The following is a 55,546-nucleotide window of genomic DNA, read 5'->3' as shown; positions in this document are numbered from 1 at the left end:
CGCAAAGGAAAGCTTCACTTGCGACATGGATTGCGGCACGGCGCGGGGCGCGCCTGAAATCGTGTCGCCGGCCATTTCGCGCTGCGGATCGGCTAGCGCATCCGGCGTCGTTTCTTGTGCGGGCTGGGGCGCAGATTGGGGCGCAGGCTGGGCGCAGGCCGTAGAGATTTCAAACAGCACAGCGCCGACCAGCGCCAGGATCATGCGAAGCATCGAAAGTCTCCTCCAGACAAAACAAAACGCGCGGGGAGAGATTACACCCCCGCGCGTTCGCTGTTCAATCTTTCCCGCATAACGCTTTGGTTAGCGGGCGATTTCTATTCTTCGTCGTCATCCTCAACGCCGATCACCGGACCTGAGTCCTGACCTTTTGCGTCTTCATCGCGATCAACGAATTCAATCACGGCGAGCGGTGCGTTGTCGCCATAGCGGAAGCCCGCTTTCATGATGCGAATATAGCCGCCATCACGCTCCGCATAACGCGGGCCAAGCGTGTCGAACAGCTTCTTCGTCATGGTCTTGTCGCGAATGCGGGACACGGCCAGGCGATGCAGATGCAGCGCGCGGTTCGAGTCCTTGTCGGCATGCTTCGCCATCGTGACGAGTTTCTCAACGATCGGACGAAGCTCTTTCGCCTTCGGCAGTGTCGTTGTGATTTGCTCGTGCTTGATGAGCGCGCAAGCCATGTTGGCGAACATCGCCTTGCGGTGTTCGTGGGTGCGGTTCAGTTTTCTCTGCGCCATCCCGTGTCGCATGGCTTTTACTCCTTAGGCTGACCTATCGTCAGACTTTGTTATTCGTCAAATTTCTTCGCGAGTTCTTCTATGTTTTCAGGCGGCCAATCGGGCACGTCCATGCCGAGATGCAGACCGAGGCCCGCCAGCACTTCCTTGATCTCGTTCAAAGACTTGCGGCCGAAATTCGGCGTACGGAGCATTTCCGCTTCGGTCTTCTGGATGAGATCGCCGATATAGACGATATTGTCGTTCTTCAGACAGTTCGCGGAACGGACAGAAAGCTCGAGCTCGTCGACCTTGCGCAGCAGCGCCGGGTTGAACGGAAGCTCTTCACGAGCGTCGCCGCCCATGTCTTTCGTCGGCTCATCGAAATTGATGAAGATCTGCAGCTGGTCCTGCATGATGCGCGCGGCGTATGCGACGGAATCATCAGGCGACAGCGAACCGTCGGTTTCGACTTCCATGACCAGCTTGTCATAGTCGAGAACCTGACCTTCGCGCGTGTTTTCGACGCGATAGGCGACGCGGTTGACCGGTGAATAGAGGCTGTCCACAGGAATAAGGCCGATCGGCGCATCTTCCGGGCGGTTCTGCTCGGCCGGGGCGTAACCCTTGCCGGTGTTGACCGTCATTTCGATGCGCAGGTTAGCGCCTTCATCGAGATGGCAGATCACGTGGTTCTTGTTGAGGATTTCAACCGCAGAGGTTTCCTCAATATCGGCAGCCGTAACAACGCCCGGCGTCGATTTCTTCAGAACCAAGCGCTTCGGACCATCCGCATGCATGCGCAGCGCAAGCTGCTTAACATTGAGGACGATGTCGGTGACGTCTTCACGCACGCCGGTGATCGACGAAAACTCGTGCACAACGCCATCGATCTGGATCGACGTGACGGCGGCGCCTTGCAGCGACGACATCAAGATCCGGCGCAGCGAGTTGCCAAGCGTCAAACCGAACCCGCGCTCAAGCGGCTGGGCGATGATCGTCGCTTTACGCTGCGGATCGGCGCCCGGCGTCACTTCGAGTTTCGAAGGGCGGATCAGCTCTAGCCAGTTCTTCTCGAGGATATGTGTTGAATCCATGTGTGGATCGCTCTCTTTATTCAGTATCGGGATTAAACGCGACGGCGCTTGCGGGGACGGCAGCCATTATGCGGGATTGGCGTGACGTCATGAATGACCGTAACGGTCAGCCCAGCGGACTGAAGGGCGCGAAGCGCGCTTTCACGGCCGGAACCGGGACCGCGCACAGAAACGCTGACGGTCTGAAGACCGTGATCCATGGCTTTTTTCGCCGCATCTTCAGCAGCAAGCTGCGCTGCGTAAGGGGTCGACTTGCGCGAGCCTTTAAAGCCCATGCCGCCTGCTGACGACCAGGAAATCGTATTGCCCTGCTCATCGGCGATGGTGATCATGGTGTTGTTGAACGAGGCGTTTACGTGAACGACGCCCGTTGAAATGTTTTTACGTTCGCGGCGCTTAACGCGCGCTCCGGCTGCTTGCTTGGCCATTGATCCGTGTCCTTACTTCTTCTTGCCAGCGATCGGCTTGGCCGGGCCCTTGCGCGTGCGGGCGTTGGTGTGGGTGCGCTGGCCGCGAACCGGCAGGCCGCGACGATGACGAAGACCGCGATAGCAGCCCTGATCCATCAACCGCTTGATGTTCACAGCGACGTCGCGGCGCAGATCGCCTTCGACCATATAATCGCTGTCGATGGTTTCACGAATCTGCAGGACTTCGGCGTCCGACAATTCGTTGACGCGGCGTTCGGCCGCGATGCCAACTTTTTCACAAATCTCAGCGGCTTTCGCCGGGCCGATACCATGGATGTAACGCAGCGCGATGGTGACGCGCTTGTTCGTTGGAATATTGACGCCTGCAATACGGGCCACAGGTTGGTTCCTTCTTTTACCTCTTGCCCCTTTTCCTTTGGCCGGGCCAACCATTTTAAAGGTCCATTCGGACCCGCCTCTTACGCACTCAACACGCTGCCTGTTTCCAAGCAACAAGGCCCGCGACGGCGTATAGGGGTAAACCCCTGCCGGGCGGGCGGTACTCCATCTGACGGAGAACGCGTAGATATAGCCGCGCGCACCCTGCCGTCAACCGTTTTTCAAGGCTAATTCAGCCCTGAAATTGGTCCAAAATCGCGTCAATCTCGGCTGAAACGGTGTTCACCGCCTGCATGCCGTCAACCGCCCGCAATTTGCCCTGTCCCGCATAATGCGGGATCAAGGGCGCCGTCTGATCGCGATACACGCCGAGGCGCTTCGCGAAGGTCTCTTCATTATCGTCAGCCCGGACGGTTTCGCCCCTGGCCTTGGTCTCTTTGATCCGGTTGCGCAGGCGATCGACCAGCGCCGCCTCGTCGACCTGAAGCTCGATCACGGCGTCAACCGCCCGCTCTTTCTTGGTCAGGATCGCATCCAGCATCTCGGCCTGGGCGACCGTCCGGGGGAACCCGTCCAGCAGGAAGCCCGGCGCGCAATCTTCAGCCTCGATCCGCTCTTCGATGATCGCGGCGACCACATCGTCGGAAACGAGGTTGCCGGCGTCCATGATGGCTTTAGCCTTCAGCCCGACCGGGGTGCCGGCCGCAACCGCCGCACGCAGCATGTCGCCGGTGGAAAGCTGAGGTATGCCGTAGCGCTCTACGATATGGGCGGCCTGTGTGCCTTTTCCGGCGCCTGGCGGCCCGAGAAAAATGACGATCATCGCCGCCCTCCCCGGAGCTTGGATTTCTTGATCAAGCTTTCATATTGCTGGGCGAGTAGATGGCCCTGAATCTGTCCGACCGTATCCAAAGTCACCGAGACGACAATGAGCAACGAGGTGCCGCCGATATAGACCGGGATAGACTGGCTGTAACTCGCCTTGAGAATCTCCGGCAGGATACACACAAAGGTCAGGTACAATGCGCCGATCATCGTCAAACGGGTCAGCACGAAGTCGAGATATTCCGCCGTGCGCGCGCCGGGACGGTAGCCCTGAACGAAGCCGCCATATTTCTTGAGATTATCCGCGACCTCTTCAACGTTGAACACGACAGACGTGTAGATGAAGGTGAAGGAGATAATCAGCGCCGCATAAAGCGCGATATAGGAAGGACGGCCCGGCTGGAACAGGTAAGTCAGGGTCTGCAGCCACTCCGGAGACCCTTCGCCGCCCACAGCGCCCGCCGCCGTCGCAGGCAGCAATAGCAATGAAGACGCGAAAATCGGCGGAATGACGCCGGAAACGTTGAGTTTCAGCGGCAGGTGGGATTTCTCGCCCTGGGTCATGCGCTGGCCAACCTGGCGGCGCGGATACTGAACCAAGATCCGGCGCTGGGAGCGTTCCATGAACACCACAAAAGCGATCAGCCCGAGCGCAAGCGCAGCAATGATGAGGATCGCGCCGCCGCCAACGCCGCCGCCGGCCCGGCCCTGATCGAGAAGGGCCGCGATCGCGCGGGGAAGTTCTGCAACGATGCCAGCGAAGATGATCAGCGAAACGCCATTGCCGACGCCGCGCGCAGTGATCTGCTCGCCCAGCCAAAGCAGGAACATGACGCCGCCGACCAGCGTGACCGTCGTGGTGATCAGGAAGAATGGACCGGGTTCGATGACAGTGCCCGGCGTGCCCTGCAGGCTGACCGCAATAAAGTAGCCCTGCATGGTCGCAAGGAAGACAGTCAGATAGCGGGTATATTGGTTGATCTGACGGCGGCCCTGCTCGCCCTCTTTCTTCACCTTTTCAAGCGACGGAATAACCGCCGACATCAACTGCATGATGATCGAGGCGGAGATGTAGGGCATGATGTTGAGGGCGAAGATCGCCATCCGCTCAACCGCACCGCCGGCGAAGATATTCAGCGTGCCGAGCAGGCCGCCGGACTGGCTTTGAAAGCCCTGGCTGAAGGCGACCGGATCGATGCCGGGGATCGGCACAAAGGTCCCGAGGCGATAGACGATAAGCGCGCCCAAGGTGAACAGAAGACGCTTTTTAAGCTCTTCTGCCTTGGCGAAGGAGCCAAAATTGATGTTTGACGCGAACTGTTCCGCTGCGGAAGTCATCTGCCTGTCACCTGTTCAGCTTGCCCTTGTGGTCCCCACCCGTGGTTCCCGTCTCGGGAGCCCGTCATCCGGAAGCCATGTGGCGGTTGCGGACACGGTCCGCAACCCTTGGACTCCAAATGGACTATTCCGCGGCTGTCGCGACGGTAACGCTGCCGCCAGCTTTTTCGACGGCGGCTTTTGCGCCAGCGGAAGCGTGAGCGACCACGAGGGTCAGCTTTGACTTCAATTCGCCGACGCCCAAAAGGCGAACGCCGTTTTTGGCGCGGCGGATGACGCCAGCTTCGACCAAAGCGGCGACATCGATGGTTTTCCCAGCGTCGAGCTTGCCGGCATCCACTGCAGTCTGGATGCGGCCCACATTGACCTCGACGAAATCCACACGATTTGGCTTGTTGAAGCCGCGCTTCGGCAGGCGCATGTAAAGCGGCATCTGGCCGCCTTCATAGGCGCGGATGCCGGAAACGCCGGAGCGGGATTTCTGACCCTTGACGCCGCGGCCGCCGGTTTTGCCTTTGCCTGAGCCAATGCCTCGGCCCACACGAATGCGGCTCTTGCGCGCGCCTTTATTGTCGGAGAGTTCGTTCAGTTTCATTTTTACCTCGACTTGCGGCAGCGAATTCGTTGAAACGCCGCCTCGCCTGATGACGCCCATAGACGGGCTCTAAAAGGAAGGACTTAGCCTATTCCTCTACGATTTCAACAAGGTGAGAGACCTTGTTGATCATGCCGCGCACTGACGGCGTGTCTTCGAGCTCGCGCTCGCGACCGATTTTGTTCAGGCCGAGACCAACCAGGGTCGCGCGCTGGTCTTGCGGACGACGCGCCGGGCTGCCGGTCTGACGGACTTTCAATACTTTTTTCGCCATGACGAAACTCCTTTACGCAGCGTCAGCCGCATCGGCGGCGCGTCCGCGGCCGGCGAGAATGTCAGAAACCTTCTTGCCGCGCTTGGACGCCATGGTCCGTGGGCTTTGCTGGTTCTGAAGCGCATTCACCGTCGCGCGCACCATATTGTAGGGATTGGATGAACCGAGCGATTTCGCCACAACGTCCTGAACGCCGAGCGTTTCGAAGATCGCGCGCATCGGACCGCCAGCGATGATGCCGGTGCCCGGAGGCGCCGAACGCAGGAGAACCTTGCCGGCGCCCCAACGGCCAGCCGCATCGTGGTGCAGCGTGCGGCCTTCGCGCAGCGGCACGCGAACGAGATTGCGCTTGGCTTCTTGTGTCGCCTTGCGGATCGCCTCGGGCACTTCGCGGGCTTTACCCTTGCCAAAGCCAACGCGGCCTTTCTGATCGCCGACGACGACGAGTGCGGCGAAACCGAAGTTTTTACCGCCCTTCACCACTTTCGCCACGCGATTGATTGCAACGAGCTTATCGACGAACTCGTCGCGCTCTTCACGATCGCCTCTGCCGCGTCCGCGGCCGCGTCCTTCTTCACGCGCCATGTTCGTTACTCCCTAGAAATTAAGACCGGCTTCGCGCGCGGCATCCGCAAGCGCTTTCACCCGGCCATGGAAAATATAACCGCCGCGATCGAACACGACATCCTTCACGCCTGCTTCGACAGCACGTTCGGCAAGCAGTTTGCCGATCTTCGCTGCCGCATCCTTATCGCCGCCCTTTGCAGAGGCCTTGCGAATTTCAGCTTCAAGCGTTGAAGCGGAAGCAAGCGTCTTGCCGTCCTTGTCGTCGATAATCTGCGCCGAGATATTTTTCGACGACCGAAAGACGGACAGGCGCGGCCGGTCAGTCGACACGCGTTTGAGTTTGCCTCTTGTGCGGTTCGCCCGCGAGACGTGATGTTTTCTTTTCTGATCGGCCATTGCCCGATATCCTTTAGCGAAGCGTTACTTCTTCTTGCCTTCCTTACGGAAGATGTATTCGTCAGCGTATTTCACGCCCTTGCCTTTGTAAGGCTCCGGCGGACGGAAAGCGCGGATTTCCGCAGCAGCCTGTCCGACCTTTTGTTTGTCGATGCCGGTGAGCACGATTTCCGTCGGCTTCGGCGTGGCGATCTTGACGCCTTCCGGGGCCGGGTAATCGATGTCGTGGCTGTAACCGAGCGCGAGGCTGAGCGCCGAACCCTTCATCTGGGCCCGGTAACCAACGCCAACCAGTTCGAGGGTTTTCGAAAATTCTTTCGAGACGCCTTCAAACATGTTGTTGATGTAGGTGCGGTTCATGCCCCAGAGGGACCGCGCCGGCTTGGAATTGTTAACCGGCTTGACCAGCACTTCATTGTCTTCAAGCGCAATCGTGCACAGATCATTGACGACGAAAGTGAGTTCGCCTTTCGGCCCTTTTGCGCTGATGGTCTGGCCATTCACATTGACCGTCACGCCACCAGGCACGGGGATCGCTTTTTTACCGATGCGGGACATTTATCTCGCTCCCAGCCTTAGTACACTTCGCAGAGCACTTCGCCGCCAACATTGGCGTCGCGCGCTGCTGCGTCTGACATAACGCCCTTCGGCGTCGACACGATCGAGATGCCGAGGCCGTTGCGAACGGACCCGAGATCACCGACCGACGAATAAACCCGGCGGCCCGGTTTCGAAATCCGGCGGATCTTCTGAATGACCGGCGAACCTTCGTAATATTTCAGCTCGACCTCGAAATTCGGCTTTTCACCGTCTTTTTCGACGCGTGCGTAACCGCGGATATAACCTTCCGCTTCAAGGACATCGAGCACCCAGCCGCGCAGTTTCGACGCGGGCACTGACATGGTCGAGTGCCGGCGCATCTGCGAGTTGCGGATGCGGGTAATCAAATCGCCGATAGGATCATTGATAGACATTGTTCTCTCGGTCCCCTTACCAGCTCGACTTCACGAGGCCCGGAATTTTTCCGGCCGAGCCAAGATCGCGAAGCGAAATACGAGACATTTTCAGCTTGCGGTAGTAACCGCGCGGGCGGCCCGTCACCAGGCAACGATTGCGAATACGCGTCTTCGACGAGTTGCGCGGCAGCTCAGCGAGCTTGAGCGCAGCCGTGAAACGGTCTTCGCCCGGCTGATCCTGGTCGTTGATGATCGCCTTCAAACGGTTGCGCTTGGACTCAAACTTTTTCGCCATGCGGCGGCGTTTGAGATCGCGCTCGATCATTGATTTCTTCGCCATGTCTTCTCCTTCTCAAGCCGGTTTCCGCAGCGTGCGGACCTTGCCTAATGCTTTCCTACTTGCGGAACGGGAAATTGAATTCCCGCAACAATTCGCGCGCTTCTTCGTCATTGCGAGCGGTTGTGCAAACGATAATGTCCATGCCCCGGATCTTGTCGACTTTGTCGTATTCGATTTCCGGAAACACGATATGTTCTTTAAGACCCATCGCGTAATTGCCGCGACCGTCAAAGCTCTTGCCGTTCAGGCCGCGAAAGTCGCGAACGCGCGGCAGCGCGACCGTAATCAGGCGATCCAGAAATTCAAACATCCGGTCTTTACGCAGCGTCACCTTGGCGCCGACGGCCATGCCTTCGCGCAGCTTGAAGCCGGCGATCGACTTCTTGGCCTTGGTGATGACCGGCTTCTGGCCGGCGATCAGCGTCAGGTCCGCCACGGCGGCGTCCACGGCCTTGCGGTCGTTCACAGCGTCGCCGACACCCATATTGATCACGACCTTCTCAATCGAAGGGGTCATCATCGGGTTCGTATATTTGAACGTCTCGTTCATTTTCGAACGGATCGTGTCGCGATAAAGCGCCTTAAGGCGCGGTTCATATGCGGTTGCTTCAGCCATCGATAACCTCACCCGACGCTTTCGCGACGCGGACTTTCTTTCCATCTTCGATCTTGAAGCCGACGCGGGTCGCTTTACCCGTCGACGGATCCTTGAGCGCCACATTCGATACGTGGATCGACGCTTCGCGCGTGATGATCCCGCCTTCTTGTTGTTGCGTCTGCCGCTGATGCTTCTTGATCAGATTGACGCCGCGCACGACAACGCGATCCTCTTTCGGCATGACAGTGACAACTTCGCCTTCAGCGCCGCGGTCTTTGCCGGCGAGAACGATGACTTTGTCGCCTTTTTTAATCTTAGCGGCCATTACAGCACCTCCGGCGCCAGCGAAACGATCTTCATGTGCTTGGTGCCGCGGAGTTCGCGGGTCACTGGGCCAAAGATACGTGTGCCGATCGGCTCTTTGTTGTTGTTGATCAAAACAGCGGCGTTGCGGTCGAAACGGATAACCGTGCCGTCCTTGCGCTTGATGTCTTTCGCGGTGCGCACGACCACGGCCTTCATGACCTGGCCTTTTTTCACGCGGCCGCGCGGAATCGCCTCTTTCACGGACACGACGATAATATCGCCGACGCCAGCATATTTGCGTTTCGCGCCGCCAAGCACCTTGATGCACTGAACGCGCTTTGCGCCGGAATTATCGGCGACGTCCAAATTTGATTGCATCTGGATCATGATGATCCTCCTGATGGGCCCACATGGCCCCGTTTCACTCTTTCCATCCGCCCCAACTCCCCGAAAGGAAGGCGGACGGGATTAACCTTTCGACCCGAGGCCGATGACTTCCCAGCGCTTCAGCTTCGACTTCGGCGCACATTCCTGAATACGGACAAGATCGCCGACCTTGTATTTGTCTTCAGCGTCGTGAGCGTGGAAGCGGTTCGAACGACGAACCGTCTTTTTCAAAAGCGGGTGCGTAAACATACGCTCGACGTTCACAACGACCGTCTTTTCGCCTTTGTCGCTCACTACAGCGCCTTGCAGAATGCGTTTTGGCATTTCTTCGCCTCTTATTCTCTAATTCGCTCGGGCTTTTTCGCCGAGGATGGTTTTGATCCGCGCGATGTCTTTACGCACTTCGCCGATCCGCGTGGTCTTTTCGAGTTGGCCTGACGCTTTTTGAAAACGCAGGTTGAACTGTTCGCGCTTGAGCTGAAGGAGACGATCCTTCAATTCGTCAGCGGTCATATCGCGGGCCTCTGTCGAGTTCATCTCAACTGCTCCTTACTCGCCGATGCGCGTGACAATGCGCGTCTTGATCGGCAGTTTCGCAGCGCCAAGCGCCAAGGCTTCGCGCGCGACTTCATCGGTTACGCCGTCGAGCTCGAACATGATCCGGCCCGGTTTCACTTTCGCCGCCCAGAATTCGACAGAGCCCTTACCTTTACCCATGCGGACTTCGGTAGGCTTCTTGGTCACCGGCACATCCGGAAAAATCCGGATCCAGACGCGACCCTGACGCTTCATGGCGCGGGTGATGGCGCGGCGGGTGGCTTCGATCTGGCGCGAGGTCACGCGCTCCGGAGCCATGGCCTTAAGACCGTGGGATCCGAAATTCAGATCGGTGCCGCCTTTTGCGACCCCTTTGATCCGCCCTTTAAACTGCTTGCGGAATTTTGTTCTTTTTGGCTGAAGCATGGCTCAGACGTCTCCAAATCCTTCTTCGCGCGACTAGTTTTTGCGCTGCTGATGACCGACGCCGCCCGTTTGGGCTTCGATCAATCGCTTTTCATGACCCATCGGGTCGTGTTCCATAATTTCGCCCTTGAAGATCCAGACCTTAATGCCGATGGCGCCATAGGTCGTCTGGGCGGTCGCTACGCCGTAATCGATGTCGGCGCGCAAGGTGTGAAGCGGCACGCGGCCTTCGCGGTACCATTCCATGCGCGCGATTTCCGCGCCGCCTAGACGGCCCGAAACGTTGACGCGAATGCCGAGGCCGCCCATGCGCTGTGCGGTTTGCATGGCGCGCTTCATAGCGCGGCGGAATGCAACCCGGCGCTCAAGCTGCTGAGCAATATTCTCGGCGACCAGCGTCGCATCGATCTCCGGCTTGCGGATCTCAACAATGTTGAGGACCGTTTCCGACGAAGAAAGCTTCGAAAGCTCAAGACGCAGCTTTTCGATGTCAGCGCCCTTCTTGCCGATCACAACGCCAGGACGCGCCGTGTAGATCGTCACGCGGCATTTCTTGTGCGGACGCTCGATGATGACGCGCGAGACGCCAGCTTGATGCAGGCGCTTCTCGACATATTTGCGAATGCGCAGGTCTTCATGCAGCAAGTCGCCATAGGCGGCTTTGCCGGCGAACCAGCGCGAGTCCCAGGTCCGGTTGATACCGAGGCGCAGACCGATTGGATTGACTTTCTGGCCCATTAAGCGGCCTCCTCGACTTCTTTCACGACGATCGTGATTTCAGAAAACGGCTTCTGGATTCTGCCGACGCGGCCACGCGCGCGGGCCCGCCAGCGCTTCATGACCATGTTCTTGCCGACAAAAGCCTGATCAACAACGAGCTGGTCGATGTCGAGATCGTGGTTGTTCTCAGCATTCGCGATTGCGCTTTCGAGAACTTTCTTGACGTTCTGCGAAATGCGTTTGCGCGAGAAAGTCAGTTCCGCAAGCGCCTTTTCGACCGGCATGCCGCGGATCAACTGCGCAACGAGGTTCAGCTTCTGCGGCGATGTGCGGATCAGGCGGCCTTTGGCCATGGCCTGAGCGTCGCTAACGCGCCGGGGATTTTTCTTCTGCCCCATGACTATTTCCTCTTCGCCTTCTTGTCAGACCCATGACCGTAATAGGTGCGGGTCGGAGAGAATTCGCCGAATTTGTGGCCGACCATGTCTTCAGTGACATGAACGGGAATGAACTTCTGGCCGTTATAGACGTTGAAGGTCAGCCCAACGAAATGCGGCAGGATCGTTGAACGGCGCGACCAGGATTTGATCCCGCCTTTATGTTTTCCGTCCTGCGATTCTTCCGCTTTCTTCAAAAGATAGCGGTCGATGAACGGGCCTTTCCAGACTGAACGTGGCATGTCTTATTAACTCCGGCCTATTTCTTCTTGCGCGCGTGACGCGAGCGCAGAATGAGTTTGTCGGTTTGCTTGTTCTTGCGGGTCTTGGCGCCCTTGGTCGGCTTGCCCCACGGCGTAACCGGGTGACGGCCGCCTGAGGTGCGGCCTTCGCCGCCGCCATGCGGGTGATCGACTGGGTTCATGACGACGCCGCGCACTGCCGGGCGCTTGCCCTTGTGACGGTTGCGTCCGGCCTTGCCGATATTCTGGTTCATGTGATCCGGGTTCGAGACGGCGCCGATTGTCGACATGCACTCGCCGGAGATCAGGCGAACTTCGCCAGACTGCAAACGAACCTGGGCCATGCCCGCGTCGCGGCCAACCAGCTGAGCGTAAGAACCGGCGGAGCGAGCAACCTGCGCGCCCTTGCCTGGTTTCAGCTCGACATTGTGGATGATCGTGCCGACCGGGATCGACTTCAGACGCATCGCATTGCCCGGCTTCACGTCGACTTTTTCGCCGGCGATGATCTTGTCGCCAACTTTCAGACGCTGCGGTGCGATGATGTATGCCTGCTCGCCATCGAGATATTTGAGCAGCGCGATAAAGGCCGTCCGGTTCGGATCATATTCGAGACGCTCGACCTTCGCTTCGATGTCAAACTTGTTCCGTTTGAAATCGATGATGCGATAGGTCTTTTTCACACCGCCGCCACGGCGACGCACGGTGATGCGGCCCGTATTGTTGCGGCCGGCGCTCTCGGAAAGGCCCTCGGTCAAAGACTTGACCGGCTTGCCCTTCCAAAGCTCGCTGCGATCCACCAGCACCAATTGGCGGCGGCTCGGCGTCGTCGGTTTGAATTTTTTCAAAGCCATAAGTCTAAACCTGCCTTAAAGTCCGGTCGTCACGTCGATCGAGTGACCTTCTTCGAGAGTCACGACCGCTTTTTTTACGGTAGAGCGCGTATAGCCCCGCCCCTTGAATGTCTTGTTCTTGCCTTTGATGCGCAGCGTGTTGACGGCTTTCACCTTCACCTTGAACAGCGCCTCGACGGCCTCCTTGATCTCCGGCTTGGTCGCCGTGATCGGAGTTTGAAACACGACCTGGTTGTGCTCGGCCGCAATCGTCGATTTCTCGGTGATGACGGGCGCAATCAGCGTGTCGTAATGGGCCTCAATGGCCGTGGTTGCGGGTTTCTTGCTCATTTGAGACGCGCCTCCAGGCCTTCGACGGCCGCTTTGGTCAGGACAAGCTTGTCCTTGCGAAGGATGTCGTAAACATTCGCGCCAATCACCGGCAGCATATCAATGCCGGGGATGTTGCGCATGGCGAGACCGAAATTCTCGTCCACCGATGCGTCAACGATCAGCGCGTTTGCAATGTTCAGCTTCGAAAATGCTTCAAGCACTGACTTTGTTTTCGCTTCTGCAAGCTTTGCCTCGTCGATGATGATCAGCGAACCATCGGCGACTTTCGAAGACAGAGCGTGACGCAGCGCGAGACGGCGAACTTTCTTCGGCAGATCGATCGCATGGCTGCGCACGCGCGGCCCGTGGGCCTTGCCGCCGCCGCGGAACTGCGGAGCCGCGCGGTTGCCGTGACGAGCGCCGCCGCCGCCTTTTTGGCGACCGAATTTCTTCGACGTGGCTTTAACCTCGCCGCGCTCTTTCGACTTGTGCGTGCCCTGCTGGCGCTTGGCTAGCTGATAGACAACGCAGCGGTGCAGAATGTCCGCACGCGGCTCAAGACCGAAGATGGCGTCATCGAGGTCGATCGAGCCTGACTTCTTGTTTTCAATGCTGAGGACGTCGGTTTTCATTATTCGTCCCCTTCCTTCTTCGCTTCTTCAGCGACTTGCTCTTCAACTTGCGCAGACGGCGCATCGTTCTTGGCGGATTTGATCGCCGCCGGAGTCGGCACGCCTTCCGGCGCTGCACGTTTGACGGCGTCCTTGATCAATACCCAGCCGCCTTTAGGACCAGGCACGGCGCCTTTGATCAGGATCAGACCGCGATCAACGTCAGTTTTGACGATTTCGAGGTTCTGGGTCGTGATACGCGTGTTGCCCATCTGGCCGGCCATCTTCTTGCCTTTGAAGACTTTGCCCGGATCCTGACACTGGCCCGTCGAACCGTGTGAACGGTGCGAGATCGAAACACCGTGCGACGCACGAAGACCGCCAAAGTTCCAGCGCTTCATGGCGCCCGCGAAACCTTTACCGATAGACGTGCCCGTCACATCGACTTTCTGGCCCGCGAGGAAATGCTCGGCGGAAAGCTCAGCGCCGACATCAACGAGGTTGTCCTCGGAGACGCGGAACTCAGCCAATTTCATTTTCGGCTCAACATTCGCCTTGGCGAAATGGCCGCGCTCGGCCTTGTTGACGCGCTTCGCCTTTTTGGCGCCGGCGCCAAGCTGCAGCGCAGTGTAGCCGTCGGACTCAGCAGTACGCTGAGCGACAACCTGACAGGCTTCGAGCTGCATCACCGTAACGGGAAGGTGTTCGCCTTCCGCGCTGAAGATGCGGGTCATGCCCATCTTTTTCGCAATTAATCCCGTGCGCATCTCAAATGCTCCTTAAGCGCCCAGCTTGATTTCGACATCGACGCCAGCCGAGAGGTCGAGTTTCATCAGCGCATCAACCGTTTGCGGTGTCGGATCGACAATGTCGAGCATGCGTTTATGCGTACGCATTTCGAACTGCTCACGGCTCTTCTTATCAATGTGCGGCGACCGGTTGACCGTGTAACGCTCGATGCGCGTCGGCAGCGGAATAGGACCGCGCACATTTGCGCCCGTGCGTTTCGCCGTGTTGACGATTTCCAGCGTCGAAGCGTCGAGCACGCGATGATCAAACGCCTTAAGTCTGATGCGGATGTTCTGTTGCATGGGTTTACGCTTCGCTCTTTGTAAATTTCTGGTTCTGGTTTCTTGAGTCGAAAGCGCGGACCAGCCTGGGACCGATCCGCGCAATCAATTTGGGTTACTACTCGATGATTTTCGCGACGATGCCCGCGCCAACCGTACGACCACCTTCACGGATAGCGAAGCGGAGCTTCTCTTCCATGGCGATCGGCACGATCAGTTCAACGTTCACTTCCACGTTGTCGCCCGGCATAACCATTTCCACGCCTTCTTTGAGCGTGACAACGCCGGTCACGTCGGTGGTGCGGAAGTAGAACTGCGGGCGGTAGTTGGTGAAGAACGGAGTGTGGCGGCCGCCTTCTTCTTTCGTCAGGATGTAGGCTTCAGCCACGAATTTCGTGTGCGGGGTCACAGAACCCGGCTTGCAGAGAACCTGGCCGCGCTCAACGCCTTCGCGCTCGATGCCGCGCAGCAGAACACCAACGTTGTCGCCAGCTTCACCGCGATCAAGCAGCTTGCGGAACATTTCAACGCCCGTGCAGGTCGTTTTCTTGGTGTCTTTGATGCCGATGATTTCGAGTTCGTCGCCAACATTGACAACGCCGCGCTCGACACGACCGGTCACAACAGTACCGCGGCCGGAGATCGAGAACACGTCTTCGATCGGCAGCAGGAACGGCTGGTCAACCGGACGCTCAGGCGTCGGGATGTAGCTGTCGACAGCTTCCATCAACGCTTTGATCGAGTTTTCGCCGATTTCAGCATCGCGATCTTCAAGAGCAGCCAAAGCCGAACCTTTGATGATCGGAATATCGTCGCCCGGGAAGTCGTAAGAAGAAAGAAGTTCGCGAACTTCCATCTCAACGAGTTCGAGCAGCTCTTCATCGTCAACCTGGTCGACTTTGTTGAGGTAAACAACGATCGCCGGCACGCCAACCTGACGGGCGAGCAGGATGTGTTCGCGGGTCTGCGGCATCGGGCCGTCAGCAGCGTTCACAACGAGAATAGCGCCATCCATCTGGGCTGCGCCGGTGATCATGTTTTTGACGTAGTCAGCGTGACCCGGGCAATCAACGTGAGCGTAGTGACGGTTTTCCGTCTCATACTCAACGTGCGCCGTGGAGATCGTGATGCCGCGCGCTTTTTCTTCCGGCGCCGCGTCGATCTGGTCATACGCTTTGAAGTCACCGAAATACTTCGTGATAGCAGCCGTCAGAGTCGTTTTGCCATGGTCAACGTGACCAATGGTGCCGACGTTAGCATGCGGTTTCGTACGTTCAAATTTTGCCTTCGACATTTCACTTCTCTCCGTCTTCTTGACGTCTGTCGTTAAACTTCATCGCCCGGTATGTTCGTTGGCGGGCGCCTACACTTGATCGGCTAGCCAACCAGCTTTGCCTTAACTTCCTCTTCGACCGCTTTCGGCACGCGCTCATAATGATCAAACTGCATCGTGTACTGAGCGCGACCCTGGGTCGCCGAGCGAAGATTGTTCACATAACCAAACATGTTTGCGAGCGGCACCATCGCGTGAACGACGTTGGCGTTGCCGCGCATTTCCTGCTCCTGGATCTGCCCGCGCCGCGAGTTGAGGTCGCCAATGACCGTGCCGGTATATTCTTCCGGGGTCACGACTTCGACCTTCATCACCGGCTCAAGAAGCGCCAGACCGAGGGACGGTTTGTTTTCGCGGAACGCAGCGCGTGCTGCGATTTCGAAAGCCAGAACCGAAGAGTCAACATCGTGGAAGGCGCCGTCATAAAGCTCGATTTTGAAGTCGAGGATCGGGAAGCCAACCAGCAGACCCGTTTCGCGGATCGAGTTGATGCCTTTTTCCACGCCCGGAATATATTCTTTCGGGATCGCGCCGCCGACAATCTTGCTCTCGAATGAGTAGCCAGTGCCAGGCTCTTGCGGAATGACGCGGAACTTGATGCGCGCGAACTGACCGGAACCACCGGACTGTTTCTTGTGCGTATAGTCGATGTCCGCTTCTTTAGTGATCGTTTCGCGGTAAGCAACCTGCGGCGCGCCGATATTCGCTTCGACTTTGAATTCGCGCTTCATGCGGTCGACGAGAATGTCGAGGTGAAGCTCGCCCATGCCTTTGATGATCGTCTGGCCGGACTCTTCGTCAGTCGAGACGCGGAAAGACGGGTCTTCAGCAGCGAGGCGCTGCAGTGCGAGGCCCATTTTCTCCTGGTCGGCTTTGGTCTTTGGCTCGACCGCAAGCTCGATAACCGGATCAGGGAATTCCATACGCTCAAGCACAACCGGCTTTTGCGAGTCGCACAGCGTGTCGCCCGTCGTCGTGTCTTTCAGACCGACAACCGCGATGATGTCGCCAGCGAAGGCTTCTTTGATTTCTTCACGGCTGTTGGAGTGCATTTGCAGCATCCGGCCAGCGCGTTCTTTCTTGCCTTTGACCGTGTTCAACAACTGCGTGCCGGCTTCGAGCTTGCCCGAATAGATGCGGCAGAAGGTGAGCGAGCCCACAAACGGGTCGTTCATCACTTTGAAGGCGAGCATGGAAAGCGGCTCGTCGTCAGAGGATTTGCGCGTCACTTCGGTGTCCGTGTCAGGAAGCACGCCTTTGATCGGCGGAACTTCGACCGGGCTCGGCAGGTAATCCACAACAGCGTCAAGCATCGGCTGAACGCCTTTGTTCTTAAATGCGGAGCCGCACAGAACAGGGTGGAATTCAACTTTACAGGTGCCCTGACGGATCAAGCGCTTGATTGTCGCTTCATCCGGCTCGTTGCCTTCAAGATAGGCTTCCATCACCGCTTCATCGAGCTCGACAACGGTCTCGACCATTTTCTCGCGATATTCTTTCGCTTTATCGAGAAGGTCCGCCGGGATCTCTTCGTCATGGAACGCAGCGCCGAGGCTTTCTTCTTCCCAGACGACAGCCTTCATGCGGATCAGGTCGACAACGCCTTTGAACTCGTTCTCAGCGCCGATCGGCAGCTGCAGAATAACCGTTTTCGCGGCGAGGCGTTTGTGAATGGTGTCGACGGAATAATAGAAATCAGCGCCGATCTTATCCATCTTGTTGATGAAGAAGAGACGGGGAACGTGATATTTGTCGCCCTGACGCCAAACTGTTTCGGTCTGCGGCTCTACGCCGGCATTGGCGTCGAGCAGCGCAACAGCGCCGTCAAGCACGCGCAGGCTGCGCTCGACTTCAATCGTGAAGTCAACGTGGCCTGGGGTGTCGATGATGTTGAGGCGCTTGTCTTTCCAGGAACAAGTCGTCGCAGCCGAGGTGATGGTGATCCCCCGCTCCTGCTCTTGCTCCATCCAGTCCATGGTCGCGGCGCCGTCATGGACTTCGCCGATTTTGTGGGACTTGCCGGTGTAATACAGGACGCGCTCAGTCGTCGTCGTCTTGCCAGCATCAATGTGAGCCATGATGCCGAAGTTCCGGTAGTCTTCAATTTTGTGCGTACGCGCCATGGCTGAAAGCCCTTACCCTTGAATCCGTTACCAGCGATAATGCGAGAAGGCGCGGTTGGCTTCCGCCATCCGGTGCGTGTCTTCGCGCTTCTTGACAGCCGCGCCGCGATTTTGGGCAGCGTCCATCAGTTCATTCGAAAGCTTGTCGACCATGGTGGTCTCATTGCGCGAACGAGCCGCGGAAATGATCCAGCGCATGGCGAGAGCGAGTTTGCGGTCCGGGCGAACTTCAACCGGAACCTGATAGGTGGCGCCGCCAACCCGGCGCGAGCGAACTTCCAGCGCAGGCGTCACATTCTCAAGTGCTTCTTTAAAGAGCTCGACCGGCGGACGGCGCAGCTTGCCTTCAATGCGCTCAAACGCGCCATAAACGATTTTCTCGGCGGCAGGCTTTTTGCCGTCGATCATGACGTAGTTCATGAACTTCGAAACGGTTTTGTCTCCGAACTTCGGGTCCGGATGAACGACGCGTTTTTCTGCGCGGTGACGACGTGACATCTCTTATATCCTTACTTCGGACGCTTGGCGCCGTATTTCGAACGACGCTGCTTGCGATCTTTCACGCCCTGCGTGTCGAGCACGCCGCGGATGATGTGGTAGCGAACGCCGGGAAGGTCTTTCACGCGGCCGCCGCGGATCAGGACCACCGAGTGCTCCTGCAGGTTGTGACCTTCGCCCGGGATGTAGCCGATAACTTCGTAACCGTTGGTCAAACGGATTTTCGCAACTTTCCGAAGCGCCGAGTTCGGCTTTTTCGGTGTCGTTGTATAAACGCGCGTGCACACGCCCCGCTTCTGCGGGTTTCCTTCGAGCGCCGGCACTTTGTTGATGCGGCGCTTTGGTTTCCGCGGCTTGCGGATAAGTTGTTGTATCGTCGGCATCCGTTTCTCCGGCCTTCGCTTTTCGCGGGCGCTGACCCTAAAAATCACGCGCGGCATGGACAGAATTATCCATGACGCAAACGAGCGGAGCCCCGTCAGGCGGAACGCCGCTCAAAAAACCTTCACTGTCATCAGCTAAAAGCGGCTGCGTTTCAGTGTTTCCCAAAAGCGGAAAACCTGACGGCCAGCCAATCAGCGGCGCGACACATACCGTTGCGACTCCCACGGGTCAATACGGTTTTAAGATTTTTCACTCCCACCGGGCGCTTTTTTGCCTTTGCGCAGAACCTGCCAGACAAAAGCGTCATAAATGGGCGTTTTCTTGCATATTTCCGTGTGCAATAGACGCATCATGCGCCTCTGGAACGCCAATGGCAAACCATTCTATTGCGTTTTCGCGGGGGCGTGGGCTCCTGTGCGCATCGGAGCCTGGATTTATGACCGCCTTTGACGAACCGATTCTCGACTTGCCCGCCGATGCGCCAGCCAGATTGCGCCGTTCGCTCGGGCTTGTACCGGATGCGCCCTTGCGCGTCGCCTATCTGCCCGGCCCCGGCGACGTCTATGGCACCTACAAGCATTGGCGCGAGGGCCGGCACGACCCGAGGGTGCCCAGCATCACCTACTCCACCCAATTCTACGAATTCTGCCAGTCCGGCCAATGCGAAGGCATGCTGATCACCCAGGCCGCCGAGCCGACCCCGACCATGACGGATGGGGACTTCACCTTCGCCAAGGTGGTGTATCAGGCGGGCTCGGGCGCTGCGGGCTATTTCGCCAGCCGCTACGCCTATGCGCAGGCCTGCATAAAGGCCCTCGCCCCCTTCAAGCCCCATGTGGCGGTGATCGCGAGCGATTTCGACTGGCAATATCTGCCTCTGGCGAAGCGTGTCGCCGACCGCCTCATCCTGACCGTTCACAACACCAGATGGCCCATGGGCGCCAAAGGGTTAAGCCCCCGCCAGAAACTGCTGAATGCGGGTTACAGGCTGGCGATGCGATCCGTCGATGGCGCGGTCAACACCTCGCATGAGTGCGAAAGACAGTTGTTAACCCTCACCCGGCCGGATTTGCCGAGTTTTGTCGCGGTGCCGCAGCAGCCCGAACCGATCGAAGCCGCGCCGCGCACCGGCCCTGCCCGCAACCTTCTGTTTCTCGGCCGGCTTGAGGCGAATAAAGGCGTCTTTGACCTCCTCGACGCCTTTTGCGCGCTGCGCGAGGCTCATCCGGATTTGCGGCTGGTTTTCGCTGGCGGCGGCGGCGCTCTGGAGCCCCTGCGGGCGGAAATCGCCAAGCGCGGCCTTTCGGACGTCGCGAGCGCGCCCGGTCATCTCGATCGCCCCTCGGTTAAGGCGGCGCTTAAAGAAGCAGATCTGATGATCTGCCCGACGCGCACCGACTTTAATGAAGGGCTCGCTTATGTCTGCTTCGAGGCGGCGGCGCAGGGGGTCCCGTCCGTGATGAGCACCGTGGTGCCCGCGCGCGAGCTTTTAAAGGACGCCTGCGCGGTCTTTGAAGCGGACTCGACCCCAGCGCTCACGCAGAGCATTGCCGGACTGCTGGATGATCAGGACGCCTATCAGAGGCTGTCCGCCGCCGCCCTCGCCTGCAGCGCGGAGACTTTATATGACCGCTCCCGCGCCTGGGGCTCGCAATTATACCGGGCGATTATCGGCGCCGGCGGCGATAGCTAGAACTGCAAACCCGGACGCGCCCAGCCGCAAACAAAAAAGGCGGGATGAAATCATCCCGCCTTTTTTTCCTGGCAGCCAGCTTATTCAGCAGCTTCCGTCGCCGCTTCGTCGCTCGGCGCCGCTGCTTCTGCAACAGGCTCAGCTTCGCTCGGGCCTTCAAGCGCCGGCGCGCTGGATTCTGCAGCACGTTTTTGACGCTCGTCGATAAGCACCTGGTCGCGGCGCTCGGCCTCGACCTGATGGCGCGACATAGCCCCGCCAGTACCCGCCGGAATGAGCCGGCCGACGATGACGTTTTCTTTGAGGCCCTCGAGCGTATCGATCTTGCCATTGACGGCGGCGTCGGTGAGGACGCGCGTCGTTTCCTGGAAGGACGCCGCAGAGATGAAGGACCGCGTTTGCAGCGATGCTTTGGTGATGCCGAGCAGGACCGGCACCGCCTTGGCGGGACGCTTGCCCTGATCGTCGAGCTTGGCGTTGGCTTCATCGAATTCGAAGCGGTCAACCTGCTCTTCTTTCAGGAACAGTGAATCGCCCGGATCGGTGACTTCGACTTTTTGCAGCATCTGGCGAACGATCACCTCGATGTGCTTGTCGTTAATCGGCACGCCCTGCAGACGATAGACTTCCTGGATTTCATCGATGAGGAAGTCAGCAAGCGCTTCGATCCCCATGATCGCCAGAATGTCATGCGGCGCCGGGTTGCCGTCCATCAGATACTCGCCCTTGGCGATGAAATCGCCGTCCTGAACCGCAATGTGGCGGCCTTTGGGGACGAGATAATCTGAAGGCTCGAGGCTTTCATCGGTCGGCAGGATCCGGATGCGACGCTTGTTCTTGTAGTCGCGGCCGAATTCGACGCGGCCATCGACATCGGCGATGATTGCGTGATCTTTCGGACGGCGCGCTTCGAACAGTTCCGCAACCCGCGGCAGACCACCGGTGATGTCGCGTGTCTTGGCGCCTTCGGTCGGGATACGCGCCAGCGCGTCGCCCGGTGCGATTTGTTCGCCGTCTTCCACCGAAAGAATGGCGTCGACAGGCAGCATGTAACGCGCTTCGCCGCCGGTGGAGAGCTTCATCGGCTCGCCATTGTCATCGAGGATGACGATCGCCGGTTTCAAGTCGGCGGCGCGCGGGTTGGCGCGCCAGTCGATGACGACCCGGCTAGCAATACCGGTCGCTTCATCGGCGACCACCTGCATGGAGAAGCCTTCTTGAAGGTCTTCGAATTTGATCTTGCCGGATACTTCGGTGAGGATCGGCAAGGTGTAAGGATCCCAGTCCGCAAGGCGCAGACCGCGCGTGACCCGCGCGCCTTCCTTGACGCGCAATTTGGCGCCGTAGGAGACCTTGTAGGACGCTTGTTCCTTACCGTCGCTGTCGACGATTTTGACCAGCGTGTTGCGGCCCATGACGACGAGATCGCCCTGGGAGTCCACCAGCACATTGCCGCCCTCGAATTTGACGGTGCCTTCGTGGCTCGCCTCGATGAAGGAGGTGTCGCCAACCTGGGCCGTACCGCCAACGTGGAAGGTACGCATGGTGAGCTGCGTGCCCGGCTCGCCGATCGACTGCGCCGCGATGACGCCGACAGATTCGCCGATATTGACCGGGCAACCGCGCGCAAGATCGCGGCCGTAGCATTTGGCGCAGATGCCGACTTTGGAGTCGCAAGTCAGAACCGAGCGTACACGGATTTTCTGGAAACCCGCCGCTTCGATCGTTTCCGCCTGCGCTTCATCGACTTCGTCATTGACCTTGCCAATGATCTCACCGGTCTGCGGATGCGCGAGGTCTTCAAGCAGCGTGCGGCCGAGGATGATCTGCGACAACGGAACAACAATGTCGCCGGAACGCACGACAGCTTCCATCGTGATGCCGTTGGTCGTGCCACAATCGGTTTCGCGAACGATGCAGTCTTGCGCCACGTCAACGAGACGACGGGTCAGGTAACCCGAGTTCGCTGTCTTCAGCGCCGTATCCGCGAGACCTTTCCGCGCGCCGTGAGTCGAGTTGAAGTACTCGAGCACGGTGAGACCTTCTTTAAAGTTCGACGTAATCGGCGTTTCGATGATCTCGCCCGACGGCTTGGCCATCAGACCGCGCATGGCGCCGAGCTGACGCATCTGGGTTGGCGAACCACGCGCACCCGAATGCGACATCATGTAGATTGAGTTCGGCTCTTTTTGCCGGCCCGTTTCTTCATCGAATTTGGTCTCGGAAATTTCCGCCATCATCGCATCGGCGATTTTATCGGTGCATTTCGCCCAGGCGTCGATGACCTTGTTGTATTTCTCGCCGCGGGTGATGAGGCCCTCCGCATACTGAGATTCAAACTCGGAAACCTGCGCGCGTGTTTCGTCAACAAGACCCTTCTTCGCAGCCGGAATGACAACGTCATCCTTTCCGAAGGAGATGCCCGCTTTACAGGCTTCCTTGAAGCCGAGATCCATGACGTGATCAGCGAAGATCACCGTCTTTTTCTGACCGCAATGGCGATAGACGATGTCGATCAGGCCCTGAATGGTCTTCTTGGTCAGGAGCTGGTTGATCACCGAGAACGGCACATTGGAATCGCGCGGCAGAACCTGCGCAACCTTCATGCGGCCAGGCGTTGTCTCTACGATCTCGCGGAAGGTTTCGCCCTTTTCGTTGACGCCTTCCCAGCGCGCTTTGATCTTTGTGTGCAGCGTCACGACGCCGGCGTTCAGCGCGTGTTCGATCTCCTGGATCGTGCCGAAGACCTTGCCTTCGCCCGGCTCGCCCTCTTTTTCCATCGTGATGTAGTAGAGACCAAGAATGATGTCCTGGCTCGGCACGATGATCGGCTTGCCGTTGGCGGGCGACAAAATGTTGTTGGTCGACATCATCAGGACGCGCGCTTCGAGCTGCGCTTCCAGCGACAGCGGAACGTGCACGGCCATCTGGTCGCCGTCAAAGTCAGCGTTGAACGCAGTACACACCAGCGGGTGCAACTGGATCGCTTTGCCTTCGATCAGTTTCGGCTCGAACGCCTGAATGCCGAGACGGTGAAGCGTCGGCGCGCGGTTCAACAGAACCGGGTGCTCGCGAATAACCTCGTCGAGAATATCCCAGACTTCGGGACGTTCTTTTTCGACCAGTTTCTTCGCTTGCTTGACGGTCGCAGACAGACCCTTGGCGTCAAGGCGCGAATAGATGAACGGCTTGAACAGCTCGAGCGCCATCTTTTTCGGCAGGCCGCATTCATGCAGTTTAAGTTCAGGACCAACAACGATCACCGAACGGCCGGAATAGTCGACGCGCTTGCCGAGCAGGTTCTGACGGAAGCGGCCCTGCTTGCCTTTCAGCATGTCGGAGAGCGACTTCAGCGGGCGCTTGTTGGTGCCCGTGATGACGCGGCCACGACGGCCATTGTCGAACAGCGCATCGACAGACTCTTGCAGCATGCGCTTTTCGTTACGCACGATGATGTCCGGCGCACGCAGCTCAATCAGGCGCTTCAGGCGGTTGTTGCGGTTGATGACCCGGCGATACAGATCGTTGAGGTCGGATGTCGCGAAGCGGCCGCCATCAAGCGGAACCAGCGGACGCAGTTCCGGCGGGATCACCGGAATAACCGTCATGATCATCCATTCCGGCTTGTTGCCGGATTCGATGAAGGCGGTGATCAGCTTCAAGCGCTTGGCGAGCTTTTTGGTTTTGAGCTCGCTGGTCGACTCGACGATGTCGACGCGCATTTTTTCGGTTTCCGCGACCATGTCGATATTCGACAGGATTTCGCGGATCGCTTCGGCGCCGATGCCGGCGGTGAACGAGTCTTCGCCAAACTCTTCCTGGGCCTGCAGATACTCTTCTTCGGTGAGCATCTGGTTCGGCGTCAGATTGGTGAGGCCCGGCTCGATGACGATATATTGTTCGAAATACAGAACGCGCTCGAGATCCTTCAACGTCATGTCGAGCATCAGCGAGATGCGCGACGGCAAGGATTTCAGGAACCAGATATGCGCGACCGGAGCCGCAAGCTCGATATGGCCCATGCGCTCGCGGCGCACTTTGGTCAGCGTGACTTCAACACCGCATTTTTCGCAAACGATGCCTTTGTACTTCATCCGCTTATATTTGCCGCACAGGCATTCATAGTCCTTGGTCGGACCAAAAATGCGCGCGCAGAAAAGCCCGTCCCGCTCCGGTTTAAAGGTGCGGTAATTGATGGTTTCAGGCTTTTTGATCTCGCCGAATGACCAGGAGAGAATTTTCTCCGGGCTCGCCAGCGAGATGCGGATCTTGTTGAACGTCTGCGCAGGGGCAGTCGGGTTGAATACGTTCAGCAGTTCCTGTGACATGGGCGCCTCTTACGATCGGAGCGGATGATCAGTCCGCGAGTTCATTCAAAAAGTGGAACGGGAAACGCTGACGCGTCACCCGTTCTGAAGCTCGACGTTCAAGCCGAGCGAACGCATTTCTTTGACAAGCACATTGAAGCTTTCCGGGATGCCCGCTTCGAACGAGTCATCACCGCGCACGATCGCCTCATAGACTTTCGTACGGCCGGCGACGTCGTCCGATTTCACGGTCAACATTTCCTGCAGCGTGTAAGCCGCGCCGTAAGCTTCGAGCGCCCAGACTTCCATTTCGCCGAAGCGCTGGCCGCCAAACTGCGCCTTGCCGCCCAATGGCTGCTGGGTGACCAGCGAGTATGGGCCGATGGAGCGGGCGTGGATCTTGTCGTCGACAAGGTGGTGCAGCTTCAAGAGATACTTGTAGCCCACGGTGACCTTGCGGTTGAACGTGTCGCCGGTGCGGCCGTCAAACAGCGTGACCTGCCCGGACTCTTCGAGCCCGGCCTTTTCAAGCATTTTGACGATTTCCGCTTCGCGCGCGCCGTCAAAGACCGGCGTGGCGATCGGAACGCCGCGAACGAGGTTCTGCCCAAGTTCCTTGAGCTCCTCATTCGAGCGCGGCAGCACCTGATCCTCGCCATAAACGTCTTTCAGTTTGGCGATGAGATCTTCGCGGGTCGCGTTATTGGCTTCCCACTGCTCCAGCAACTCGTCGATCTGACGACCGAGACCGCGGCAGGCCCAACCGAGATGGGTTTCGAGAATCTGGCCAACGTTCATGCGCGACGGCACGCCCAACGGGTTGAGCACGATGTCGACAGCGGTGCCGTCTGCGAGGAACGGCATGTCTTCCATCGGCGCGATCTTGGAGATCACACCTTTGTTGCCGTGACGGCCGGCCATTTTGTCGCCCGGCTGCAGCTTGCGCTTCACCGCAACGAAGACCTTGACCATCTTCATGACGCCCGGCGGAAGTTCGTCGCCGCGCTTCAGCTTGTCGACCTTGTCTTCGAAGCGAGCCTCGAGGCGCGCTTTCGAATCGTCGAACTGCTTCTTCATGGCTTCGATTTCAGCCATCACCGCATCATCGGCGACGCCAATCTTCCACCACTGACCTCTGGTCAGCGTGTTTTCGAGCACGTCTTCGGTGATCGGGCCTTTTTCAAAGCTCTTCGGACCGGAAACGGCTTCTTTGCCCTGAAGCAATGGCTGCAGACGGCCATAGACGTTGCGCTCGAGGATAGCGAGTTCGTCGTCGCGGTCTTTTGCAAGACGCTCGATTTCCTCACGCTCGATCGACACGGCGCGTTCGTCTTTGTCGACGCCGTGACGGTTGAAGACACGGACCTCAACGACCGTGCCCGCAACGCCCGGCGGCAGTTTCAGCGACGTGTCGCGCACATCGGAGGCTTTTTCACCGAAGATGGCGCGCAGAAGTTTTTCTTCCGGCGTCATCGGGCTCTCGCCCTTCGGCGTGATTTTGCCCACGAGAATGTCGCCCGGATGGACTTCGGCGCCGATGGCGACGATGCCCGCTTCGTCGAGATTGCGAAGCGCCTCTTCCGAGACGTTCGGAATATCGCGGGTGATTTCTTCCGGACCGAGCTTGGTGTCGCGCGCCATCACTTCGAACTCTTCGAGGTGGATGGAGGTGAACACGTCATCGCGCACGATGCGTTCGGAAATGAGGATCGAGTCCTCGAAGTTGTAGCCGTTCCACGGCATGAACGCGACGAGCACGTTCTTGCCGAGCGCGAGTTCGCCAAGATCCGTAGACGGACCGTCAGCGATGATGTCGCCGTCGCGCACCATATCGCCGATCTTCACCAGCGGACGCTGGTTGATACAGGTGTTCTGGTTCGAACGCTGGAACTTGCGCAGATTGAAGATGTCGACGCCGGGCTTGGTCGGGTCTTTTTCTTCCGTCGCGCGGATAACGATACGCTGCGCGTCAACCTGCTCGACGATGCCAGGGCGGCGGGCGGCGACCGCAGCGCCGGAATCCCGGGCCACAACCGACTCCATGCCGGTGCCGACAAACGGCGCCTCTGCCTGCAGCAGCGGCACAGCCTGACGCTGCATGTTCGAGCCCATGAGCGCGCGGTTGGCGTCATCGTTTTCGAGGAACGGAATGAGCGCAGCGGCGACCGAAACAAGCTGCTTCGGCGACACGTCGATATAGTTGACTTCCTCGCGCGGGATCAGCGTGGCGTCGCGGAAGGCGCCTGCCCGGCAGTTGACGAATTCATTGAGCAGCATGCCGCTCTCATCGACCTCGGCATTCGCCTGCGCAATATTGTAGCGCGCCTCTTCCATCGCGGAGAGATACACAACGTCGTCCGTCAGGCGTCCGTTTTCGACGCGACGATACGGGCTTTCAATGAAGCCGTATTTGTTGACCTGCGCATGGGTCGCCAGCGAGTTGATCAGACCAATATTCGGTCCTTCCGGCGTTTCAATCGGGCAGATCCGGCCATAATGGGTCGGGTGGACGTCGCGGACTTCAAAGCCTGCGCGCTCACGGGTGAGACCGCCCGGCCCAAGCGCTGAAAGGCGGCGCTTGTGAGTGATCTCGGAAAGCGGGTTGGTCTGGTCCATGAACTGCGACAGCTGCGAAGAGCCGAAGAATTCACGCACCGCCGCCGCGGCCGGCTTGGCGTTGATCAGGTCGTGCGGCATCAGCGTATCGAGTTCAGCTGACGACATGCGTTCCTTGATCGCGCGCTCCATGCGGAGAAGGCCAATGCGGTACTGGTTCTCCATCAGTTCGCCGACCGAACGCACCCGGCGGTTGCCGAGATTGTCGATGTCGTCGATTTCGCCTTTGCCGTCGCGCAACTGCACGATGGTCTTCAGCACGGAGAGGATGTCTTCCTTGCGAAGCGTGCGCAGCGTGTCTTCGGTTTCAAAGCCGAGACGGATATTCATCTTCACCCGGCCGACCGATGAAAGGTCATAGCGCTCGGGATCGAAGAACAATGAGTAGAAGAGGCCTTCCGCCGTTTCCAGTGTCGGCGGCTCGCCCGGACGCATGACGCGGTAAATATCGATCAGCGCCATTTCGCGGTTGCGGTTTTTGTCCGCATTCAGCGAGTTGCGAACATAAGCGCCGATATTGATGTGATCGACGTCGATCGTGTCGAACGCATCAATGCCGATATCTGCGAATGTTTCGATATGCTCGGCGGTGATCTCCTCGCCAGCTTCGCCGAAAATCTCACCGGAATCGAAGTTCACGAGGTCAGATGCGAAATAACGTCCGATCATCTCTTCGTCAGAAAGAAGAAGATCCTTCAACCCGTCTTCCGCGAGTTTCTTGGCGGCGCGGGCGGACATTTTCTTGCCGGCCTCGAGCACCACTTCGCCATTCTTGGCGTTGATGAGATCGCGGTCGACCTTCACGCCTTTCCAGCGCTCAGGATTATACGGCATTGTCCAGCCGGTTTTAATCTTCTTGTGCGGAACGCGGTCGTAGAATTCGTCGAGGATCTCTTCCTGATCCATGCCGAGCGCGTAAAGCAGCGTCGTCGCCGGCAGCTTGCGGCGGCGGTCGATGCGCACATTGACGATGTCTTTGGCGTCGAATTCAAAGTCGAGCCACGAGCCGCGATACGGGATGATCCGCGCGGCGAAAAGCAGCTTGCCCGAAGAATGGGTCTTGCCCTTGTCGTGATCGAAGAACACGCCCGGCGAACGGTGCATCTGGGAGACGATGACGCGCTCGGTGCCGTTGACGATAAAGGTGCCGTTGTCGGTCATGAGCGGCATGTCGCCCATGTAGACTTCCTGCTCCTTGATGTCCTTGACGGACTTGGCGCCGGTTTCTTCGTCTACTTCAAAGACGATCAGGCGCAACGTCACCTTGAGCGGCGCCGCGTAGGTCATATCGCGCTGCTGGCACTCTTCGGTGTCGTATTTCGGCTCCTCAAACTCATAGGAGACATATTCAAGCGTCGCCGTCTCGGTGAAATCCGAGATCGGGAAAACCGAGCGGAACACCGCTTCAAGGCCGTCCACCAGCCGGTCTTCCGGCTTGGCGAAACGCTGCAGGAATTGTTCGTAGGAATCCTTTTGAACCTGAATAAGGTTCGGCATCGGCGCAGCATCACCGATGCGACCGAAGCTTTTGCGAATGCGTTTCTTCTCGACGAAGGATTGCGCCATCTTTGTCCTCACAAGCGGGTGTCAGCCGAAATGCGCTCGCTATCCCTGGCGACAAACAGGGTTAACGCATGCACAAAAGCCCCGTCGGCCGGACCGGAGTTCGACCGCGGGTCGCGGGTGACTAAAATTTGATCTCGATTATCCGAAGCACGTCGCCGCAAAACCTGAAGCCGCCGACGGGGGCTCCGTCGGCGGCGAATGGGTGTAATAGGCGCGCCCGCAACCCTCTGCAACCCCCAATCGGGAGAAATTGCGGGAGAAAGCGCGCCCAACCGGAGCTTTCGCCAAACTACTTGAGTTCGACTTTCGCGCCAGCTTCTTCGAGCTTTTTCTTGATTTCTTCGGCTTCGGCTTTCGCTGCGCCTTCTTTGACGGCTTTGCCGCCAGCTTCGACGAGCTCTTTGGCTTCTTTCAGGCCAAGACCGGTGATCGCGCGTACTTCTTTGATCACGTTGATCTTTTTGTCGCCTGCTTCGACCAGAATGACGTCGAATTCGGTCTTTTCTTCAGCCGCTTCGCCGCCACCTGCGCCAGGAGCTGCTGCAACTGCAACAGCGCCAGCAGCCGGCTCGATGCCGTACTCGTCTTTAAGGATGTTTTTCAGCTCAGCCGCTTCGAGAAGCGTCAGGCCAACAAGCTCTTCAGCCAGTTTTTTAAGATCAGCCATTGTCTTTAGTTCCTAGTTCTTTGATTGGGTTACAAAAATTGGTGCGAACTTACGCCGCTTCGCGATTCTCCAGAGTCTCCAGGATGCCAGCGATATTCGATGCCGGAGCGCCGATGGCGCCGGCGAGCTGAGCCGCAGGAGACGTGATGGTCAGGACGATAGAGGCCAGAAGCTCTTCGCGTGACGGCATGGAAGCAAGCGCCTCCACCCCTTTCACATCGAGGATTTCCTCACCCATCGCGCCGCCAAGGATCGTGAGCTTTTCATTGCTCTTGGCGTATTCCTTGACGGCTTTCGCCGCCGCGACCGGGTCTTCAGAGAACGCAATGGCGGTCGGTCCCTCGAAAAGGCTCGTGAGTTTTTCACTCGGCTTTCCGGAGATCGCGATCTTGGCGAGACGATTCTTGACGATTTTCATGGAGGCGCCGGACTTGCGCAATTCACCGCGCAGAGCCTCGAACTCGGAGACCGAAAGGCCTCCATTACCAACCACGACTACCGTATTCGCATCGAACACGCCGCCGATCCAGTCGACCATTTCCGCCTTTTGGGTTCTGTCCATGAGGCAGGTCCTTTGGTTCAAACAAGGCCAGGCAACAACGCCCGGCCCCAGATAATCCCTGCTCGCGCAGGGGGCTTCGATCTATGCGGTGAAATACAGGAACCAAAAAAGGCTCCCGCGATCACCGCAGAGAGCCTGCCCCAGAAGGTTCAATGGACAGATCGGGCCCCAATTCCGTAAAACGGCGCCCAGCTGATCCTTTTCCCTCTGTCTATGCGGGAGATTAAGCAGATTTCTCCGCACCCGCAGTCTCGGACAGGTAGCGCCCGGCGAACCGGGTGCGAGCGTGCGATTACCAGTTTTTCCGGCGATTGCAAGGCTTCAGGGACGAAAATCCGGCAAAACAGGCGGTTTTCCCCCTCGCCCGCCTGCCCCTTTCAAAAAACTTTCGGCCAGTTGGGCTTGCCCCGAGTCCTATAGGCATCAAGCAAATAAAAATCATTAGCGGGGCCTCTTCATGGATCGATTTCGTTTGTCAGCCGCAATAGTCGCGGCTTCCGCCGCCTCTTGCCTGGCGTCCGCCGCCGGTTACGCCGCAGCAGCGCAACAGCCGGATGGAGCTGCGCAAAGCGCGCAAGAGGCGTCCGACTGGGACACCACGCTCGCCCGCGGCAAGACGCGCGACATCGACTTTGAGACCAGTGAAGGTACCTTCATGTCGGCGGACGTTTCTCCGGATGGGAAATGGATCGTCTTTGACCTGCTCGCCAGCATTTACCGGATGCCGATTACGGGCGGCGACGCGGAAAATCTGACTGCCGACAGCGGCGTCGCCATCAATTATCACCCGCAATATTCGCCGGACGGCAAACACATCGCGTTCATTTCCGATCGCAAAGGCCAGAGCAATCTGTGGATCATGGATGCAGACGGCTCGAACCCGGTGCAGATCCGGGAAGACCTCGACGCCCGCTATCAAACGCCAGCCTGGAGCGCCGACGGCCAATATATCTTTGCGCGCAAGACAAGCCTGCACAAAGCGGGCGTCAAACCAGAAGAAGGCATCTGGATGTTCCATCGCTCAGGCGGCAAGGGCGTGCAGATTGTCGGCGATGACCAGCCCGAAGCATCCTGGCCCTCCCCCTCCGCCGACGGAAAATTTCTCTATTTTGAAGTGACGACCGGCCCCAGGGCGTGGGGCGGACGCCATGATGCGCTGATGGGCGAGATGCAGGTTCGCCGCCTCGATCTTCAGACCGGCGAAATCCGCGAAGAAAGTCAGGGCATTCTCGCCCAGCAACGGCGCTGGTCCAGCGGCGGCATGGCGGCGCCGGAGATTTCTCCGGACGGCCGCTATATGACCTTCATCCGCCGCATTCCGGATGGACTGATCTCGTTCAAGGGCCATGAGTTCGGTCCGCGCACGGCGCTTTGGCTGCGCGATCTCAAGACCGGCGAAGAACGCATCCTCATGGACCCGGTGGAGCAGGACCTTACCGAAGGATACAAATCGCCGCGCGTTTTCCCGGGCTACAGCTTTACGCCCGACGGACGTTTCGTCGTCGTCACCCAGGGCGGCAAGCTGCACAAGGTCGATGTGAAAAGCGGCGACGTGACGGCGATCGCGTTTACTGCGCGCGTTCAACGCACAATCTCCGAGCAAGCCTACAAAACTTTCCGCATCGAGGACGCGCCCTTTGATGCGAAGTTCATACGCTGGGCCGCTGCCTCTCCCAACGGCAAGACCCTTGCCTTTCAGGCAGTCGGAAAGATCTGGGTGCAGAGCTTGCCCAATGGCAAACCGAAACGGCTGACCAATCTCAGCGACGACCTTCTGGAATTCGGCCCCGCCTGGTCGCCAGACGGACGCAATATCGCATTTGTCAGTTGGGATGACGGCGATCGCGGTCAGCTCTGGAAAGTCCGCGCCAGCGGCGGCGCACCGAAACGGCTTTCAACCGAAGCGGGCGAATACGCCAATCCGGACTGGAGCGCGGACGGCAAGTTTATCGCAGTCGGCAAAGGCGCCAATTACACGGCGCGGGGGCGCAATATCTCGAACAATGCATGGTGGAACATCGCAGTCTATTCCGCCAATGGCGGCGCGCCGACGATTGTCGCGCAGATCGACTATATGAATGGCTTTGGCGACCAGCGGCAGCAATTGCCGCGACCAATCTGGGGGCCGGAGAACCGCATCTTCTTTCTGCGCGGCGCGCCGCGCGATGAGGCGGCGTTTGGCGGCGACCCATTCTCCGAACTCGTTTCCGTTCCGGCGAAAACAACCATCGACCCGCCGCGCATCCATGCGCGCTTCCTGTTCGCCGATGAAGCGGCCATCTCGCCGGACGGCGCCCATGTGGCGTTCCTAGAGGGCGACAATGTGTATCTCGCGCCGCTGCCCTATAACGCATCCGCCGGCAAGCCGCTTGTTCTCACGAAAAAAGAAGACGCCACAAAGCTGCCGGCAAAAGCTCTGTCGATAACCGGCGGCCTCTATCCCAACTGGCGCAACAGCCGCACGGTCGAATTCAATTCGGCGAAAATCTATTACAGCTATGATCTCCACACGGAGGAAACGCAGCAAACAGAAATCACCCTCACTATTCCGCGCAACACGCCCAAAGGCCGGATCGCCTTCACCCATGCGCGCATCATCACGATGAACGGAGAAGAGGTGATCGAAGACGGGACGCTGGTTGTTGACGGCGCGCGCATCACCTGTGTCGGCGATTGCGACACGGCGGGCGCTGATCGGCTTATCGATGCAACAGGCAAAACCATCACGCCCGGCTTCATCGACATGCATGCGCATCACAACCGCGAATATAACGGCATGATTCCGCGCCGCGGCTATGAGAATGCGTCCTACCTCGCCTATGGCGTGACCACGACGCTCGACAACTCCATGTGGTCGCAAAATGTGTTCAGCAATGCGGAGATGGTCGAGGCTGGCCTGCTGATCGGACCGCGGCAGTTTTCAACCGGCGATCCGCTCTATAATCGCGACGGGCCGCGCAACAACATCCTCACCAGTTACGAGGCCGCCGAAAACGAAGTTGCGACCCTGAAATCGTGGGGCGCTGTAATGCTGAAGCAGTATATGCAGCCGCGCCGCGATCAGCGCCAATGGGTTAGCGACATCGCCCGCAAAGAAGGTCTGATGGTGACGGCGGAAGGCGGCGAGCTGCCTTACAATCTCGGCATGATCATGGATGGTCAGACCGGATTTGAACATCCGATCGGCATCGTGCCGCTCTATAGCGATGTGGCGAAATTTCTCGGCGCCGCAAACGCCTATTACTCGCCGACCTTTGTGGTGGCGGGACCGGGCATCTGGAACGAAGAGTTCTTCTGGCAGGAATCGGAGGTCTGGCGCGACGAGAAACAACGCCGCTGGCTGCCCTGGCGTTCTCTCGTCACGCATACGCGCCGCCCGATCGTGCGGCCGGTGACCGACTACAGCTTCCCGCTGATTGCACAGGGCATGGCGGACATCATCGCTGAAGGCGGCCATGGCGTTATCGGCGCCCATGGCCAGCAACACGCGCTCGGATCGCAATGGGAGATCTGGATGGCGGCGTCGGCGATGGGACCGCATGGCGCGCTCGATGTGGCGACCCGTCAGGGCGCGAGCTTCATCGGCGTGCTTGACGATCTCGGCACGCTCGAAAAAGGCAAGCTCGCCGACCTTGTCATTCTCAATGCGAACCCGCTGGAGAACATCCGCAACACCGCCGACATGCAATATGTGATGAAGGGCGGCGTCCTGTACGAGGCCGACACGCTGGACGAAGTCTGGCCGACCGCGACGCCGTTCGGGCCGTATTACTGGGTCGATGAAGAAATCTATCGCAGCGGCGTCAAATCCGCCGATTAAGAAGACTTGCCTGCCGTCTATCGTTCACCGACGGCGAAAAGGGCGGGCGCAAAAGTTGCGTCCGCCCTTTTTTCTTAATGGTGACTATGATCAACCGCCTTCGCCGCCCGGTCCTCAACCTTCACCTCGACCTCAATATCGCCGGCCTTTTCGAAAGTAAGCACCAGCGGAAAGCGCTCGCCTTCCGTCAGCTTGCTGTCGAGCCCGATCAGCATGATGTGATAGGCGCCGGTCTCGAACGAAACAGTGGTTCCTGCCGGAGCGGAAAGCCCCTGCGCCAATGGCTGCATTCGGACCATGCCTTGCGGATCAGTTTGAGAGGCGTGCAATTCAACGTGTTTTGCACGCCCGGTTTTGACGGCGATCAGACGATCATCCGTCTCGCCGCGATTGGCGATGTCGAGATAGACCGCCGCCGGGACCCGCGCCGAAAAAGACGGCCGCGCCCAGGGGTGCTCAATGAGCAGCTCGTTTTTCGCATATTCATGCGCGAGGCCCGCGATGCTGGAGAAGGTCAGTCCGACCGCCGCCAGCAATGACCAGGTTGCTTTTATCATCCTCGCCTCCCCTAAAATGCTTTTTGCCAGCCGACGGTGATCGTCCAGTCGGTTTCAAGCTGCGGTCCGTTGAGGTCCTGATAGACCGGCAGCAAGGCTTCTAGCGCGAAGCGGTGGCCCTTTAAGGGACCATGCTGTGCAGCGAAGCTTACGCCGGCGCCGACATCTATGCGGTCGCCGCCCTGAAAATCCGGGTTGGCGGTTTGCACCGGCGCCATGATCGCCGGATCCAAGCCGTCAATGCGGCCTTGGGTTCGGAAGGCGATGCGCCCGGAAAAAGCGATCCATGGGGCCGGACCATATTGCGCCCATGCCGTCGCCTCATGTTTGTCGCCGAGCGTGTAGCCATTGTTCGATCCCGTCCGAAGCGTCGCCAGATATTGCGCGCCCCAGGAAAAGGCCGCCGACTGGCCGGTGTAGGTGACGCCGGGCTGCAGATCGACCGTGCCTGACCCGAGCTGCATCGGATAGGGCAGCCTCGGGGTCGGGGTCATGCCCATCGGGGTCAGGATCTGATCGGTCTCCTCGGTCGAGCCAGTGGGCAGCGACACGCCGAGATTGAGATGGGCGTGATGAGACGCGCCGCCGGCATCCGCCTCGAACGCGCGCACAAGCGCCGACAGTTTCACATCGCCAAAGCCGAAGCTCTCTGTCGAAAAGCCGCCAAGCACAGTGGTTCCCATGCCGCCCTGATAGGTGGCGTGGTCCATGTCATTGTCGACCAGCGACCCCATAGCCATCAGGGTCACCCAGTCCGTCGGCGCATACATCGCGCCAAGCATGTGCATGTTCATGGTCATGTCTAGCGGCACGACGCGCAATGTCGGCGGCTGCATCGGCGCGCCGAAGAACCGGTTGGGGATCGTCGTGGCGATGTCATCCGCTGAGATCGCGTCTGTGCCGATGCGGTTTCCCTCCATCCTCATTCGCATATAACGATAGGAGAACATCACCTCTCCCTTGTGATGCATGTGATCGCCCATCACGCCGATTGGCGCATGGTTTTTGGCGATGGTTTCATCCGCAAAAACGGATGTCGTCGCGACGGCCGCCAAGCCGGCGCCAAGAATAAAAGCGCGCATGATTTTCTCCTGATTAGCGCAGCAAACAGCAGCGCGCGCATCAAGCGCCCGCTGCGACAAAACGAATTGCGTTAGCTAAATCAGGATATCGGCGGCGCCCGCGACGGCATGGGCGGGCCGGCGACTATGCGGTCAAACACCGGCGGGGTGATGTCGATCACCGTAACCGGCGTCATCAGAAAAACATTCGGAAGCAGAATGTCGGCAAGTTTCAATTTGCCGCCGGCGCACGCGCCGGTGGCGCAGGCATGACAAGGGTCTTGCGAATTCCCGTCATCATGAGAGCGGGGCGCAAAAGGCGAAGGCTCGCCGGTCGCCTCCTCCCAGCTGACCGTCTTGGCGCCTTCCGGCGTGCACATGACGATCAGGAATTCCCCGTCATCGCCAGGCGCGACCGCAGCCCCCGCCGGCAATGCCTGCGCAAGCGAAAACAGTCCGATCAAAAGGACTTTTAAGCGCTTGCACCAGATGGTCAGAAATCTTGTCATCGCCTGCCGGGAAACATCACCAGCGCTATAAAGCGCAACTTCAGCCGGCGCGGCAACCAACTTTCGGCAGGCGTGGTGTCGCAGGACGCAAAGCGCTCAACGCTTCACTCTCGCTATAAGCTCAACAAGCTCGTTGAATTTTTCTCGCTGATCCGATGGATCGCCAGAGGTGACGGCGGCCTCAACGCAAGTGGCGGCGTGATCGGAAAGCACCGCATCCTCCACTTTGCCCAGCGCGGCTTTCACGGCCAGCAGTTGGTTGAGGATGTCGATGCAGTAGCGCTCCTCTTCAATCATACGAGCGATGCCGCGCACCTGCCCTTCAATTCTGTTGAGGCGCTTGAGCGTGGACGCTTTGTTCTGATGAGCCATAACGAAACCGTGTCTTGATATACCCTATGGGGGTATATAAATGGCTAGCCTGGGCCAGCCAAGCCCCCCGACAAGCTTTATTCAGGAGAACCCAAGCGATGGACCCGCATTGCAAGGCGCATGGCGCCGAAGACCACAACCATCACGCCCATGCCGGTCACGGCGCAGGCGCGCTCGTCACCTCGGCGCAAGCTACGCTGCACTGCCTCACCGGCTGCGTCATTGGCGAGGTAGCCGGGCTCGCCATCGGCGTGACATTGGGGCTTGGCGTGTGGCCCACAATAATCCTGGCGACAACGCTCGCTTATCTTTCCGGATTCACGCTCGGGCTCCTGCCAGTCATGCGCAGGCAGAACAAAACCTTCTGGCAAGCCCTGAAACTGATCTGGATCGGCGAAGCGGTTTCAATCGGCGTCATGGAAATCGCCATGAACGGCGCTGACTATATGGTCGGCGGAATGAATGCCGGATCGGTTTTCTCGCCAATGTTCTGGATCGGACTGGCGGTCGCCATTCCCGCCGGATTTCTCGCCGCATGGCCCGTCAATTGGTGGCTGTTAAGCCGCGACCTTAAAATGTGCCACTAACAAAAACGGCCCCTCCACCGCCGCGCACCCGAACGCAGCCGACAATTCGGAAAGTTTTCGCCTGTCCTAAATCAACAAACAACAACAACTGCAGGCTTTTTCTAAGTCAGCAGAATAGGCAGTCTTGACTAAATACTTTTGTGGGGTTGACCTTTAACTCTATTGATTAAACATTCGTAGGGATAAGTGATCGGGCCAAGCGGGGGCGGCGTGGCAAAATCCGAAAATCTCCCTTCGGAAGCGGGCGCAGACTCGGGCTCGGGCTTACCCGATCCAGACAAACCCGACTCGGAAACACCCGACGCAAAGATTGGCGGCTCAGATTTAGACGCCGAAGAAGAAAAAGAAGCCACCAAAGAAACAGCAGAGGCGTCAGAAAACACCGCCACATCCCCCGCCTCACCTACTGAAGATGCTTCGGCTACGGACGACAGCGCGAGCCAAGAGCATGTCTTCTTCCCTGAGGAAGTCTCCCGCTTGTCTAAATTTATCCGGCGCTTCCCTTATGCCGTTCTCGTGGTGCTGATGCTGTTTCAACTCTTCATCGCCATCACCAACCCATTCAGCATGGACGAAGCCTCCGATTACACAACATCTGAAGAAGCCAGTCTGGTGATGGCTCCATTTTATGGCGGCGACCGCGCTGCCTGGGAAAAAATCGTCGTCATCCTTATCGATCAGAAGTTTCTCGATCAGCATTCCGAGTCTCACTGGCCACCAAGTTACGGAAGCCAGGCGAAGCTGATCCGCAATTTAAGCAGACTAAATCCCGATGCCGTGTTTCTTGATTTCCAATATCAGCGGGCGCATTCGCTGGATGCGCAAGGACGCCCCATCCGCCCAGGTTTCGAAGCTTTCGGTCTAACACCGACAATTGATCCCAATTTGACGGATATTGCTGACTTTGTCAGCGCACTAGACGCCGCCCGCGCAAGTGGCCCGCGAATATTCATGGCGGACGTCGCAAACACGCCCGGACTGGCGCCGCTTTATAATTTCTCCACTCAACCATATTACGCCCCGCGCGCCTCTTCGCAGGATCCGGTCATTGAAATCTCGCCCATCGTACGCGTTGACGCGATGTCCCATAAGCAATTCGGCTACACCTATCTTCTCGGCGATGAAAAAGGATTTCAGGCAGCAGTCGCGCTTTATCTCAACTGGTGCTGGGATCAAGCGCGCGGCATCCGCAATACGGACAAGACGGTCCGGGCTTCCACATGCCGATCATTTAAAAATTGGGCCAGCCATCGTGACGACATCATTGTGAAATGGGGCTTTGGATCAAAACAGACCGCACTCGCAGACACCGCCGACGCTCATGAATGGAACAGCCACTGCCGCCTTGAAAAAGAAGTTTTCGGAAAGTCGTTCAACTTGCGTTTGAAAGACTGCTGGTCAGAAATGATCGACCACCAAGCACCGCCGACTGCACCTATCACGAAGCGTACCGTGCAGCAGAAATAACGGATATGCCCGATGACGCCTTTAAGGGGCGATATGTCTTCGTGGGCGCCGATATGCCCAGCCTGTCGGATTCTGTTGAAACACTGCTTTATGGCCGTGTCCCCGGCGTGATGGTGCACGCAATGGCGTTCGACAATTTCCTGACCAAGGGAGAAAATGTGCAACGTCCGCCTGCGGAGGGCTTAGGCGGCGCAGACTTTGCAGATTTCTTGACAACTTTGCTGCTGCTCTTTTCTCTCTTTATTTTGCGGGAAATTCAGCGCCAACCTCTCGCCCTGATCAAAGATAAGCTGCTTAAGTCATACGCGAGAACGGCGCTTTACATCATTGCTATCGCCACCTTCATGTTACTTGGCGTTGTAACGGGCGTCTTGATGCACTGGCCGCCGCTCAACTTGTTGCAAATCATAATCACGATGATTGGCGCATCTGTTTATCTGGAAATCTTTGTAAAAAAACCTTCGGAGACAAACGCATGAAAAACCTCCTTGTGATTGCCCCAGTTCTAACCCTCTTTGGTTCAGCACATGCGCAGATTCTTGATGCGCCGCCTTCCTGCTCCACTGTCGCCGCTAAAGATACGGATGTGCTCGCCGATCCGCTTGAGCTTTTTGTCGTCAATGGCGAAACGCCGGCTGTCGCAAAAACTGTAGGGCGCTGCGCCATCGACTATCCGATGAAGCTTTATGATTGCGGCCATGCCCGGTTTTTCCTCTGGTGGAAGAAAGACGGCGCCAACTACTTTGTTGAAAAGTCCAAATTCTTTCAGGCGCCGCCTGCGCCCCCACCGGCGGCTCCGGCGGCGCCAAACCGCTCGCCAGCCCCGGATCCGGCGACACAAGCGGGCGCAACGGCATGCAACCCTGCAAATAAGCAAAACTTCAATTCGCGCCCAACATCCCTACACTGAGAAGGAACAACCGATGCGTCTTTCGACTTTGTTATGTCTCGCACTGGCCTCAACCGCACTCAGCACAATGGCGGAAGCCAAGAAGCCCAAAATTCCCGACGCGATTGTCATCGAGTCCTACTCCGCCGAAGAATTCAAACCACTCGCCTCCGGCGACGCCGCACCCGGGTCCGGCGCATATACGACCTTCACCAGCGCTGATTTGAGCCGCCTCAATGTGGTGAGCGGCGGCTTTTCCGGCATGGCGAAATTTCTCAATGACACATTAGGCGTGATTGCCGCAAACGGACCGGCGCCGAACGTCGTGCCGGAGGTGAAAATCTTCTCTAGCCAGAGCGAGGAGGCGCGCGCCCTTTCGCCGGACTTAATTGTCGTTTCCACAGGACTTCTTGCCGCTGTTGGCGAATATGACTCGCTCATGCTTGAGGAGGAAGGGCAAGAGCATAACGCCGCGTTGAACGCCATCGCTTTTTTTCTGGCCCATGAATATGCGCATGTGCTTTACGGCCACCCTCGCCGCTACCAGGAGACCATGAAATCCACTGAGGTGCGCGAACCGATGATCCAGGGCCTGAAGGTCATGACCACGGTTTCAGCAATTGATGCGAAATATGCGGACCATCAAGCCGCGCCAGCACTCCAGAAAGCACAAAAGGGCTATATGACGGCGCTTGCCGCCAGCCCATGGATCGAGGTTGAACTCTATCGCGCTGTCTATGCGCCCTATGTGCGCGATGAAGAACAGCTCGCAGACTTTTTGGCGGTCGATCTTTTGAAGCATCCCAAAGCGAAATCGGAGCCGCGTCTTGGCGCTCAGCCCTTGCGAAAATTCTACAAGAATTATGACGACTCGACCAAAGCGAAGCTGAACGCCGCCGCGAAAGACGTCGGGGAAACAATGGCCGACGCAACCAAGTCTATCGCCGCAAACGCGCCCGCTCAGCTCCTTTCCGATCCCGATGGATTTGAGAACATGGCCAAATCACAGCTTGTTTTTTACGGGGGCGCGCGAGTTCTCGGCTGGGTCAAGAAGCGCTTCGACAAAGATAAGGTGCATTTGTATTACAGCGCCTCTGATCGCGTGAAGGCGATTGAAACCTATCACGACCGTTTTTATGGGCGCCCCGAAGAACAAGCTGACGCTTCGCTCGCTATGTTTGGTGCAGTCGACCGCACCCCGTCTGACCAATACAATGCGTTGCTGAAAAAGGAATTCACGCCCTCCGCAGCAGCAGCACAGGCGATGCAGTTGCTCGCCGCCAATGACATTGAAGGCGCGCGAAACGCTCTCTCATCCGTTTCATGCTCAAACTGCGCCAACAGGGATTATCTTATGGCGTCCGGCGCGGTCGCCTTCGCAGATGGCGATCTCAACAGCGCCATCGCCAATTACCGAAAAGTTATCCGCATGCCCGAGGCGCCGCTACATGCCTATCTCGCCCTTTCCACGTCGCATTTGCGCAATGGAAACGCAGCAAAGGCAATGGAGGCGCTGGACCTTGCTTCGCGCAAATTCAGCGAAGAAGAAGTGATCGTTCAACGGATCGAAGTGCTGGTTTCGGAGGACAAAAACGAAGAAGCGCTCGCCATGTTGGAAAAATGCAAGGCGTTCAATCAGGAAAGCCTGACAAACACCTGCGAAAAAGCCGCCGCTCCCGCCATGCCGAAAGAGGTGGACGAAAGCGATGGCGGCCTGCCCAAGGTCAAAATTCCATTTGGCCGGACATTGAGGGACATTGTGGATTAAAAAAAGCCCGGCCTGAGGCCGGGCTTGTTAAAAGGGTTGAACGACGCTTAAGCAGCGCCGGCCGTGTCGATCTTGACACCAGGACCCATCGTCGATGATAGCGCGATGCGCTTCAGATAGGTGCCTTTTGCGCCAGCGGGCTTTGCTTTCGCCACTGCGTCGATGAATGCTTTCACATTCTCTGCAATCGCTTTTTCGTCAAAGCTCGCCTTGCCGACGCCAGCGTGAACGATACCGGCCTTTTCAACGCGGAACTCGACCGCGCCGCCTTTGGAGTCTTTCACCGCTTGAGCGACATTCGGCGTGACCGTGCCGACTTTCGGGTTCGGCATCAGGCCGCGCGGGCCCAGCACCTTACCGAGACGGCCAACGACAGCCATCATGTCCGGCGTCGCGATGACGCGGTCAAAATCCATGAAGCCTTCCTGGATTTTTTCCATCAGGTCTTCAGCGCCAACAATGTCGGCGCCGGCGGCCAAAGCTTCTTCGGCTTTCTTGTCTTTTGCAAACACAGCAACGCGCACTGTGCGGCCTGTGCCGTTTGGCAGTGAAACAACGCCGCGGACCATCTGGTCAGCATGACGCGGATCAACACCGAGATTCATCGCAATTTCGATGGTCTCGTCAAACTTCGCGCCTGCGTTCGCCTTGATCGCCGCAACAGCCTCTTCGACCGTGTACAGCTTTTCGCGATCGACGCCTTCGCGTGCTTTGCGGATTCTTTTTCCTGGTTTTGACATAGCCGTTACCCCTGCACCTCGAGGCCCATGGCCCGCGCTGATCCCATGATGATCTTTGTCGCCGCATCGAGATCGTTGGCGTTGAGATCTTTCATTTTCGCTTCCGCGATTTCACGGCACTGAGCCGTGGTCACGGTGCCGGCGACCGCTTTGCCAGGCGTTTGACCGCCCTTTTGAAGCTTGGCGGCTTTCTTGAGGTAGTAAGACGCCGGCGGCGTCTTCATCGTAAAGGTGAACGATTTGTCGGAGAAAATCGTGATGACGACCGGAATCGGCATCCCTTTTTCCATTTCCTGCGTCTTGGCGTTAAACGCCTTGCAGAATTCCATGATGTTCAGACCACGCTGGCCGAGCGCCGGGCCGATCGGGGGCGACGGTGTCGCGGATCCCGCCGGCACCTGAAGTTTCAGGTAGCCAGAGATTTTCTTCGCCATTTTATAGCCTTCTCGTTTATGGCGGCCGCGCCGACTTAACAGCTTGGCCCGTTGAAGGGTCGCGGTCTGGTTTTCTTGATAGCGGGCTTTCGCCCGCGGGCATGGACTTACGCCCGAAAACCTCCCGCGAAGCCGCGCGTCATAGAGGAGACGGAGACTGTTCGCAAGGGCGAAATGTAAGGAACGCGGCAGGTTAACGCGTGTGAGAACGGGCGGCCTCTATGGGGGACTTGAGACCGCCCGCCCCGGAACGCAACACAACAAAACTCTACGCAACAAAACTGACAGGACGCTGGCGCTCAGTAGCGGCGCCGGCGCGCTTCCGTGATGTTATAAACTTACGCCCGGGATTCTTGCAAGGCGCGGGCGGGATGATCTCAAAAGTTGGAATAATACGGCCCAGAATAAGAGGGCGGCGAGGCGAAATCAGCACGGGGGAGAGAGAAGGCTGACCGCCTCGCCTTCGTGAGGTTGAACGCAACACCCTCTCGATGAGCAGAATATTGCAATCAATTGGCCAGAAGTCGCGGCTAAAATGTGTCCATTTTGCGTCGCAACATCACGAAATGTTATACTATCCTACCCTCACCCAGAGCATAAGCATGGTAAGTATTTGTTTTATATGAAAATAACTGAAGGGGCGGATTGTTCCGAATTGCCGGAATCTGCAACTATCCGCCGGAATCGCGCTTGCAATAGGCTCGCCTAAAGCAGCATCGCCGCAGGTTCCTCAATAAACGCCTTGAACGCGCCGAGGAATTGGGCCCCGACAGCGCCGTCGACCACCCGGTGGTCGCAGGTCAGCGTCACGGTCATCATCGTTCGCGCCACGATCTCGCCATCGCGAACAACCGCCCGCTGTTCCCCGGCGCCGACCGACATGATCGCCCCATGAGGCTGGTTCACGATGGAGGCGAAGGAGGTGATCCCGAACATGCCGAGATTGGAGACCGAGAAGGTGCCGCCCTGATATTCCTCGGGCTTCAGCTTTTTGAGCCTCGCGCGGGCGGCCATGTCTTTGACTTCGGCGGATATCTGTTTGAGGCCCTTTTCTTCGGCCTTCCAGACGATCGGCGTGATCAGCCCGCCATCGATCGCCACGGCGACGCCGATATCGGCGTGCTTGTGCAGCAGGATCGCTTCATCCGTGTAAGTCGCATTCGCCGCCGGAACAGCTTTCAGCGCCATGGCGGAGGCTTTCAGAATGAAATCATTGACCGAGAGCTTGAAGGCGCCCTCGCCGTCTTTCGGCGATGTGGCGTTGATACGCGCGCGAGCCGCCAGCAATGTGTCCAGTTCAATATCGATATTGAGCGGGAAATGCGGCACTTCCTGATTGAAGCTTTGGGTCAGGCGGCGCGCGATGACTTTGCGCATGCCGTCGAGCTTGACCGCCGTGTAGCTGTCCGCCGGATAGAGCCGCGCATCAACCGAAGCCGGCGCGATCTGCGCCGGCGCCATGGCGGAGGCGGACGCGGCCTTACCGGTTCCTTCTTTCATCGCCTTTTCAACATCGCTTTTGACGATGCGGCCATGGGGGCCGGTGCCGGTCAGCGCGGCAAGATCGACGCCTTCGTTTTTCGCAATGCGTTTGGCCAGCGGCGACGCCATGATGCGGCCGTTGGGTTTAGCGCCTTCGCCCTTCGAGACGGGCGCATTCGCGCCCTCCTCAGGGTGAAGGCTTTTCTTGGGTTGTGCAGCAGCTTCATCCTGAGGAGCCGAAGCCGCAGGCTTCGGCGTCTCGAAGGACGAAGCGCTTGCGCCAAGCGCGCTCACATCGATATCGCCGGCGCTTTCGCCATCTTCGAGCAGCACGGCGATCGGCGTGTTGACTTTCACATTCTCCGCGCCTTCGGAAATGAGAATTTTGCCGACCGTCCCTTCATCGACGGCCTCCACTTCCATGGTCGCCTTGTCGGTTTCGATCTCCGCGATGATGTCGCCGGAAGAGACCTTGTCGCCTTCCTTGACGTTCCATTTGGAAAGCGTGCCTTCCTCCATGGTCGGCGACAGGGCGGGCATGAGAATTGGAGTTGGCATATGTTCAGTCCTTGGCGAGTAAGAAGGCGCAGGATTGGCTTGTCAGCGACAATGTAGTCAATCCCTGTACATCACGGCTTTCACCGCCTTCACGACTTTGTCCGCATTCGGAAGGCTCAAGACTTCGAGATTGGCCGCGTATGGCAGAGGCGTGTCTTCCTGGGTCACGCGCGCCGGCGGGGCGTCGAGATAGTCGAAGGCGTGCTGCGTCACTTGCCAGCCGATTTCAGCGCCGACGCCGCATGGCGCCCACCCTTCCTCGACAGTGACGATGCGATTGGTTTTTTTGACCGATGCAAGCACGGTTTCGATATCGAGCGGCCGCAAGGTGCGCAGATCGACAACTTCCGCTGAGACGCCCTCGCCCGCTAAAATCTCCGCCGCTTCAAGCGCGAATTTCACGCCGCGCGAATAGGAGACGATGGTGACGTCGCTGCCTTCGCGCGCGACTTTCGCCTTGCCGATGGGCAGCACCCAGTCTTCCACATCCGGTACGTCCATCGTGTCGCCATAGAGCAATTCATGCTCAAGGAAGACCACCGGGTTCGGATTGCGGATCGCGGCTTTGAGCAAGCCCTTCGCATCCGATGCAGAGAATGGCGAGATCACGAACAGGCCGGGAATGTTCATATACCAGGGCGCATAGTCCTGGCTGTGCTGCGCGGCGACGCGCGACGCGGCGGCGTTCGGTCCGCGGAAGACGATGGGCGAGCCCATCTGGCCGCCGGACATGTAACGGGTCTTGGCGGCGGAGTTGATGATGTGGTCAATCGCCTGCATGGCGAAGTTCCAGGTCATGAATTCGACGATGGGTTTCAGCCCGGCGAATGCCGCACCGACGCCGAGACCGGCGAAGCCATATTCGGTGATCGGCGTATCAACCACGCGGCGGTCGCCAAATTCTTCGAGCAAGCCGCGCGAAACTTTATAGGCGCCCTGATATTCGGCGACTTCCTCGCCCATCAGGAACACGTCTTCGTCGCGGCGCATCTCCTCGGCCATGGCGTCGCGCAAGGCGTCGCGGATGGTGGTCGGAACCATCGTCACATCGGCGGGCAGTTCCGGATCAGCGGCGGCTTTTGCAAATCCTGCGTCCTTCGAGACGCCTTCGCTTTGCGAAGGCTCCTCAGGATGAAGGCTTTTGGATGGGTCTTCATCCTGAGGAGGCTGCGTAGCAGCCGTCTCGAAGGACGAAGACGACGCGCCATTCATAGCCGACATGTCGATATCGTCGGCGCTTTCGCCATCTTCCATGAGCACGGCGATCGGGTCGTTAACCTTCACATTCTCGGTGCCCTCGGCGACGAGGATCTTGCCGATTATTCCCTCATCCACCGCCTCGACCTCCATGGTGGCCTTGTCAGTCTCGATTTCGGCGATGACATCGCCCGACGAAACCGTGTCGCCTTCTTTGACATTCCACTTGGAGAGGGTGCCCTCTTCCATGGTTGGGGAGAGAGCAGGCATGAGGATCGGCGTTGGCATTGATATGTCTCGACTTTCCGAGTGAGGGACCAATTCAGCCCCTTCCTAGCCGCTGCGTCGGCAGGCAGACAAGAGGTAATCTGCATAGCTAAGTCCATAATGCGCATGCAGGATTTGCCGTTCTGACGCCAAAATCCGCGGCGGAGCGGCTTGTATCGCGATGAATGGGCGTTTCGCCGCGACGGGCAGGCCTCGCCACTTTTGCGATACTGCGCGATAGTCGGCCCCAGGGAAAAATTTGCATAGGATTTTGGAGGGGCGATTCCATGCGTTGGATTGGAAGAATTTTCGGCGGGCTTGTTTTGTTAGTCATCGCGGCGTTGGCCGCCATGTCGATGTGGTTCTGGTTCACCCCGGTCGGCGTCAATAATTACATCAACAAAGTCACGCTCCAGACTTTCCTGCTCGGCAGTCCGGAATTGCTGTCCAATATCGGCGCAATCGACAATACGCCGCTCGATTTCCATAGCGGCAAGCTCGACGATCACACCAAGGAACACGAAGAAGAGCTGATCGCCCGCCTCAAGAATGCCCGCGCCGGCCTCGACAAATACGGACCGGACGGCCTTGAAGGACAAGAGCTCCTGTCCTGGCGGCTCACCGCATGGTTTTTTGACGATCTCATTCGCCAGGCTGAGTTTGTTAATGGCGGCTATCGCGTCAATCAGATTTCCGGCGTTCTTGTCGACACGCCCGCCTTCCTGACCGACACCCATGTCATCAAGAATGAAAAGAGCGTGACGCGTTACCTCTCGCGCCTCAACGAATTTGGCCGGGTCTTGAACGAAGTCAAAACCCGCGTCGAAGACGACCGCGACCACGGCGTCACGCCGCCTGATTTCGTCATCGAAAAGTCGCTTGCCGGTATGCGGTCCTTCATCGAAGGCGGCGCATCAGCAAATCCGCTGGTGACCACACTGCCCGCAAAGCTGGACGGGATAGAGGGCCTGTCTGACGACAAGAAAGCAGCGCTCCTCGCTGAAGCCGCCACCGCCGTCGAAACGCAAATCATTCCCGGTTATGAGGCGATGATCGCGCTGTTTGAGGAAATGCTTCAAAACACCGACCACAATGCCGGCATCTGGCGCATTCCGGACGGCGACAAAATCTACGCCGCCGCGCTTAAATCCAACACCACCACCGACTTCACCGCAGAAGAAATCCACCAGACCGGCTTGTCTGAGGTTGCGCGGATTGAGCAGGAAATGGATGCGATCCTCATCGCGCAGGGCTTGAGCGAAGGAACCGTCGCCGAGCGCGTCCGCATCCTCATGGAAGATCCGGCTCAGCAGTTCCCCAATACGGATGAAGGCCGTCAGGAGATGCTCGCCTATCTGATAGCGCTGAACGACCACCTGATGTCGATCGCGGGCGACTATTTTATTACGCTGCCGACGCAGCCGCTGGAAATCGTCCGGGTGCCGGAATATTCCCAGGACTCCGCGCCTGGCGGCTATTACAACCAGCCCGCCTTGGACGGCTCGCGTCCGGGGCGGTTCTTCATCAACCAGAAAAACACAGCAGATAATCCGAAATGGACGCTGCCGACCTTGATGTATCACGAGGGCGCGCCGGGCCATCATTTCCAGATATCCCGCGCCCTGCTCATTGAAAATATCCCGTCCATCCGCAAGTTCGGTCTTTTTAATGCGTATACTGAAGGTTGGGCGCTCTATGCCGAACGGATCGCAAAAACCGATATGGGCCTTTATGACGACGATCCGCTTGGCGATCTCGGGCGGCTTCAGGCGGAAATGTTCCGCGCGGTCCGGCTCGTCGTAGACACCGGCATGCACGCGAAAAGATGGTCACGCGAGGAAGCCATCGACTATATGATCTCGAAAACCGGCATGACGGACGAAGAGGTCACCCGCGAGATTGAGCGCTATGCGGTCTGGCCGGGACAGGCCACCGCCTACAAAACCGGCCAGCTCGCGATCCTCGATATTCGCGCCCACGCGGAAGCGGAACTTGGCGACGAGTTCGATCTGCGTGAATTTAACGAAATGATCCTGATGAACGGCGCCATGCCGCTCGGCCTGCTGCGCGACGTCGCTAACGAATGGGTCGCCGACCAGAAGGGCTGACGGCCGGGCCAAAGGCGGAAGGGGCCGCGCCGTTAACCTTGCCATCCGCGATTTTTCTTATTCGCGGGTCGCCAGCGCAGTAAATTGACATTTGTCAATGCGCAGCGGCCTGTTCTATGCATGCTGCAGGGCAATATCGTAGTGAGTATACAAAGGCGCGAAGTCCCATGTCGTATCTGCCAACCAATCCCGATGACCCGACCCTTTTTAACTATGATGCGGTCAAAGAGCTCGGCAAGGAGCTGCATGAAACCTATGCGGCGGGCGACCCGTTTCCGCATATCGCGATCGACAATTTTCTCCCCGAAAATCTGATCGACCTGTGCATCGAGAAATTCCCGAAGGGCCCGGACCCGGACAGCGTCAGCTTCGACCGCAATCAGGAACGCTACAAGACAAGCTACCACCCGGATCATATGGAGCCGGCGCTGCGTCATTTGTTCTATTCGCTGAATTCCCGGCCCTTCATCAAAATCGTCGAGAATATCACCGGCATTAAGGGCCTCTCGCCCGACCCCTATTTCCTCGGCGGCGGCTTCCATGAGACGCGCCAGGGCGGCCATCTCGACATGCATGCGGATTTCAACCACCACAAACCGCTCGACCTTGAACGGCGCATCAATGTGCTGATCTATCTCAACAAGGACTGGAAGAGCGAATATGGCGGCGCGCTGGAGCTGTGGCGGACGGATATGTCCGAGCAGGTTCAGGAAATAACGCCTATCGCCAATCGCTGCGTGATGTTCACCACCACCGGCAAATCCATGCATGGCCACCCGCAACCGGTTAACCACCCCAATGGGGAATCGCGCCGGTCTATCGCGCTTTATTATTACACCCCGACCTGGGACCCGTCGAAGGCCTCCAAGACCACGCAATTCTACGCCCGGCCCGGCACCGGCGACGAAGTGGACTGGCAGGTCAAGTCACGGGAGGTGCTGGGCGACTTCCTGCCGCCGATCCTCAACCGCCAGATCGCCAAGGTGCGCCGCCGCCTGCGGGCGCACTGACCAGGCGGCCCTAGGCATAAGCTCTTGCGGGAAAGCGGGGTTTCCTTTAAGTCCCGGCCCCTTCCGGCAGCCCGGACGAGGCCCGCTCCCGTGAGCGTCAGCCTTTGACATCGGCGTCCGGCCCCCTAAATAGAAGCCCACGGGCGGGCAGCGCCCCAAAGGCAGAGAGCTGATCCATGACCGCCGTTATCCTGACCGTCCATTCCCTGATCGTGCTGGCGCTGATTGGCGTCGTGCTGCTGCAGCGTTCCGATGGCGGCGCGCTTGGCATTGGCGGCGGCGGAAGCGGCGGCGGCTTCATGACCGGGCGCGGCGCGGCGAATGCGCTGACCCGCACGACATCCATTCTGGCGGCCTTGTTTTTTGCGACCTCGCTCTTGTTGGCGATTCGCGCCGGCGGCGGCGAAACCGCAGAAGACGCCCTCGACGCCCTGACTGGCGCTGAAGTCGCGGCCCCGACGGAAACCAGCCCGAGCGGCGAACTTTCCACCGAAGACCTGCTCAATTCCCTTGGCGCCGCCGAAGAAGCGCCGGCGACGCCGGAAACGGCTGAAGAGCTGTTGCAGGAAATGGGCGTAGATGCGCCCGCCACCGAAGCGGAAACCGCGGAGACGCCCGCTGAGGACGCCGCCCCGGCGGAAGAAACCCCGAACGAATAAGCCGCGTTCTCGCGGAAATTCTTTCCGGATAAACGGCGCGTTCGCTTAAAAACAATTTGATTACACCGGAATCTTCGGTAAGACGGGCTTCCATGGCGCGGTACATATTCATTACCGGCGGCGTGGTGTCGTCCCTCGGAAAAGGTGTTGCTTCGGCGGCGTTGGGCGCGCTTCTTCAAGCGCGTGGCTACAAGGTTCGTTTGCGCAAGCTCGACCCTTACCTGAATGTCGATCCCGGCACTATGTCGCCCTATCAGCACGGCGAAGTCTTCGTTACCGATGACGGCGCGGAGACCGATCTCGACCTCGGTCACTATGAACGGTTTACCGGCGTGTCGGCGTCGAAGGCCGACAATGTCACCACCGGGCAGATCTATTCCAGCATTCTGGAGAAAGAACGGCGCGGCGATTATCTCGGCGCGACGGTGCAGGTGATTCCCCATGTCACCGACGCGATCAAACAATTCGTGCTTTCCGACGCCGGCGGCGCTGACTTTGTGTTGTGCGAAATCGGCGGCACGGTCGGCGATATTGAAGCGCTCCCCTTCTTCGAAGCGATCCGCCAGCTTGGCAATGAATTGCCGCGCGGCGACGCGGTTTACGTTCACCTGACCTTGATGCCGTTCATCCCCTCGGCAGGCGAGTTGAAAACCAAGCCGACCCAGCATTCGGTCCGCGAATTGCGCGCCATCGGCATTCAGCCGGACGTTCTCTTGGTGCGCGCCGACCGCGACATCCCGCAGGATGAACGCCGCAAGATCGCGCTGTTCTGTAATGTGCGTTCTTCCGCCGTGGTGCAGGCGCTTGACTGCCGCACCATCTATGAGGTGCCGCTGACCTATCACAAGGAAGGCTTTGACAGCGAAGTGCTGGATGCGTTCGGCGTGAAAAATCCGCCCGAGCCCAAGCTGGATGGCTGGAAAGAAATCGTACACCGCGTCACCGCGCCCGATGGCGAAGTCACCATCGCCGTCGTCGGCAAATACACGGTTCTCAAGGACGCCTATAAATCCCTCATCGAGGCGATCGCCCATGGCGGCATCGCGAACAATGTCCGCGTCAATATTGAGTGGATTGAAAGCGACGTCTTCGAAAAGGAAGAAGAAGCGATTTCCGCGCTTGAGGGCGTGCACGGCATTCTCGTGCCCGGCGGCTTTGGCGAGCGCGGCGCGGAAGGCAAGATCAAGGCGGCGACCTTCGCCCGCGAAAAAGAGATCCCCTATTTCGGCATCTGTTTCGGCATGCAAATGGCGATCATCGAAGCGGCGCGCAATCTTGTCGGCGAACAGGACGCCAGTTCTTCGGAATTTTCCGCCTGCAGCAAGCCGGTTGTCGGCCTGATGACCGAATGGACGCGCGGAAATGAAACCGAGACGCGCAAGGAAGGCGGCGATCTGGGCGGCACCATGCGCCTCGGCGCCTATCCGGCGAAACTGAAACCGGGCAGCCGCGTCGCGGAAGCCTATGGCGCGACGGAAATCACCGAGCGCCACCGGCACCGCTTTGAGGTCGATATGGGCTGGGCGGACCGTCTGGCCGAACATGGGGTCATCTTTTCCGGCACCTCGCCCGATGGCGAATTGCCCGAGATCATGGAAATCCCCGCGCATCCCTGGTTCATCGGCGTGCAATATCACCCGGAACTGAAATCCCGGCCGTTCGATCCGCATCCTTTGTTCGCGTCGTTTATTGATGCAGCGGTGAAGCGCTCGCGCCTGGTCTAGGCGCGGCGCGCGGGCATTTCCTGTGCGGGGTTGAGCTACCGCTTCCCGTCGCCTGCGAAAAAACTGAATTAAATCTCGCTGCGATGCGGAACGAATTCCGCTGCAGCGCATTGCCTTGTTGAACCCGGACCGGACAACAGGAGCACCCAACGCATGAATTTCACGAATACCGCAATCGCCGTCGCCTTCGCCGCCAGCGCAAGCCTTGGCGCCGCTGAAGCAACGCCTTGCGTATTGGGGAGCTGCAACATCGCCGAAAGCGGCGCGCTTTCCGCGACCAGCCCCATTGCGATTGAAGATAATGACGTTTCGCCCGGCGCCTACGCCGCCAGCGGCAGTTTCGACATCACGCCCGGCGTCACCGGCGCGAATGTCTATGCCGATGTTTCCTTCGATGAAGTTCTTCCCGGCCAATCGGTTGTGGCCTCGGGCTTTTCGAATTTGATGATCGAGTTTTTCCAGAGCGGAACGTCGCTTGGCGCGTTCCTTGTGACCAACCCGGACGGCACGACCGAAGGCGGCTCCGCGCTTCAAAGCTTCATGATCGGGTTTGTTTCGTCTGCGGCGGTCGATTTTGAACTCACCGGCGTCGCCTTCCGCAATTTCGGCGCGGCGCTGCCTGACTTCAACATCAATGTCGACGCTGAAGCCAGCCCGGTGCCGGTCCCCGCCGCGCTGCCATTGTTGCTTTCGGGCATTTTGGGCCTTGGCTTTGCGACCCGGCGCAAACGCGACCCTATGACTGCGCGCTAACGCCCCAGCACCCCCGCGCGCATTCATAAGCCTGACGCCGCAGCCCTCGCTGCGGCGTCTTTTTTTGCCTCGCGCTGCGATGAGGGATAGGATCGGCGGCAATAACCGAAGGAGCACCCTCCCTTGTATCAATCCGTCCTGGTTACCGGCGCATCGAGCGGCATTGGCGAGGAATGCGCCGTGTTTCTCGCCCATAAAGGCTTTCGCGTCTTCGCAGCCGCGCGCAGCATCGACAAATTGAAAACGCTGAGCGGCGTCGGCGCGGGCCGCATCACCCCGCTCGCCATGGATGTGACGGACCAGACCTCTATCGCCAGCGCGCTCGACGCCATCGCGAAAGAAAATGTGACGCTTTACGGCCTCGTCAACAATGCGGGCGCCTCCGAAATGGGGCCGGTTGAAAAACTCGCCCTCGCGGAATGGCGCGCCATGTTCGAGACCAATGTCTTTGGCCTCGTTTCCGTCACGCAAGCGGTGCTGCCGCAAATGCGCGCCGCCGGGCGCGGGCGCATCGTCAATATCGGCTCGCTCACAGGCCGCATCGCCTCGCCGTTTCAAGGCGCCTACGCCGCCACCAAACACGCTGTCGAAGGGCTTTCGGATTCCCTGCGCCGTGAATTGGTTCCCCACGGGATCAAGGTGTCTGTCGTGCGCCCCGGCGCCATCAACACGCCTTTCGGCGCCCATGAGGCGCAATCGCTTGCGCGCCACGAGAATGATGAGACTTATGGCGATCAGGTGCGCACCTTCAAAGCCTGGTTCGAGCGCCAGCACCCCGTCGCACCCTCGCCCGTTGTTGTGGCGGAGGCTGTGCATCAGGCGCTCACCGCCGACCGGCCGCAATCGCGATACACCGCGCCGCCGCAAATGACATATGCGATCGCGCTCAGAAACTTCCTGCCCTCGGCGCTCACCGACCGTATTCTCGAACGGGTCAACGGCATGGACAAATTCCGCAAATAAACATCGCGCACTCCTTTCATCGCCAGAAAGGATAAGGCCGTTTTTTATGCGGGGGATAACTACGCACCGAATGCGGGTTTCAGACAAGAATTCATCACAAGTGATGAATTTTGCGAAGATCGATTCCCGCTATTGGGGTGGAACTGCGTCCGGAAAAATGCACCGCACAAATTTTGACACTGCCCATATGCGGTGCAAAACGCCAACATCGCAGTAGACAAGCATCCTTCAGACTGCAGCGGAAACAGCGCCTTATCTGCATTCAGGACGCAGGCGGCCGCAAGTAATGCTAATCGCACCATAAATGATTACACTATGGTATCCTTGACTATTACTTGCGCCACACAATTCATCCATGTTGTACTTTTCGCAAAGGACGCGGGGGAAGCGCCCTTTTATTTGAAAAATGCTGTTCAGCATTCACAAATGGGGTGGGCATATGAAAATTCTAATTCCGATTATGATTACAACCGCGCTTGTCGGCTGCGCGTCTACGCGCAATTCGGTCAGCCTGACAGCGGCAAACTTTCCAATTGAGGGGGAGCCGCTGGAAAAACTCGATCTGGTCAACATGATCGATCCGGAAAACAGGCGCGCAGAATTAAAGAACACTTATTGCGCGGATTCCGCATCCGCCAAATCAGCCTCGGCCAGTGAAAACGAACAAGGAAAAAAGCAACCCGCCGAAATTAAAAAAAGCGATGACTTCAGCGCGACCGATCTGCAATGCGCCGTTGCTGCGTTCGAGACCTATTTCATGACAAATATTGAGTTTCGATATTACAACTCAAATTTCGGCGTCGGCAGGAACAAGACGGATGTGGGCCGGGATGATATGGCGTCGATATATTCAGACCTGGAAAATTCTTTCAAGTCAGAGACGCCTGACCCCGACACTCAAAACAAAAGCAACAGCGATAGCGAACGTGTTTTTCCGCTCGGACGTATGGATGACTTTCAAAAGCGCAAGGCGACGAGCTATGCGCTCGCGCTGAAGCGCAACGAAATTCAGGACTCCGTCATGCGCCATTCCGATGAGTATTGCCGCATTTTCCAGGAAAATGTGTCTGACAATCGCGCGGTTATTCAGGCCGCTTTTGGCGGGCTCACCACAACGCTTGGCGGACTGGGATCGATTTTCACCGATGCCGGCGTGGCGCGGGCGCTGGCGGGCGCAGCCGGCATATCCTCCGGCCTGAGTTCGGAATTTGAGAGCGCCTTTTTCCAGCAGCAAGCGCTGACGACGATATATTCGGGCATTGCCTCGCGCAGAAATCGCATCGCCGGCGCCATTCACAATCGCCGTTTTCGCACACTCGAAAAAAAGGGCGACACGGATGAATATGATCTGCCGAAAGTGGTGACAGAGGTGGTTGCGTATTACATGCGCGACGGGAAAATCCACGATTCCGGCCAGACCTTCAGCGCTTCGGAACTCGCCCAAATCGACCCCGATCAAAACTACCTCTTGGTCGTGAATCTTGAGGAAACGCCATCGCCGAAAGCAAACGCTGGAGACGGGACACCTGATTCCGGTGACATTAATGACAACGGCAACGGCAACAAGGATGAGGTTCCGCCAAAAGCCGATCTGACAGTTGAATCCAGGGGCGGCGAAACCACCATCACGATTCTGGAAACCGAGCAGAAACCCGTGGCGCTTGTCAGCATCGCCAGCTACACGCTTGAGCGCTCCATCGGCGACGCATTGATCTATCATCAAGCCTGCACGCTCACGGAAGGGCTGCTCGAAGCGGAAAGTTCGATCCCCGGCTTCACCAAAGCCGAGCGCGTCAGGGGCATGACAACGTCCAATGATGTTATCGATACGATTCTTCCAGCAGCGCAGCAAGCTGGAAGCCGGCGCGACCGGCGCGCCGAATTGATCTGACCCGAGGCGGCGCTTGACGGATTGGCGGTTCAGTCTTCGTAGACTTCGCCGGCGGCGGCGTCGAACACCGAGGCGAGCGATACAAACCGGCGGCGCGGGGTTTCGCCCATCAGCGCCTGCCGGTCAGAGGGCGCAAAGAAAATGATTTCCTCGGGGCGCCGTTCCAGTCGGCAGCCTTTAAGCGCCGTCGGCGCCTTGGGCGCGATGGCGGCGACAAAGCGCAGGGCGAGACCGAATTGCGTCGCGCTTTTTTGCATGTCTTCATCGAGCAACGACATGGCTTCTTCATTTGGCGGCGGCGCCGAGCGGCCCTGATGGCGCCGGAACAGCGCCAGGGCCGCCCATAGACGCTCCTCATGGCTTACCGCCAGAAACGGCGCCCGCAAGGCCGTGTCGAAGGCGTGGCGGCCGCGCGTGTCCGGATGGAAATACGCGCCGATATCCGACAACAGCGCAGTGCCATAACGCAGGCGCGCGCCCGCCGGGTCTTCCTTGGCGAAAAGCGGCTCAATCACCTCATACGCCGCCGGTCCGAAATTGCTGTCCGGCGCAAGGCGCTGCG

59 protein-coding genes (2 of these 59 only partly in view) are annotated in these 55,546 nt (G+C 58.4%); 14 read left to right on the top strand and 45 right to left on the bottom strand.

Features of this window, described 5'->3' with window-relative positions; all coding sequences use genetic code 11:
- From AC0L8G_RS11885 to rpsL, 32 genes are all read right to left on the bottom strand, one after another.
- A protein-coding gene (locus AC0L8G_RS11885; protein ID WP_473384407.1) for a Do family serine endopeptidase crosses the window boundary here: on the bottom strand, nt 1–213 show its 5' portion. 1,221 nt of this gene lie to the left of the window's left edge; the window shows 213 of its 1,434 coding nt (coding positions 1–213); its start codon is at nt 211–213; its stop codon lies off the left edge, out of view.
- Nucleotides 214–317: 104 nt separating this feature from the next.
- Nucleotides 318–755 (bottom strand): 50S ribosomal protein L17, encoded by a 438-nt coding sequence (gene rplQ, locus AC0L8G_RS11880; RefSeq protein WP_473384406.1) that lies wholly within the window; start codon nt 753–755, stop codon nt 318–320.
- 38 nt (nt 756–793) lie between these two features.
- Complete coding sequence (locus AC0L8G_RS11875) at nt 794–1,804, bottom strand: DNA-directed RNA polymerase subunit alpha (protein WP_473388860.1); 1,011 nt, start codon at nt 1,802–1,804, stop codon at nt 794–796.
- A gap of 47 nt (nt 1,805–1,851) precedes the next feature.
- Nucleotides 1,852–2,247 carry a 30S ribosomal protein S11 gene (rpsK, locus tag AC0L8G_RS11870; RefSeq protein WP_473384405.1) on the bottom strand — a complete coding sequence of 132 codons (396 nt, stop codon included), beginning with the start codon at nt 2,245–2,247 and terminating at the stop codon, nt 1,852–1,854.
- A 12-nt stretch (nt 2,248–2,259) separates the two neighbouring features.
- On the bottom strand, nt 2,260–2,628 hold the full coding sequence (gene rpsM, locus AC0L8G_RS11865) for a 30S ribosomal protein S13 (protein WP_473384404.1): 369 nt from the start codon (nt 2,626–2,628) through the stop codon (nt 2,260–2,262).
- Nucleotides 2,629–2,860: 232 nt separating this feature from the next.
- Entirely contained in the window at nt 2,861–3,451 is a 591-nt protein-coding gene (locus AC0L8G_RS11860; protein ID WP_473384403.1) for an adenylate kinase, read from the bottom strand.
- Complete coding sequence (gene secY, locus AC0L8G_RS11855; RefSeq protein ID WP_473384402.1) at nt 3,448–4,791, bottom strand: preprotein translocase subunit SecY; 1,344 nt, start codon at nt 4,789–4,791, stop codon at nt 3,448–3,450. Before secY ends, AC0L8G_RS11860 begins: the two co-directional genes overlap by 4 nt.
- A gap of 124 nt (nt 4,792–4,915) precedes the next feature.
- Nucleotides 4,916–5,386: a 50S ribosomal protein L15 gene (gene rplO / locus AC0L8G_RS11850; RefSeq protein ID WP_473384401.1), complete on the bottom strand. Its 471-nt coding sequence runs from the start codon at nt 5,384–5,386 to the stop codon at nt 4,916–4,918.
- Nucleotides 5,387–5,474: 88 nt separating this feature from the next.
- A complete protein-coding gene (rpmD, locus tag AC0L8G_RS11845; protein ID WP_473384400.1) occupies nt 5,475–5,660 on the bottom strand; it encodes a 50S ribosomal protein L30 in 186 nt (61 codons plus the stop codon).
- Between the two features lie 12 nt (nt 5,661–5,672).
- Entirely contained in the window at nt 5,673–6,245 is a 573-nt protein-coding gene (gene rpsE, locus AC0L8G_RS11840) for a 30S ribosomal protein S5 (protein WP_473384399.1), read from the bottom strand.
- A 12-nt stretch (nt 6,246–6,257) separates the two neighbouring features.
- Nucleotides 6,258–6,623, bottom strand: a complete 366-nt coding sequence (gene rplR, locus AC0L8G_RS11835) for a 50S ribosomal protein L18 (protein WP_473384398.1) — start codon at nt 6,621–6,623, stop codon at nt 6,258–6,260.
- A gap of 24 nt (nt 6,624–6,647) precedes the next feature.
- Entirely contained in the window at nt 6,648–7,181 is a 534-nt protein-coding gene (gene rplF / locus AC0L8G_RS11830; protein ID WP_473384397.1) for a 50S ribosomal protein L6, read from the bottom strand.
- A 17-nt stretch (nt 7,182–7,198) separates the two neighbouring features.
- Nucleotides 7,199–7,597 carry a 30S ribosomal protein S8 gene (rpsH, locus tag AC0L8G_RS11825; RefSeq protein WP_473384396.1) on the bottom strand — a complete coding sequence of 133 codons (399 nt, stop codon included), beginning with the start codon at nt 7,595–7,597 and terminating at the stop codon, nt 7,199–7,201.
- Nucleotides 7,598–7,613: 16 nt separating this feature from the next.
- Entirely contained in the window at nt 7,614–7,919 is a 306-nt protein-coding gene (gene rpsN / locus AC0L8G_RS11820) for a 30S ribosomal protein S14 (RefSeq protein ID WP_473384395.1), read from the bottom strand.
- Between the two features lie 55 nt (nt 7,920–7,974).
- Nucleotides 7,975–8,535 (bottom strand): 50S ribosomal protein L5, encoded by a 561-nt coding sequence (gene rplE, locus AC0L8G_RS11815; protein WP_473384394.1) that lies wholly within the window; start codon nt 8,533–8,535, stop codon nt 7,975–7,977.
- Entirely contained in the window at nt 8,528–8,842 is a 315-nt protein-coding gene (gene rplX / locus AC0L8G_RS11810; protein ID WP_473384393.1) for a 50S ribosomal protein L24, read from the bottom strand. The genes rplE and rplX overlap by 8 nt, the downstream gene beginning before the upstream one ends.
- Nucleotides 8,842–9,210, bottom strand: a complete 369-nt coding sequence (rplN, locus tag AC0L8G_RS11805; protein WP_473384392.1) for a 50S ribosomal protein L14 — start codon at nt 9,208–9,210, stop codon at nt 8,842–8,844. The genes rplX and rplN overlap by 1 nt, the downstream gene beginning before the upstream one ends.
- Nucleotides 9,211–9,291: 81 nt before the next feature.
- On the bottom strand, nt 9,292–9,534 hold the full coding sequence (rpsQ, locus tag AC0L8G_RS11800) for a 30S ribosomal protein S17 (protein WP_473384391.1): 243 nt from the start codon (nt 9,532–9,534) through the stop codon (nt 9,292–9,294).
- A gap of 18 nt (nt 9,535–9,552) precedes the next feature.
- The gene (gene rpmC / locus AC0L8G_RS11795) at nt 9,553–9,747 is read right to left on the bottom strand and encodes a 50S ribosomal protein L29 (protein ID WP_473384390.1); all 195 of its coding nucleotides are present in this window, start codon (nt 9,745–9,747) and stop codon (nt 9,553–9,555) included.
- A gap of 12 nt (nt 9,748–9,759) precedes the next feature.
- Nucleotides 9,760–10,173, bottom strand: a complete 414-nt coding sequence (gene rplP / locus AC0L8G_RS11790; RefSeq protein WP_473384389.1) for a 50S ribosomal protein L16 — start codon at nt 10,171–10,173, stop codon at nt 9,760–9,762.
- Between the two features lie 33 nt (nt 10,174–10,206).
- A complete protein-coding gene (rpsC, locus tag AC0L8G_RS11785) occupies nt 10,207–10,911 on the bottom strand; it encodes a 30S ribosomal protein S3 (RefSeq protein WP_473384388.1) in 705 nt (234 codons plus the stop codon).
- Entirely contained in the window at nt 10,911–11,291 is a 381-nt protein-coding gene (gene rplV / locus AC0L8G_RS11780; RefSeq protein ID WP_473384387.1) for a 50S ribosomal protein L22, read from the bottom strand. Before rplV ends, rpsC begins: the two co-directional genes overlap by 1 nt.
- Nucleotides 11,292–11,293: 2 nt before the next feature.
- On the bottom strand, nt 11,294–11,572 hold the full coding sequence (gene rpsS / locus AC0L8G_RS11775; RefSeq protein ID WP_473384386.1) for a 30S ribosomal protein S19: 279 nt from the start codon (nt 11,570–11,572) through the stop codon (nt 11,294–11,296).
- Between the two features lie 17 nt (nt 11,573–11,589).
- On the bottom strand, nt 11,590–12,426 hold the full coding sequence (gene rplB / locus AC0L8G_RS11770) for a 50S ribosomal protein L2 (RefSeq protein ID WP_473384385.1): 837 nt from the start codon (nt 12,424–12,426) through the stop codon (nt 11,590–11,592).
- 15 nt (nt 12,427–12,441) lie between these two features.
- Nucleotides 12,442–12,756 carry a 50S ribosomal protein L23 gene (locus AC0L8G_RS11765; protein ID WP_473384384.1) on the bottom strand — a complete coding sequence of 105 codons (315 nt, stop codon included), beginning with the start codon at nt 12,754–12,756 and terminating at the stop codon, nt 12,442–12,444.
- Nucleotides 12,753–13,370, bottom strand: coding sequence for a 50S ribosomal protein L4 (gene rplD / locus AC0L8G_RS11760; protein ID WP_473384383.1), 618 nt, complete (start codon nt 13,368–13,370; stop codon nt 12,753–12,755). Before rplD ends, AC0L8G_RS11765 begins: the two co-directional genes overlap by 4 nt.
- On the bottom strand, nt 13,370–14,116 hold the full coding sequence (gene rplC / locus AC0L8G_RS11755) for a 50S ribosomal protein L3 (protein WP_473384382.1): 747 nt from the start codon (nt 14,114–14,116) through the stop codon (nt 13,370–13,372). Before rplC ends, rplD begins: the two co-directional genes overlap by 1 nt.
- A gap of 12 nt (nt 14,117–14,128) precedes the next feature.
- On the bottom strand, nt 14,129–14,440 hold the full coding sequence (gene rpsJ, locus AC0L8G_RS11750) for a 30S ribosomal protein S10 (RefSeq protein ID WP_369313984.1): 312 nt from the start codon (nt 14,438–14,440) through the stop codon (nt 14,129–14,131).
- Between the two features lie 97 nt (nt 14,441–14,537).
- A complete protein-coding gene (gene tuf, locus AC0L8G_RS11745) occupies nt 14,538–15,713 on the bottom strand; it encodes an elongation factor Tu (protein ID WP_473384381.1) in 1,176 nt (391 codons plus the stop codon).
- A gap of 83 nt (nt 15,714–15,796) precedes the next feature.
- Nucleotides 15,797–17,875: an elongation factor G gene (gene fusA, locus AC0L8G_RS11740; protein ID WP_473384380.1), complete on the bottom strand. Its 2,079-nt coding sequence runs from the start codon at nt 17,873–17,875 to the stop codon at nt 15,797–15,799.
- Nucleotides 17,876–17,902: 27 nt separating this feature from the next.
- Complete coding sequence (gene rpsG, locus AC0L8G_RS11735; protein ID WP_473384379.1) at nt 17,903–18,373, bottom strand: 30S ribosomal protein S7; 471 nt, start codon at nt 18,371–18,373, stop codon at nt 17,903–17,905.
- An 11-nt stretch (nt 18,374–18,384) separates the two neighbouring features.
- The gene (gene rpsL, locus AC0L8G_RS11730) at nt 18,385–18,756 is read right to left on the bottom strand and encodes a 30S ribosomal protein S12 (RefSeq protein WP_473388859.1); all 372 of its coding nucleotides are present in this window, start codon (nt 18,754–18,756) and stop codon (nt 18,385–18,387) included.
- Between the two features lie 437 nt (nt 18,757–19,193).
- On the opposite strand from rpsL, the gene AC0L8G_RS11725 reads away from it, so the two are divergent.
- Nucleotides 19,194–20,450, top strand: coding sequence for a glycosyltransferase family 4 protein (locus AC0L8G_RS11725; RefSeq protein ID WP_473384378.1), 1,257 nt, complete (start codon nt 19,194–19,196; stop codon nt 20,448–20,450).
- An 80-nt stretch (nt 20,451–20,530) separates the two neighbouring features.
- Here the strand turns inward: AC0L8G_RS11725 and rpoC are convergent, their stop codons facing one another.
- The 4 genes from rpoC to rplJ all read right to left on the bottom strand — a co-directional run bounded on the left by rpoC (nt 20,531) and on the right by rplJ (nt 30,168).
- A complete protein-coding gene (gene rpoC, locus AC0L8G_RS11720; RefSeq protein ID WP_473384377.1) occupies nt 20,531–24,778 on the bottom strand; it encodes a DNA-directed RNA polymerase subunit beta' in 4,248 nt (1,415 codons plus the stop codon).
- A 75-nt stretch (nt 24,779–24,853) separates the two neighbouring features.
- A complete protein-coding gene (rpoB, locus tag AC0L8G_RS11715; protein ID WP_473384376.1) occupies nt 24,854–28,939 on the bottom strand; it encodes a DNA-directed RNA polymerase subunit beta in 4,086 nt (1,361 codons plus the stop codon).
- A gap of 289 nt (nt 28,940–29,228) precedes the next feature.
- Nucleotides 29,229–29,606 (bottom strand): 50S ribosomal protein L7/L12, encoded by a 378-nt coding sequence (gene rplL, locus AC0L8G_RS11710; RefSeq protein ID WP_473384375.1) that lies wholly within the window; start codon nt 29,604–29,606, stop codon nt 29,229–29,231.
- A 49-nt stretch (nt 29,607–29,655) separates the two neighbouring features.
- Nucleotides 29,656–30,168 carry a 50S ribosomal protein L10 gene (gene rplJ, locus AC0L8G_RS11705; RefSeq protein WP_473384374.1) on the bottom strand — a complete coding sequence of 171 codons (513 nt, stop codon included), beginning with the start codon at nt 30,166–30,168 and terminating at the stop codon, nt 29,656–29,658.
- Between the two features lie 457 nt (nt 30,169–30,625).
- On the opposite strand from rplJ, the gene AC0L8G_RS11700 reads away from it, so the two are divergent.
- Complete coding sequence (locus AC0L8G_RS11700) at nt 30,626–33,988, top strand: amidohydrolase family protein (RefSeq protein WP_473384373.1); 3,363 nt, start codon at nt 30,626–30,628, stop codon at nt 33,986–33,988.
- Nucleotides 33,989–34,062: 74 nt separating this feature from the next.
- Here AC0L8G_RS11700 and AC0L8G_RS11695 read toward each other — a convergent pair whose 3' ends face one another.
- The 4 genes from AC0L8G_RS11695 to AC0L8G_RS11680 all read right to left on the bottom strand — a co-directional run bounded on the left by AC0L8G_RS11695 (nt 34,063) and on the right by AC0L8G_RS11680 (nt 36,487).
- Nucleotides 34,063–34,545 (bottom strand): copper chaperone PCu(A)C, encoded by a 483-nt coding sequence (locus AC0L8G_RS11695; protein ID WP_473384372.1) that lies wholly within the window; start codon nt 34,543–34,545, stop codon nt 34,063–34,065.
- Nucleotides 34,546–34,556: 11 nt separating this feature from the next.
- The gene (locus tag AC0L8G_RS11690) at nt 34,557–35,627 is read right to left on the bottom strand and encodes a transporter family protein (RefSeq protein ID WP_473384371.1); all 1,071 of its coding nucleotides are present in this window, start codon (nt 35,625–35,627) and stop codon (nt 34,557–34,559) included.
- 80 nt (nt 35,628–35,707) lie between these two features.
- A complete protein-coding gene (locus tag AC0L8G_RS11685; RefSeq protein WP_473384370.1) occupies nt 35,708–36,115 on the bottom strand; it encodes a hypothetical protein in 408 nt (135 codons plus the stop codon).
- A gap of 96 nt (nt 36,116–36,211) precedes the next feature.
- Nucleotides 36,212–36,487, bottom strand: a complete 276-nt coding sequence (locus tag AC0L8G_RS11680) for a metal-sensitive transcriptional regulator (RefSeq protein ID WP_473384369.1) — start codon at nt 36,485–36,487, stop codon at nt 36,212–36,214.
- A 98-nt stretch (nt 36,488–36,585) separates the two neighbouring features.
- Between AC0L8G_RS11680 and AC0L8G_RS11675 the strand changes: the two genes are divergently transcribed.
- From AC0L8G_RS11675 to AC0L8G_RS11655, 5 genes are all read left to right on the top strand, one after another.
- Complete coding sequence (locus AC0L8G_RS11675) at nt 36,586–37,074, top strand: DUF4396 domain-containing protein (protein ID WP_473384368.1); 489 nt, start codon at nt 36,586–36,588, stop codon at nt 37,072–37,074.
- A 210-nt stretch (nt 37,075–37,284) separates the two neighbouring features.
- On the top strand, nt 37,285–38,541 hold the full coding sequence (locus AC0L8G_RS11670) for a CHASE2 domain-containing protein (RefSeq protein ID WP_473384367.1): 1,257 nt from the start codon (nt 37,285–37,287) through the stop codon (nt 38,539–38,541).
- 5 nt (nt 38,542–38,546) lie between these two features.
- Nucleotides 38,547–39,020: a CHASE2 domain-containing protein gene (locus AC0L8G_RS11665; protein ID WP_473384366.1), complete on the top strand. Its 474-nt coding sequence runs from the start codon at nt 38,547–38,549 to the stop codon at nt 39,018–39,020.
- Nucleotides 39,017–39,451 carry a hypothetical protein gene (locus AC0L8G_RS11660; RefSeq protein WP_473384365.1) on the top strand — a complete coding sequence of 145 codons (435 nt, stop codon included), beginning with the start codon at nt 39,017–39,019 and terminating at the stop codon, nt 39,449–39,451. Before AC0L8G_RS11665 ends, AC0L8G_RS11660 begins: the two co-directional genes overlap by 4 nt.
- Nucleotides 39,452–39,464: 13 nt before the next feature.
- Nucleotides 39,465–41,198, top strand: a complete 1,734-nt coding sequence (locus tag AC0L8G_RS11655) for a M48 family metalloprotease (protein WP_473384364.1) — start codon at nt 39,465–39,467, stop codon at nt 41,196–41,198.
- A gap of 47 nt (nt 41,199–41,245) precedes the next feature.
- Here AC0L8G_RS11655 and rplA read toward each other — a convergent pair whose 3' ends face one another.
- The 4 genes from rplA to AC0L8G_RS11635 form a co-directional block, all read right to left on the bottom strand.
- On the bottom strand, nt 41,246–41,938 hold the full coding sequence (gene rplA / locus AC0L8G_RS11650) for a 50S ribosomal protein L1 (protein ID WP_473384363.1): 693 nt from the start codon (nt 41,936–41,938) through the stop codon (nt 41,246–41,248).
- Nucleotides 41,939–41,943: 5 nt separating this feature from the next.
- Complete coding sequence (gene rplK, locus AC0L8G_RS11645) at nt 41,944–42,372, bottom strand: 50S ribosomal protein L11 (RefSeq protein ID WP_473384362.1); 429 nt, start codon at nt 42,370–42,372, stop codon at nt 41,944–41,946.
- Nucleotides 42,373–43,077: 705 nt separating this feature from the next.
- Nucleotides 43,078–44,412, bottom strand: coding sequence for a pyruvate dehydrogenase complex dihydrolipoamide acetyltransferase (locus AC0L8G_RS11640; protein ID WP_473384361.1), 1,335 nt, complete (start codon nt 44,410–44,412; stop codon nt 43,078–43,080).
- A 57-nt stretch (nt 44,413–44,469) separates the two neighbouring features.
- The gene (locus AC0L8G_RS11635) at nt 44,470–45,897 is read right to left on the bottom strand and encodes a pyruvate dehydrogenase complex E1 component subunit beta (RefSeq protein WP_473384360.1); all 1,428 of its coding nucleotides are present in this window, start codon (nt 45,895–45,897) and stop codon (nt 44,470–44,472) included.
- Nucleotides 45,898–46,163: 266 nt separating this feature from the next.
- Between AC0L8G_RS11635 and AC0L8G_RS11630 the strand changes: the two genes are divergently transcribed.
- The 7 genes from AC0L8G_RS11630 to AC0L8G_RS11600 all read left to right on the top strand — a co-directional run bounded on the left by AC0L8G_RS11630 (nt 46,164) and on the right by AC0L8G_RS11600 (nt 54,984).
- Complete coding sequence (locus AC0L8G_RS11630) at nt 46,164–47,984, top strand: DUF885 domain-containing protein (RefSeq protein ID WP_473384359.1); 1,821 nt, start codon at nt 46,164–46,166, stop codon at nt 47,982–47,984.
- Nucleotides 47,985–48,151: 167 nt separating this feature from the next.
- The gene (locus tag AC0L8G_RS11625; RefSeq protein WP_473384358.1) at nt 48,152–48,994 is read left to right on the top strand and encodes a 2OG-Fe(II) oxygenase; all 843 of its coding nucleotides are present in this window, start codon (nt 48,152–48,154) and stop codon (nt 48,992–48,994) included.
- A 176-nt stretch (nt 48,995–49,170) separates the two neighbouring features.
- Nucleotides 49,171–49,653 (top strand): preprotein translocase subunit SecG, encoded by a 483-nt coding sequence (secG, locus tag AC0L8G_RS11620; RefSeq protein WP_473384357.1) that lies wholly within the window; start codon nt 49,171–49,173, stop codon nt 49,651–49,653.
- 92 nt (nt 49,654–49,745) lie between these two features.
- Nucleotides 49,746–51,377 (top strand): CTP synthase, encoded by a 1,632-nt coding sequence (locus AC0L8G_RS11615; RefSeq protein ID WP_473384356.1) that lies wholly within the window; start codon nt 49,746–49,748, stop codon nt 51,375–51,377.
- 153 nt (nt 51,378–51,530) lie between these two features.
- Nucleotides 51,531–52,130, top strand: a complete 600-nt coding sequence (locus AC0L8G_RS11610; protein WP_473384355.1) for a hypothetical protein — start codon at nt 51,531–51,533, stop codon at nt 52,128–52,130.
- 123 nt (nt 52,131–52,253) lie between these two features.
- Nucleotides 52,254–53,093: an SDR family oxidoreductase gene (locus AC0L8G_RS11605; protein WP_473384354.1), complete on the top strand. Its 840-nt coding sequence runs from the start codon at nt 52,254–52,256 to the stop codon at nt 53,091–53,093.
- Nucleotides 53,094–53,532: 439 nt separating this feature from the next.
- Nucleotides 53,533–54,984, top strand: coding sequence for a hypothetical protein (locus tag AC0L8G_RS11600; protein ID WP_473384353.1), 1,452 nt, complete (start codon nt 53,533–53,535; stop codon nt 54,982–54,984).
- Between the two features lie 29 nt (nt 54,985–55,013).
- Here AC0L8G_RS11600 and AC0L8G_RS11595 read toward each other — a convergent pair whose 3' ends face one another.
- On the bottom strand, nt 55,014–55,546 hold the end of the coding sequence (locus AC0L8G_RS11595; RefSeq protein WP_473384352.1) for a Ppx/GppA phosphatase family protein. 949 nt of this gene lie beyond the right edge of the window; only the last 533 of its 1,482 coding nucleotides appear in the window; its start codon lies off the right edge, out of view; the stop codon is at nt 55,014–55,016.

Source organism: Hyphococcus sp. D3-15 (assembly GCF_055809375.1).
This window is presented reverse-complemented; position numbering and strand designations above follow the sequence as displayed.

What these genes read in the sequence shown, in the direction of transcription:
- rpmC (WP_473384390.1), bottom strand. Translation starts at nt 9,747, where the DNA reads ATGAACTCGACAGAGGCCCGCGATATGACCGCTGACGAATTGAAGGAT.
- rpsG (WP_473384379.1), bottom strand. Translation starts at nt 18,373, where the DNA reads ATGTCACGTCGTCACCGCGCAGAAAAACGCGTCGTTCATCCGGACCCG.
- AC0L8G_RS11860 (WP_473384403.1), bottom strand. Translation starts at nt 3,451, where the DNA reads ATGATCGTCATTTTTCTCGGGCCGCCAGGCGCCGGAAAAGGCACACAG.
- fusA (WP_473384380.1), bottom strand. Translation starts at nt 17,875, where the DNA reads ATGGCGCGTACGCACAAAATTGAAGACTACCGGAACTTCGGCATCATG.
- rpsC (WP_473384388.1), bottom strand. Translation starts at nt 10,911, where the DNA reads ATGGGCCAGAAAGTCAATCCAATCGGTCTGCGCCTCGGTATCAACCGG.
- rpsH (WP_473384396.1), bottom strand. Translation starts at nt 7,597, where the DNA reads ATGTCTATCAATGATCCTATCGGCGATTTGATTACCCGCATCCGCAAC.
- rplN (WP_473384392.1), bottom strand. Translation starts at nt 9,210, where the DNA reads ATGATCCAGATGCAATCAAATTTGGACGTCGCCGATAATTCCGGCGCA.
- AC0L8G_RS11700 (WP_473384373.1), top strand. Translation starts at nt 30,626, where the DNA reads ATGGATCGATTTCGTTTGTCAGCCGCAATAGTCGCGGCTTCCGCCGCC.
- rpsL (WP_473388859.1), bottom strand. Translation starts at nt 18,756, where the DNA reads ATGCCGACGATACAACAACTTATCCGCAAGCCGCGGAAACCAAAGCGC.
- rplV (WP_473384387.1), bottom strand. Translation starts at nt 11,291, where the DNA reads ATGGGGCAGAAGAAAAATCCCCGGCGCGTTAGCGACGCTCAGGCCATG.
- rplA (WP_473384363.1), bottom strand. Translation starts at nt 41,938, where the DNA reads ATGTCAAAACCAGGAAAAAGAATCCGCAAAGCACGCGAAGGCGTCGAT.
- secG (WP_473384357.1), top strand. Translation starts at nt 49,171, where the DNA reads ATGACCGCCGTTATCCTGACCGTCCATTCCCTGATCGTGCTGGCGCTG.
- AC0L8G_RS11725 (WP_473384378.1), top strand. Translation starts at nt 19,194, where the DNA reads ATGACCGCCTTTGACGAACCGATTCTCGACTTGCCCGCCGATGCGCCA.
- AC0L8G_RS11625 (WP_473384358.1), top strand. Translation starts at nt 48,152, where the DNA reads ATGTCGTATCTGCCAACCAATCCCGATGACCCGACCCTTTTTAACTAT.
- AC0L8G_RS11615 (WP_473384356.1), top strand. Translation starts at nt 49,746, where the DNA reads ATGGCGCGGTACATATTCATTACCGGCGGCGTGGTGTCGTCCCTCGGA.
- rplL (WP_473384375.1), bottom strand. Translation starts at nt 29,606, where the DNA reads ATGGCTGATCTTAAAAAACTGGCTGAAGAGCTTGTTGGCCTGACGCTT.
- rpmD (WP_473384400.1), bottom strand. Translation starts at nt 5,660, where the DNA reads ATGGCGAAAAAAGTATTGAAAGTCCGTCAGACCGGCAGCCCGGCGCGT.
- rplD (WP_473384383.1), bottom strand. Translation starts at nt 13,370, where the DNA reads ATGAAAACCGACGTCCTCAGCATTGAAAACAAGAAGTCAGGCTCGATC.
- rplK (WP_473384362.1), bottom strand. Translation starts at nt 42,372, where the DNA reads ATGGCGAAGAAAATCTCTGGCTACCTGAAACTTCAGGTGCCGGCGGGA.
- AC0L8G_RS11695 (WP_473384372.1), bottom strand. Translation starts at nt 34,545, where the DNA reads ATGATAAAAGCAACCTGGTCATTGCTGGCGGCGGTCGGACTGACCTTC.
- AC0L8G_RS11635 (WP_473384360.1), bottom strand. Translation starts at nt 45,897, where the DNA reads ATGCCAACGCCGATCCTCATGCCTGCTCTCTCCCCAACCATGGAAGAG.
- rplO (WP_473384401.1), bottom strand. Translation starts at nt 5,386, where the DNA reads ATGAAACTGAACGAACTCTCCGACAATAAAGGCGCGCGCAAGAGCCGC.
- AC0L8G_RS11690 (WP_473384371.1), bottom strand. Translation starts at nt 35,627, where the DNA reads ATGCGCGCTTTTATTCTTGGCGCCGGCTTGGCGGCCGTCGCGACGACA.
- rplE (WP_473384394.1), bottom strand. Translation starts at nt 8,535, where the DNA reads ATGGCTGAAGCAACCGCATATGAACCGCGCCTTAAGGCGCTTTATCGC.
- AC0L8G_RS11680 (WP_473384369.1), bottom strand. Translation starts at nt 36,487, where the DNA reads ATGGCTCATCAGAACAAAGCGTCCACGCTCAAGCGCCTCAACAGAATT.
- rplR (WP_473384398.1), bottom strand. Translation starts at nt 6,623, where the DNA reads ATGGCCGATCAGAAAAGAAAACATCACGTCTCGCGGGCGAACCGCACA.
- AC0L8G_RS11610 (WP_473384355.1), top strand. Translation starts at nt 51,531, where the DNA reads ATGAATTTCACGAATACCGCAATCGCCGTCGCCTTCGCCGCCAGCGCA.
- AC0L8G_RS11640 (WP_473384361.1), bottom strand. Translation starts at nt 44,412, where the DNA reads ATGCCAACTCCAATTCTCATGCCCGCCCTGTCGCCGACCATGGAGGAA.
- AC0L8G_RS11765 (WP_473384384.1), bottom strand. Translation starts at nt 12,756, where the DNA reads ATGAGCAAGAAACCCGCAACCACGGCCATTGAGGCCCATTACGACACG.
- tuf (WP_473384381.1), bottom strand. Translation starts at nt 15,713, where the DNA reads ATGTCGAAGGCAAAATTTGAACGTACGAAACCGCATGCTAACGTCGGC.
- AC0L8G_RS11600 (WP_473384353.1), top strand. Translation starts at nt 53,533, where the DNA reads ATGAAAATTCTAATTCCGATTATGATTACAACCGCGCTTGTCGGCTGC.
- rpsE (WP_473384399.1), bottom strand. Translation starts at nt 6,245, where the DNA reads ATGGCGCGTGAAGAAGGACGCGGCCGCGGACGCGGCAGAGGCGATCGT.
- rpsS (WP_473384386.1), bottom strand. Translation starts at nt 11,572, where the DNA reads ATGCCACGTTCAGTCTGGAAAGGCCCGTTCATCGACCGCTATCTTTTG.
- AC0L8G_RS11655 (WP_473384364.1), top strand. Translation starts at nt 39,465, where the DNA reads ATGCGTCTTTCGACTTTGTTATGTCTCGCACTGGCCTCAACCGCACTC.
- rplQ (WP_473384406.1), bottom strand. Translation starts at nt 755, where the DNA reads ATGCGACACGGGATGGCGCAGAGAAAACTGAACCGCACCCACGAACAC.
- rplB (WP_473384385.1), bottom strand. Translation starts at nt 12,426, where the DNA reads ATGGCTTTGAAAAAATTCAAACCGACGACGCCGAGCCGCCGCCAATTG.
- secY (WP_473384402.1), bottom strand. Translation starts at nt 4,791, where the DNA reads ATGACTTCCGCAGCGGAACAGTTCGCGTCAAACATCAATTTTGGCTCC.
- rpsN (WP_473384395.1), bottom strand. Translation starts at nt 7,919, where the DNA reads ATGGCGAAGAAATCAATGATCGAGCGCGATCTCAAACGCCGCCGCATG.
- AC0L8G_RS11630 (WP_473384359.1), top strand. Translation starts at nt 46,164, where the DNA reads ATGCGTTGGATTGGAAGAATTTTCGGCGGGCTTGTTTTGTTAGTCATC.
- rpsJ (WP_369313984.1), bottom strand. Translation starts at nt 14,440, where the DNA reads ATGCAACAGAACATCCGCATCAGACTTAAGGCGTTTGATCATCGCGTG.
- rplF (WP_473384397.1), bottom strand. Translation starts at nt 7,181, where the DNA reads ATGTCCCGCATCGGTAAAAAAGCGATCCCCGTGCCTGGTGGCGTGACG.
- rpsK (WP_473384405.1), bottom strand. Translation starts at nt 2,247, where the DNA reads ATGGCCAAGCAAGCAGCCGGAGCGCGCGTTAAGCGCCGCGAACGTAAA.
- AC0L8G_RS11675 (WP_473384368.1), top strand. Translation starts at nt 36,586, where the DNA reads ATGGACCCGCATTGCAAGGCGCATGGCGCCGAAGACCACAACCATCAC.
- rpoB (WP_473384376.1), bottom strand. Translation starts at nt 28,939, where the DNA reads ATGGCGCAATCCTTCGTCGAGAAGAAACGCATTCGCAAAAGCTTCGGT.
- rplJ (WP_473384374.1), bottom strand. Translation starts at nt 30,168, where the DNA reads ATGGACAGAACCCAAAAGGCGGAAATGGTCGACTGGATCGGCGGCGTG.
- rplX (WP_473384393.1), bottom strand. Translation starts at nt 8,842, where the DNA reads ATGGCCGCTAAGATTAAAAAAGGCGACAAAGTCATCGTTCTCGCCGGC.
- AC0L8G_RS11665 (WP_473384366.1), top strand. Translation starts at nt 38,547, where the DNA reads ATGCCCGATGACGCCTTTAAGGGGCGATATGTCTTCGTGGGCGCCGAT.
- AC0L8G_RS11660 (WP_473384365.1), top strand. Translation starts at nt 39,017, where the DNA reads ATGAAAAACCTCCTTGTGATTGCCCCAGTTCTAACCCTCTTTGGTTCA.
- rplP (WP_473384389.1), bottom strand. Translation starts at nt 10,173, where the DNA reads ATGCTTCAGCCAAAAAGAACAAAATTCCGCAAGCAGTTTAAAGGGCGG.
- rpoC (WP_473384377.1), bottom strand. Translation starts at nt 24,778, where the DNA reads ATGTCACAGGAACTGCTGAACGTATTCAACCCGACTGCCCCTGCGCAG.
- AC0L8G_RS11685 (WP_473384370.1), bottom strand. Translation starts at nt 36,115, where the DNA reads ATGACAAGATTTCTGACCATCTGGTGCAAGCGCTTAAAAGTCCTTTTG.
- rpsQ (WP_473384391.1), bottom strand. Translation starts at nt 9,534, where the DNA reads ATGCCAAAACGCATTCTGCAAGGCGCTGTAGTGAGCGACAAAGGCGAA.
- rplC (WP_473384382.1), bottom strand. Translation starts at nt 14,116, where the DNA reads ATGCGCACGGGATTAATTGCGAAAAAGATGGGCATGACCCGCATCTTC.